This window comes from Streptomyces sp. NPDC048521 (genome assembly GCF_043199855.1).
Taxonomy (GTDB): domain Bacteria; phylum Actinomycetota; class Actinomycetes; order Streptomycetales; family Streptomycetaceae; genus Streptomyces.
Map to the genome: position 1 here is coordinate 164,358 of NZ_JBICWR010000005.1, position 55,988 is coordinate 220,345.

Genomic DNA, 55,988 nt, shown 5'->3' on the forward strand with positions numbered 1-55,988 from the left:
AGGGGCCGACCGCCGCGCCGATCCCGCCGAAGCCGGACCACAGGCCGACGGCCCGGCTCCGGTCGTCGGGATGGAAGGAGGCCTGGATGAGCGCGAGGGAGCCGGGGGTGAGGAGCGCCGCGCCGATGCCCTGCAGAGCGCGGGCGGCGATGAGGATGCCGGGGGTCGGGGCCAGGCCGCACAGCAGCGAGGCGGCCGCGAACCACACCACCCCGAGCGTGAAGATCTTCCGTCGGCCGTAGAGGTCCCCGAGCGAACCGCCCAGCAGGATCAGACCGGCCAGCGTGACCATGTACGCGTTGACCGTCCACTGCAACACGGCGAGGCTCGCGTCCAGGTCGCGGCCGATGCGCGGAAGCGCCACGTTGACGACGGTGGAGTCCACCATGGCCATGCTGGAGCCGAGGACGGTGGTCAGCAGGATCCACTTGCCCTGGGGCGAGGCCAGCCGGACATCGGGCATGCCCTCAGGTATACAGCGGGCCCGGCGCCGTAGACAGCCGCCGGGCCCCCCGAGAGGTACCGCTTACTTGATCTTGTTGCCCGCCGAGCGCAGGTGCCGGGTGGCCTCGACGACGCGGGCGGCCATGCTCGCCTCGGCGAGCTTGCCCCAGGTGCGCGGGTCGTAGGTCTTCTTGTTGCCGACCTCGCCGTCCACCTTCAGGACGCCGTCGTAGTTCTTGAGCATGTGGTCGGCGACCGGACGGGTGAAGGCGTACTGGGTGTCCGTGTCGATGTTCATCTTGACCACGCCGTTCTCCAGCGCGGTCAGGATCTCCTGCTCGCTGGAGCCGGAGCCGCCGTGGAAGACGAAGTCGAACGGCGACTGCTTGCCGAACTTGGCGGCGACGCCCTCGTTCAGCTCCTTCAGCAGCTCGGGGCGGAGCACGACGTTGCCCGGCTTGTACACGCCGTGGACGTTGCCGAAGGAGGCGGCCAGCAGGTAGCGGCCCTTCTCGCCCAGGCCGAGGGCCTCGGCGGTGCGGATCGCGTCCTCGACGGTGGTGTAGAGGGAGTCGTTGATCTCGTGCGAGACGCCGTCCTCCTCACCACCGGTCGGGGTGATCTCGACCTCGAGGATGATGTTGGCGCGGCGGGCCTGCTCCAGCAGTTCCTGGGCGATGGCCAGGTTGTCGGCGAGGGTCTCGGCGGAGCCGTCCCACATGTGCGACTGGAACAGCGGGTTGTTGCCGGCCTTCACGCGCTCCTCGGAGAGCGCGAGCAGCGGACGTACGTACCCGTCGAGCTTGTCCTTCGGGCAGTGGTCGGTGTGCAGCGCGATGTTGACCGGGTACTTCTCGGCGAGGATGTGCGCGAACTCGGCGAGCGCGACGGCGCCGGTCACCATGTCCTTGCTGTACTGGCCGCCGAGGAACTCGGCACCACCGGTCGAGATCTGGACGATGCCGTCGCTCTCCGCCTCCGCGAATCCGCGCAGGGCGGCGTTCAGGGTCTGGCTCGAGGTGACGTTGATGGCCGGGTAGGCGAACTTGCCTGCCTTCGCCCGGTCGAGCATCTCGTTGTAGACCTCGGGGGTTGCGATGGGCATGGTCCGCTCCTTGAGTGTGCGGGTCGGCGTTCTGCGTACTACGGCCCTGACCTAGACCTGGGGTGTGACGTCATCGTCGTCCCCATCTTTCCAGACATGAACCGATGGTCCATGCGCCGGTCAAGTCCAGGTCGATCCGGGTCGTCAGTCCAGACCCAGTTCATCCTTCGAGAAGGCGAACCGGTACGGAACGCCCGCACCGGCCTCGATCTTCTCCGCGGCACCGGTCGCCCGGTCCACGATGGTCGCGACGGCGACGACCTCCGCGCCCGCCTCACGCACGGCCTCCACCGCGGTCAGCGGGGAGCCACCGGTGGTGGAGGTGTCCTCCACGACGAGCACCCGCCGGCCCGCGATCTGTGGCCCCTCCACCCGGCGCTGCAGCCCGTGCGCCTTGGCCGCCTTGCGTACGACGAACGCGTCCAGCTTCTTCCCGCGCGCGGCGGCGGCGTGCAGCATGGCGGCCGCGACCGGGTCGGCGCCCATGGTGAGCCCGCCCACCGCGTCGAACTCCAGGTCGGCGGTGAGGTCCAGGAGCACCTGGCCGACCAGCGGGGCGGCCTCGCCGTCGAGGGTGATGCGGCGCAGGTCGACGTAGTAGTCGGCCTCCAGACCGGAGGAGAGGGTCACCTTGCCGTGCACCACGGCCTTGTCCTTGATCTGCTGCAGCAGCGCGCCGCGTGTGCCCGGCGGCATTGCTTCGTTGACGTCCGTCATGCCGACCAGCTTAGAGCGGCCGCCAGCTCCAGGTGGTCGCCGCCTCCAGCGGCTCCAGCGGGGTGACCAGGCGCGGGAGGGTGTTCAGGCCGTTGGGCGGCCCGGTCTGCGGCTCCACGCAGACGGCCTCGGCCTGCTCGTCGTAGACGACCACCCACTCCTCGCGGCTGGCCACCTTCAGCTGCAGCTGTCCGGGCCAGGTGAGGGTGACGTCGACGCCGCCCGGCATGCCGAAGCAGTCGTCCCAGGGACCGGGCCTCGGGTCGACGCGGTTGCCGGTGGGGAGGTGGTCGGCGCCGCGCTCCTCCTGCCAGGCGGGCTTGAAGTCCAGCTGGACGTCCTCGCCGCCGAGGTTGCGGTGGAACCACGGGTGCCAGCCGATCTGCGCCGGGAAGGAGTCCTCGTACGTCTCCACGGACATCGTCAGGGTCAGGCTGTCCTCGGCGAGCGCGACGATCTGGGTGACGCGGCCGGGGTGCGGCCAGGGGTCGACCAGCTCGTACGTCATCACGGCCTCGTTCTCCGAGAGGCGCGCGGTGTGCCAGCCGCCGTCGCGGGCGGTGCCGTGGATGGCGTGGGGCGGGGAGTTGAGCGGCATCTGACGGACGGTGGCGCCGTCCAGGAAGCGGCCCTCCCGGATCCGGCCGCACCAGGGCACCATCGGGAAGCAACCGAAGCGCTCGCCCTGTCGCAGCAGCTCCACGCCGCCGATCCGCAGCCCACCGATACGGCCGCCGTTGCCCGGCCGCACGCTCACCTCCGCGTCGCCCGCGGTCAGCGTGATGTCGTCGTTGCTCACGCCACGACCCTACTGGGGCGATCAAGACGGCGTTGCCGTACGGCGGCCTGTACGTCCGTGTGGCGGCCGTCGGGGTGCGGCCCGTCCACGGCTGCTCGAACAGGACCTAGCGGCGTCGGCGCAGAGCGCGGCCGACGACGATCGCCGAGGCGAGCGCGAGGGCCGCGGCGGGGGCCGCCCAGCGCAGGGCCTGGTTCGCGCCGAGGGTCTGGGGGGCCGGTACGGGGGCGTAGCGGCCGCGCGGCGGGGCGTGGTCGACCTCCTCGGCGCTGCGGCCGATCATCGTGCGGCGCGCGTGCGCCGCCTCGGCGGGGGGTTCACCGGTGTCGGCGAAGTCCTCGGTGAGACGGTCGGCCGCGTCGCCGCCGTCCTCGGCCTCGTCGATCTCGTCATCGGCCCCGGGGTCCAGGGAGGGCGGGGGCACCTCGGTGTCGAAGACGGAGGCGGGCGGTTCCTGGGCCTCGCCCTCCGCGACCGGCGGCTCCCCCGCTTCCGCCAGGCTCTCCACGAAGCGGTGCAGCAGCCTCGTCGCCGCCGAGGTCACCGCCTCCGCCGGCAGCTCCGTGATCCGCCCGTCCGCGTCCGCCGTGCCCTCGACGGTGACGGTGGAGCCGCCGTCGGTGCCGGCGAGGCGCAGGGTCAGGGCGAGCTTGACCGAGCCGGTGCCGCGGGCCTCGGTGGCGTCGCCCTCGACGGCGTACGTGCCGTCCTCGCGGGCCACCACCCGTACCGCTCCCCGGTAGGTGACGGAGTGTCCGCCGACGCGCAGCTTCAGCCGCCCGGCGACGGGTTCGGCACCGGCGTCCTGCTGCAGGCCGGGCACCGCCCGGGCGACGCGAGCGGGGTCGGCCAGTGCCGCTCTGAGCCGCTCGGCGGGAACCGGGACGAAGACCTGGTGCTCCATGTCCGCTGAGCCTACCCAGTCGCGGCCGGAACTCACCCCGTCCTGCAGGGGCTGGGCCCCCGGACCCCCGTTCGCCTCCCCCCCGCCCCGACGCGGGCGTCCGGGACGTGCATCCGGCAAAGGCTCAGTACCGCGGATGCACCAGCGTCGACGCCGGCAACCCCCCGATCCGCGTCCGCTGCGCCGCCCTGCCGTCCGCCGTCAGTCCGGTCTGCGTCAGGGTGCGCGGGTGGCCCTCCCGATCCAGCCGCAGCGGCGGGGGCGTGCGGCCCGGAGCCGCCAGCAGGAAGCCCCAGTCGTGCGGTGCCCGGGACGGGCCCGTGGAGCGGTCGGGGCCGGCCCCGAAGCCGGAGTCGTGGCCGAGGACCCGGTAGGGGGCGGTGGCGAAGCCGGCCGCGCGGAGGGTCGCGGCGACCGTCCAGAAGATGCGCGGGCGGGCGGTGACGGACCCGGCGTGCACCACCAGACGGCCCCGCGGGGCCAGGACGCGCCGGGCCAGCCCGTAGAACTCCTGGGAGTACAGCTTGGTGCTGGCGGTGATCCCGGGATCGGGCAGGTCGGCGATCACCACGTCGTACGCCGCCGCGGGGGCGCCGCGCAGCCAGCCCAGGGCGTCCGCCGTGGTGACGTGGACGCGGGGGTCGGCATAGGCGTGGCCGTTGGCGGCGGACAGGCCGGGGTCCTGGCGGGCCAGGCGCAACAGGCCGGGGTCGAGTTCGACGACGTCGACGCGGCGCACCCGGCGGTGGCGCAGCGCTTCCCGGGCGGCCAGGCCGTCGCCGCCGCCGAGGATCAGGACGCGCGCGTCGGGGGCGCCGGCGAGGGCCGGGTGGACCAGGGCCTCGTGGTAGCGGCGTTCGTCGCGGCCGCCGACGCGCAGGCGGCCGTCGAGGAAGAGGTCGAGGGGCCTGCCGTCGGTGCCGCCGGTCAGGACGATCTCCTGGACGCCGGTCTGCACGGCCACCCGGACGCCCTGGCCGTACACGGCGTGCCGGGCGGCCCGCTCGAAGTCGTCGGCGAGGGCGGCGGCGCAGGCGAGGACGCCGAGGACGGTGAGACCCACGAGGAGGAGGGCCCAGCGGGCGCGGCGGGTGAGGTCGCGCCGGAAGAGGCCGAGGACGAGGGCGCCGCCCGCGACGACGTTGACCGTGCCGGTGAGCAGGGCGCCCGTCAACTGGCCGAGGAAGGGCAGCAGCAGGAAGGGGAAGGCCAGGCCGCCGACCAGGGCGCCGACGTAGTCCGCCGCGAACAGGTCGGCCACCGCGCCGCCCGCGTCCTGACGGCGGATGCGCTGGATCAGCTCCATCAGCAAGGGGACCTCGGCGCCGATGAGCAGGCCGATGGCGAGGGAGAAGGCGACCAGGAGACAGCGCGGGCCCTCGGCCCACACCCCGCCCCAGCCGCCGGTCCAGGCGAACACGGCGTACAACGCCATCGCGCTGCACCCGCCGACCAGCGCGAGGGCCGACTCGACCGCGCCGAAACCGGCGGCCGCGTGCCAGCGCAGCCGTTTGGCGCCGAGGGAGCCGATACCCATCGCGAACACCATCACGGACAGCACGACGGAGGCCTGGGTGACGGAGTCGCCCATCAAGTACGAGGCGAAGGCGACGAGTTCGAGTTCGTACACCAGTCCACAGGCCGCGCAGACGAAGACGCACGCGAGGACCAGGAACCGCCCGGTGCCGGGCCGGACGGGCAGCCGCGCGGGGCCGGTCCAGGAGGGCGGGGCGCCCGGGGGCGCGGGGGCGTGCTGTTCGATCACTCTGCGACGTTACGTCACACGCTCGGCACGCTTCGTCACCCACACGTGTGGAAGTGGGGGCAGTTGACGCATCCGGGGTTTATGCCGCCCGAACTCGCCCTAGGGCCTGTCTGACAATTCGCGTCGTTGCCCGAAGGGCGGCAGACGGGAATTGTCAGACAGGCCCTAGTCCGCCCGGCCGGCCGGCACCCGCGCCCCGACCCGGGTGCGGGTGGCCACCAACTGCCCGTCCTGCGGGTAGGCGTGCCAGGTGCGCCAGTGCACCTGGCCCTCGTGCCGCTGGGCCAGCATCGCGGTGAAGGCGTGCGGGCTGCCCGGGAAGACGCCGGCGAGGCCGTGCGGATGGTCGGAGACCAGGGCCAGCAACTCCTGGGCGCGGCCGGCGAACGAGCCGGGCGTGAGTACCTCGACGCGGGCGGCGAACTCGTACTCCCAGTTGCCGACCCGCTTGGCGACGCCCAGCGGGAGCGGGGTGCTGGAGCCCGGAATGCAGGCGACCGTCTCCGAACACACGCCGCGCTCCTCCTCGAGGAGCACCTGGTGGGACGCTCCGAGCAGTCGCAACTGCAGTTTGGCGCCCATGAGTTCGAGATCCAGGGTGGCCAGGGCGGGCAGCGGCTCGCGTCCCAGGGCCCAGGCGAGGTCGGCAGCGCGCGTATCGGTGTAGGAGGTGTTCAGGGTCGTGAGCATGGATCGGCTCCGCTAACACGCAATGAGGGGGAGATCGGCCATGTCAGCCCAGCCGGCCCGGCCGGGGAGGGAGTCTGTGGGACGTCCGAGGGGCTGCGTTGGCGATGTAGAGGGAATCATGAACCAAGGCGCCCCCACAGCGTTTTTACCCAACTTCGTGGGGTTTCCATCCCTCAGAGGGCTACACAGCTCAACTGTTCAACTACGGCGTGCGCGGGGCGCGCGGACGTGAGGGGTGGGCGCCCGCCGGAATGCCTTCGTCCGACGGGCACCCGTGTGCGGCCGGATGCGGTTCCCCCTGCTCCCGGAAGCCCGTGCGTCACAGGACCGTTCGCGGGAGGTTCCCGGAAGCTCAGCTGCCCCGTGTCAGCTGCCTCCGCCGCATCCGCCCCCGCCGCCGCACGACGAACCCCCGCCGCAGGAGGAGCCGCCCCCGCACGAGGAACCGCCCCCGCAGGAGTGGTGGCTCCCGCCATGTCCCCCATGGCTCCCCGAGGACGAGCCGGAGTCGGCGCCGCCGCCCCAGGCCCACCAGCTGTTCCCGCTGTCGTACGACGAAGCCGACGACGATGACGAAGACGACGCGCGGTACGACCGGCTGCCGCCGCCCTTGCCGAGCGACACCTTGGCGTGCCGGTTCCGGCGGTTCCGGCCCGTCGCCACCGCGATGACCAGGACCACCACCACCGCCAGGATGATGCCGAAGACCATGGCGTCACCCTCCTTCCGTTCCCCCGAAGCGGCCCCCCGTGGGCGCCTCGCCTGTTGCCGCGTCTGGCGCGGTGACCGGGGGATGCCCGGCCGCGAACGGCCGCAAAGCAGAGTTGAGGAACTTCTGAGGGTCAACGCACGGAAAAGGCCCCTGACCTGCGCAGACGGGGAGGTCAGGGGCCTTCGGCGTCTCACCGGGCCGCCTGTGGGCCGTGATCTTCCGCTCCGGCGCGCTGCAGGGCTGCGAGGTTCACCGACCGTCGCGGGTCTCGATATGGACTCTCGTCAGCGCGAACAGGATCAGGAGGTCGAGTGTCATCACGGGGATGGCCCACAACGGGTAGTACGGAACGAACATGAACTGGGTGATCAGGCTGATCGCTGCCACCGCTACACCGGCCCCGCGACCCCACCTCCGACCTGCCAGGACACCCAGGCCGGCAATGACGAGGGCCACCCCCATCACCAGGTGGATCCAGCCCCAGGACGTGATGTCGAACCGGTAGGCGTACCGGGACGCGGCGAACAGAGTGTCGTGTGCGATTCCGGCTGCGCCCATCAGGATGCTGAGGGGCCCGCTGACCATCATCGTGATCCCGGCAAACCTGGACGCGTCGTCGATCGTCTCGCTGCCGCCGAGCCCCCCAGGGGATTGCCGCAGGTGCCGCGAAGGGCACGCAGCACTCCAGGGGCCGCCTGTGGCTCACTGTGTGGTCTGGGACCCTGCCCTTCCTCGGACTTGCGCCGGAACACGGTGTCGATCGCGCAGCGGGCACGTTCCCTGCTGTCGGGCATCAGATGGGCGTACACCCGCAGCGTCAGCGCCGGATCGGCATGCCCCATGTACGCGCTGACGGCCTGACGTTCTCGCCCGCGCCCAACAACGCGGACGCGTAGAAGTGCCGCAGGGCGTGCATGCCGTGCTCGCGCGCCGTAGACGTACAGCCGCAGGCGCCGGCCGAGTTCCCTCCGGGTCATCGGACTGGACGTCTTGCTGTCCAACCACTTCTCCGCGTACTGCCCCGCACGGACGTGGGATCCGTGTACTGACCGCGCGTCATGTCCGTCTCGATGGCGCTGAGCCACTTCTCAGCGAGACGCTTCTTCCCGTCAGGGAAGCTCTTGGGCTTCTCTGTGCCGTCGGGACCGACGTACCGCGGGCGATGGCGCAGTCCGGTGCCGTAACGGTCGGTCTTGACGCGAACGGTCTTGCCGTCGGCACCCCTCTGAGCCCTGTACGGATTGTGGCGGCCGCCGACGTGCGGCAGGGTGGTTTCGGGACCGGCGTGTCACGGATGCGGCTGTGGCTGATCGTCCGTTCCAGGCAGGCTGCCGGAGGTGTGGTACATGCCAGAGAACAACCCAGCGCACGAAGCCCCTGCCGCGGGGCAGGTCTCGCTGCCGCCCGAGGTCAAGATGCTGCAGGACGTCACCCCGCCCTTCTTCCCCGACGGTGGATCGGCGATGACGATCCTTGTCGAGTGGCCTCCTGGTCATCCCGGGCTCCCTCCGCATCGCCACTCAGGACCGGCGTTCGGCTACGTGATGGAGGGCGCGGTCCGGTTCGAGATCGAGGGTGAGCCGGAGCGTGTGGTCGAGGCCGGTGAGACGTTCTGGGAGCCGGGCGGTGACGTGATCCACTACCAGGACGGCAACGCCCGGTCGGACGCGCCGAACAAGTTCGTCGTGACCATGGTGTGCGCGCCGGGTCAGCCGATGCTCACGCTGGTCGACGAGGAAGAGCTGAAGGAACGGGCGCACCGGCGCGCCCCGCGTCCCTCCGAGGGCTGATGCCGGTGCGCGCTGCCGTGGCAGCGGCGCAGGCGCTCGTCCCCGGACGGCAAGTTGAGGAACCCCGGAGCCCGGGCGCAGGATGGCCGGCATGACCTCCACCGAGCGCCCGTACCTCAACCGCCGTCTCGCCGCGTTCGGGACGACGATCTTCGCCGAGATGTCCGCCCTCGCCGTGGCCACCGGGGCGATCAACCTGGGCCAGGGTTTTCCCGACACCGACGGCCCCGAGGAGGTCCGGGAGGCCGCCGTACGGGCGCTGCGCGACGGACGCGGCAACCAGTACCCGCCGGGCCCCGGCGTTCCCGAGCTGCGCACCGCGATCGCCGAGCACCAGCTGCGCCGCTACGCGCTGTCGTACGACCCCGACACCGAGGTGCTGGTCACGGCGGGCGCGACGGAGGCGATCGCGGCCTCGCTGCTGGCGCTGGTCGAGCCGGGCGACGAGGTCGTGGCGCTGGAGCCGTACTACGACTCCTACGCGGCGAGCATCGCGCTGGCGGGCGGCCGGCGGGTGCCGGTGACCCTCAGGCCGCACGACGGCAGGTTCCGGCTGGACCTGGACGAGCTGCGCGCCGCCGTCACCGACCGCACCCGTCTGCTGCTGATCAACACCCCGCACAACCCGACCGGTACGGTCCTCACGCGCGCCGAGCTGGCCGCGATCGCCGAGCTGGCGGTGGAGCGGGACCTGCTGGTGGTGACGGACGAGGTGTACGAGCACCTGGTCTTCGACGGCGCCGAGCACCTGCCGCTCGCCGCGTTCCCCGGAATGCGCGAGCGCACGGTGAGCATCGGTTCGGCCGGCAAGACCTTCTCCTTCACCGGCTGGAAGGTCGGCTGGGTGACGGCCGCCCCGGAGCTGGTCGGCGCGGTCCGCGCGGTGAAGCAGTTCCTGACGTACGTCTCCTCGGGCCCCTTCCAGTACGCGGTCGCCGAGGCCCTCGCCCTGCCCGACTCCTACTTCGCGGACTTCCGCCGGTCCATGCAGGCCCGCCGGGACATCCTCGCGGAGGGACTGACGGCGGCGGGCTTCGAGGTCTTCGAGCCGGCCGGGACCTACTTCATCACCACCGACATCCGCCCCCTGGGCGAGAAGGACGGCTTCGCCTTCTGCCGCGCCCTGCCGGAGCGCGCGGGCGTGGTCGCCATCCCCAACGCCGTCTTCTACGACGACCGGGAGGCGGGGGCGCCTTTCGTGCGGTTCGCCTTCTGCAAGCGACAGGAGGTGCTGCGGGAGGCGGCACAGCGGTTGCGCGGCATGTGAGCCGACCGCACGGATCGCGCACGGGACCCGTGTGGCGGCGGTCGTGTACGCGGCACAGGTGAACCGGTGACGCACTCGGGCGTCTTCTGCTCGCATCGGCGCCCGGTGCCTTGCAAGGTGCGGTGGTGTGACTCACGCCAGCACCGTCCTCGCCTCACCCGTCGTCACACCGGAGCCGGTGACCGGGGAGCGCACCGGGCCGTCCCTCGGCCGCGCGAGCGCCCTCGCCGTAGGCCTGTTCCTGGGCGCGCGGCTCGCCGGTGCCGCCGTGCTCGCCCTCGTCGCGCAGGCCGCCGGCAAGCACCCCCTCACCCTGCTCGGCCGGTCCTGGGACTCGGTCTGGTACCTGGGGATCGCCGCGCACGGCTACGGCCGCTCCCTGCATCTGCGCTCGACGATCGTCAGCGACCTGGCGTTCTTCCCGCTGTACCCGGCGCTGGTGCGGGCGGTCACCGCGCTCACACCGCTCGGCGGGATCGGCGCCGGGCTGCTGGTGTCGTGGACGGCGGCCGCCGTCGCCGCCGCCGGGATCCACGCGGTCGGCTCCCGGCTGCACGGGCGCTCGGTCGGGCTCGCGCTGGTGCTGCTGTGGGGTCTGCTGCCGCACTCGGTGGTGCTGTCGATGGCGTACACCGAGCCGGTGCTGACCGCGCTCGCGGCCTGGTCGCTGTACGCGGTGCTGGCCGGGCACTGGCTGTGGGCAGGCGTCCTGGCGGCGTGCGGCGGGCTCGCCCGGCCGAACGGGTTCGCGGTCGCCACCGCCGTGCTGGCCGCGGCGGGCGCCGAGCTGTGGAGGCGCCGCGGCCGGGTTTCCCACAGGCTGTGGACGGGCGCGGTGATCGCCCCGCTGGGCTGGACGGCGTACGTGCTGTGGGTCGGCCGCCGTACGGGGGACCCGCTGGGCGGCTATGTCGGCGTGCAGCGGCGCTGGGGGTCGCGGTTCGACTTCGGGCGGGGCGCGCTGGAAGTCGTGCGCCGCACGCTGGTGCACGGAGGCCGGTTCCTGATCCCGATGGCGCTGATCATCGTGGCGGTCGCCGCGCTGCTGTACGCCCTGCTGCTCCTGGATCGCGCCCCGCTGCCGCTGCTCGTGCACAGCGGGGTGCTGCTGCTGATCGCGCTCGGTGGGTCAGGCTTCTTCGAGTCCAAGCCGCGGTTCCTGCTGCCGGCGTTCCCGCTGCTGCTGCCGCTCGCCCGGGCGGTGGTGCGCACGGCGAGAGCCCGGCCCTGGCACGCGACCGTGGTGGTCGCGGCCCTGGCCGGGCTCAGCTATGCCTACGGCGCGTACCTGGTCGTGTTCGGGCGCGCGCCTGTGTGACGGGCGGGGCGGAGAAGCTACTCTCCGTCGTCCTCGGGCTTCTCCGCCTCGTTGACCTCCTGCTCCAGGCCGAGCTGCTCGACGAGCCACTTGTCGAACTCGATCGCGGCCCGCACCCAGCTGACCGTGGAGGAGACGAAGTGGTTGATGTCGACGCCCGTGCCGATCAGCATCTGGGCCTCGCCGATCAGGCGGACGGTGCCGTCGTCGTGGGTGTGGGTGTACACCTTGGGCCACAGGGTGCGGCGGTTCCAGTCGTCGACGGACTCCAGCAGCTGCGGCTTCTCACCGATCTGGTGGGGGCGGTCGTAGAAGGTCCGCACCGAGAAGACCGCCTGTTCGGCCTCCCCTCGGAACATGAAGTAGGTGCGGAACTGCTCCCACGGCGCCGCGAGGTCACCCTCCTCGTCGACGACGTACTTCAGCTCCATCTGGTCGAGGAGCTGCTTCACGAGATCCTGATCCGGGACGACGGGGCCCGCCGGTCCTTGGGGCTGCGGTTCGGGCTGGCCCCCGAAGTTCGGAATCGAGGACGGGTCGATGCTCACCGTGTTTTTCCCTTCATGCGGATTCCGCCATCCTCCCCCATGCGGGGAGGGGGGTGGCAAGCCCCGACGGTGCCTGTCAGCCGTCGGCTGACATGATCCGTCCGGTCGGGGGGAGGGCCGTCGGACGAGGAAGTCGGTGTGGTGGTGCGAGGACGGACCAGGTGGAGGCTGTTCGCGGCGGTCATGGCGGTGCCGGCGCTGCTGCTGGGCTGGGTGATCGTCATCGTGATCAGGTTCATGACGTCGGACTATCCGCTGGGCGGGGCCCCGGAGACGGTCCCGTGCGCCGAGGCGCTGCGGTTCGGCGGGGCGAGGGTGCCCGAGGGGGCGTACGACGAGCGGTGCACGGTGCAGACCTGGCTGGACACCAGCTATCACGCCGCGTTCCGGATGCGGCGTGCTGACGTGGGCACCTGGCTGAAGGACAGCTATCCGGCGGGCCCGGAACCCGGCACCGACCTGTGCGAGAAGGGTGCCGACCTCTGCCTGAACATGGACTCGGCGACCGCTCCGCCCCCGCCGGACGCCGCGGCCGATGCGGTGACGGTGAACGTGACGTACGAGGGCCCGCAGGGGGCCCTCGTACGGTTCTCGGCGTTCACCGTGTGAGCGTCACAGCGTCTTCCCCGTGGCCGGGCCCACCAGCAGGCCCTCGCCGAAGCGGTCCACGCGGACCGTGTCGCCGTCCTTGATCTCGCCGGAGAGGATCTCCTTGGCGAGGCGGTCGCCGATGGCGGTCTGCACGAGGCGGCGCAGCGGGCGGGCGCCGTAGGCCGGGTCCAGGCCCTCCTCCGCGAGCCAGGCAAGCGCCTCCGGGGTGATCTCCAGGGTGAGCCGGCGCTCGGCCAGCCGCTTGGCCAGCCGGTCGATCTGGAGCTGCGCGATCCGCTCCAGCTCGGGCTTGGTCAGCGCCGAGAAGACCACCAGGTCGTCGAGTCGGTTGAGGAACTCCGGCTTGAAGGTGGCGCGGACGACCTCCAGCACCTGCTCCTTCTTCTCCACCTCGCTGCTGAGCGGGTCGACCAGGAACTGGCTGCCCAGGTTGGAGGTCAGCACCAGGATGGTGTTGCGGAAGTCGACCGTACGGCCCTGACCGTCGGTCAGGCGGCCGTCGTCCAGCACCTGGAGCAGGATGTCGAAGACCTCCGGGTGGGCCTTCTCCACCTCGTCCAGCAGGATCACGCTGTACGGGCGGCGGCGGACGGCCTCGGTGAGCTGACCGCCCTCCTCGTAGCCGACGTACCCGGGAGGCGCGCCGACCAGCCGGGCGACGCTGTGCTTCTCGCCGTACTCCGACATGTCGATGCGGACCATGGCCCGCTCGTCGTCGAACAGGAAGTCGGCGAGCGCCTTGGCGAGTTCGGTCTTGCCGACACCCGTCGGACCGAGGAAGAGGAAGGACCCGGTGGGCCGGTCGGGGTCGGCGATCCCGGCCCGTGACCGCCGTACGGCGTCGCTGACCGCCCGCACGGCCTCGGTCTGGCCGATGAGCCGCTTGCCGAGTTCGTCCTCCATCCGCAGCAGCTTCTGCGTCTCGCCCTCCATCAGGCGCCCGGAGGGGATGCCGGTCCAGGCGGCGACGACGTCGGCGATGTCGTCGGCGCCGACCTCCTCCTTGACCATGGTGTCCTTGGCGACCTCCTCCTCGGCGGCGGAGGCGGCCTCCAGCTCCTTCTCCAGCTGCGGGATCTCGCCGTAGAGCAGCTTGGCCGCGGTGTCGAAGTCGCCGTCGCGCTGGGCGCGTTCCGCCTGCCCACGCAGGTCGTCGAGCCGCTCCTTCAGCTCACCGACCCGGTTGAGGGACTGCTTCTCCTTCTCCCAGCGGGCGGTCAGACCGCGCAGCTCCTCCTCCTTGTCGGCGAGATCGCGGCGCAGCTTCTCCAGCCGCTCGCGGGAGGCCGGATCGGTCTCCTTGGCGATCGCCAGCTCCTCCATCTTCAGCCGGTCGACGGCACGCTGGAGTTCGTCGATCTCCACGGGGGAGGAGTCGATCTCCATCCGCAGCCGCGAGGCGGCCTCGTCCACGAGGTCGATGGCCTTGTCCGGCAGGAAGCGGGAGGTGATGTACCGGTCGGACAGGGTGGCGGCGGCCACCAGCGCGCTGTCGGCGATCTGCACCTTGTGGTGGGCCTCGTACCGGCCCTTGAGACCGCGCAGGATCGCGATGGTGTCCTCGACGCTCGGCTCGGCGACCATCACCTGCTGGAAGCGGCGCTCCAGGGCGGGGTCCTTCTCGATCCGCTCCCGGTACTCGTCCAGCGTCGTCGCGCCGACCATGCGCAGCTCGCCACGGGCCAGCATCGGCTTGAGCATGTTGCCCGCGTCCATGGCCGAATCACCACCGGCACCGGCGCCCACGACGGTGTGCAGCTCGTCGATGAAGGTGATGATCTGCCCGTCCGACCCCTTGATCTCGGCGAGCACGGCCTTCAGCCGCTCCTCGAACTCGCCCCGGTACTTGGCGCCGGCCACCATCGCGCCCAGGTCCAGCGCCACCAGCCGCTTGTCCTTCAGCGACTCGGGCACGTCCCCCTTCACGATCCGCTGGGCGAGCCCCTCGACGACGGCGGTCTTGCCGACGCCGGGCTCACCGATGAGCACGGGGTTGTTCTTGGTACGGCGGCTCAGCACCTGCACGACCCGCCGGATCTCCTGGTCCCGTCCGATGACCGGGTCCAGCCGGCCCTCGCGGGCGGCGGCGGTGAAGTCGGTGCCGAACTTCTCCAGGGCCTTGTACTGACCCTCGGGGTCGGCGGTGGTCACGCGGCGTCCTCCCCTGGCCTTCCTGAAGGCCTCCAGCAGCTTCTTGGCGTCGGCACCCTGCCGGGTGAGCACGTCACCGGCGGCACCGCCCTTCGCGGCGATGCCGATCAGCAGATGCTCCGTGGACAGGTACTCGTCACCGAGGTCCTTCGCGCGCTCGCCGGCGTCGGCGATCACGGCCAGCAGCTCACGGTTGGGCTGCGGAGGCGCGACGGTGGACCCGGTCACGCTGGGCAGCGCGGCCAGGATCCGCTCCGTGCCCGAGCGTACGGCGGCCTGGTCGGCGTCGACGGCCGCGAGCAGGTCGGTGATGTTCTCGTTGTCCTGCCCCTGGAGCAGGGCAAGCAGCAGGTGAGCGGGGGTCAGGTCCGGGTGCCCCTCGGTCACGGCCCGGTTGCCTGCCGCGTTGATCGCGTCCCGGCTCCTGTTGGTCAGCTCGGCGTCCACGTCTCGGTTCTCCTCCTCGACCTCTCTCCACTGCTGACTTAACCAGCGTACACAAAGTTGAGTCTATTCCACTCAAGGTCAGACGGCGTAGTTTCCGGCTAGGTTGCGGGCATGGCGACGCACTCCGTAGACCCGGCCGCCCCGGACGAGCACTACCTCGCCTTCTGGCGCGAGCGGCATCTGTGCACACTGACCACGCTCCGGCCCGACGGCAGCCCGCACGTGGTGCCGGTCGGGGTGACGTACGACCCCGGGGCGCGGCTGGCCAGGGTGATCACGAACAGGACGTCCGCGAAGGTCTCCCACGTGCTCTCGGCCGGCCCCGGGGGCGCCCGGGTCGCGGTGTGCCAGGTGGACGGCCGACGCTGGGCCACGCTCGAGGGGCGCGCGCGGGTACGGACGGAACCGGAGCGGGTCGCGGAGGCGGTGCGGCGCTATGCCGAGCGCTACGAGCGGACGCCGGGGCCGAATCCGTCCCGCGTGGTGATCGAGATCGAGGTGGAGCGGGCACTGGGCCACGGCTGACCGGCCCACGACTGCCGAATGGCCGGTTTCGGCCACCATGAAAAGGTGCCCAAAGTGCGAAATGTCCCCGTAAAACTGCAGCGGCGTCACCGTGTTCAGGTCACGGTGACGCCGCTGCGGGGGGGAAGCGCCTGAGCGATCTTTTACGACGGGGGAATCGCGTCAGGCACTGCGGGGGGTGGCCGAGATGGTCCTCAGGTCGGAATCCGCCGGCTCGGTCAGCCGGTGGTCCCGCTGGTCCAGGTTCACAAAGATCATTCCGTACCGGATGGCACACCGGACGGGCTGCGGCGCCCCGCGGGGCTTGCGCAGACACCGGTAGGCCCGTACATCCTCGTCATCGTCCCGGGTGACGACGACCGGCTCACCGAACACGGTCACCATCAACGAGTCACCACTGTGGGGGATGGCGGTGACCAGGTCGATGAAGTGCCAGCCCGAGCGGTAGGCGGTGGCCATCTCGCGACGGAAGGAGCGGTCGTCGGGTGGAGTAGTCATCGTCAGTCCCAGACGCTGTCGTCCGTGCTGACCGGAGTCTCGACGCCGACAGCGACCGTCCCCGTTGTCCGAGCGCCACTCGCCTCGTGACCGTCCCCCTGCACGCCGGAGAGGCCGGCCAACGCTCCGAAGGCCGCAACGGCGGAGAAGGCGGCGACAAGCACCGAGCGAAGCATTCTCTTACGCATAGTCGGCTTCGTCCTCACTTGAAGGTCCCCTCTTCCCCCGTCGTGTAAGACGATGGCTCATTCGGGCACATCATGACCACACGATCGGTGCATCATGTTCCTGCATGTTCAGGACCCTGGGGGGCGGAGATTTGACAACGAATGGGACTAAGGCGACACATCCCCATGCGGTTACCGACTTGTGTGACGAAGGAAACCGCCTCTACGCGACGGCGCTCCGCACCGGCCGCATCGCGCGAGCGGATGCCGAGACCGCCCCCTGTCTGATGGAGTTCGCCCTCCTCCACCCCGATCCGGACGACGCCGGCTGGCTCCGTCCGGTTCCCCCGACACTGGCCCTGGCACAGCGCCTCCATCCCCTGGAACGGGAGATCACCGAGCGACGGCGGCTGTCCGTCGCCCTGGCCGACGTCTTCGAGCCATTCATGGCCCTCAGCACCCAGGAGAGCGCCCCGACCCACTCCATCACGGTTCTGGAGGGGCTGGACCGGATCAACGCGTCACTGGACCTGGCCACGGCCCAGTGCCGGACGGAGATGCTCACGGTGCAGCCCAGTGGCCGGCGCCGTCCCGAGCAACGGCTCCTCGAGGGGCTGGAACGCGACAAGCCGCTGATCGAGCGCGGGGTGCGGATCCGCACGCTGTACCAGCACACGGCCAGATACAGTCCCGACCGGCTCGCCTACGTGGACCACTTCGCCAACGGCAAGGTGGAGTACCGCACCATCGACGAACTGGTGGACCGGCTCATCGTCTGCGACGAGGCCGTGGCGTTCATCCCCATCAGCGACGACCGGCAAATGGCCCTGGAGCTACGCCACCCCGGCCTGGTCCGCTACCTGATCAAGGTGTTCGAGTTCATGTGGGACCGCGCCGTTCCGCTGAGCGCCGGCACCCCGTACGAGACCGCCCCCGACGGCATCACCGAGATCCAGCACTCCATCGCCAAGCTCCTGGTCGAGGGCCACGTCGACGAGGCCATCGCCCGCCGGCTGGGCATGAACGTCCGCACCTGCCGGGCCCACATCGCCAAACTCGCCCAGGCCCTCGGCAGCGGCAGCCGGGCTCAACTCGGTTATCTCATCGCCCAGTCCGGGATCCTGGAGCGGGACAACTGAGGTGACGACCGGGTACGGTCGCCGGGTTCGCCGCCGCTCTCGGCCGTGACAGCCGCGCCCGGCTCGGCCACCTCACAGGCCGGTCGGGGAGCCTTGATCGGGAACCGTGAGCGCACCTGCCGGGCGGGCGGGACGGTGGCCGTCCAGGCCCACCTGGGCGATGCGGACGCCGAGTTGGGTACGGCTGGCCGCGCCCAGCGTCTCCGACAGGCGGGCGATGTGGGCCCGGCAGGTTCGGACGCTGATGCCGAGCCGCTCGGCGATCACCGCGTCCTGGTGGCCCTCGGCGAGCAGCGCGGCGATGGACTGCTCACGGTGCGAGATGCCCTCGATGCCGGTGTCGGGCAGGGGGGCGGTGAGCGGGATCGCCAGCCGCCAGAGGCGTTCGAAGACCGTGACCAGGTATGCGACCAGGGCGGGGTGGCGTAGTTCCAGGGCCATCGTGCGATCGGAGTTGGCGGGGATGAAGGCCACCGTCCGGTCGAAGAGGATCAGCCGGTCGATGACCTCGTCCAGGGTGCGGGCCTCGACCGTGTCACCCATCAGCTCCAGGTAGTTGAGCAGCCCCTGCCCGTGCCGGGCCACATGCGTGTACAGGTCGCGCATGCGCACGCCCCGGCCGCGCAGGGTCAGCGCCCGGTGCAGCCCCTCGGTCAGCTCGGCCTCCCGCCGGATACCGCCCGGCTGCACGGTGAGCACCTCGGTGGTGCACGCCTCGGTCGCCTCGTCCATCGCGGCCTGGATGCGGGAGAGTCCGTCCAGCACCCGGATGGCGCTGCCCTCGGCCGGGGCCGCCAGGGCGTTCAGCTGCCGGCCCAGGCCCGCGTACCACTCGAAGGCGGCCACCGCCGAGCCCATCCGCCGCTGGCTCTCACTGACCTCGTCGTAGACCCCGCGCAGCAGCCTGGTCATGACCTCCTGCGGGGAGGTCGGCACCAGCCAGTCCATGTCGTCGGGGTCCGGGTGCAGCAGGGCGAGTTCCAGCAGGCAGGGCACCGGTTCGGCGTCCGTGCGCGGCACCCGCCCCCGGCGTACGGCACGGGAATAGACACGGTCCCCGACCTCGCACAGCCGGTCGGCACCGTGAGGATGCTCCTCCGCCCCGTGCCCGGCCATCGCCCATTTCACCCCCGGTGTGCTGCCACTTCCGCAGCGCAACTATGCGCGGCGCCGACCGGGTCCGCAACACGGCTCTCCCGACGGGGGCTGCCGTGAACCACTGGTATGCCCGGGTTTCATCCAGGCTCCTCCCCCCGCATTGCCACAAGATGACCGTGGCGGTTCGGACACCACCACGGCATCGTCGTCGCCGCACCGCCCGGGCGCTTGAGGGCGCCCGGGGCGGCCCCGGCCTCCCCCAGGTCCGGCCGGGCCGTCGCGCCGCTCGCACGAGGGGGCGCCCCAGCGGAAGGGCCGCTGGGGCATGTGGGGGCAGGACGCCGGACGGGGCGTGTCCCGGGGCTACTTCTTCAGGCCGATCGCCGCGCAGGCCGCCTTGTACTTGGCCGTGCAGATCTGGCCGATGGTGTAGATGCCGTCCGCGACGACCGTGTCCTTGATGGTGCGCTGGGTCAGCGCGCTCACCTGGACCAGCTTGGACGGGACGTCCTTGGTGGTGGGGCTGTCGACCCTGTCCTGGGTGAGGGCGTCGAACTGGATGTCCTTGCCCTGGAGCTTGGTGACGGCCATCTGTGCGGCGGCCTCGGCCTCGTCCGGGTAGGACTTGTAGACGCTCATGTACTGCTCGCTCGTCACCACCCGCTGCACGGCGTCGAGTTCGGCGTCCTGGCCGGTGATCGGGGGCAGCTGGGTGACGCCGGCCGCCTTGAGGGCCTTGATGACACCGCCCGCCATGCCGTCGTTGGCGGCGTAGACGGCGGCGATGTTGTCCTTGCCGATCTTGGCGATCGCCGCGGCCATGCGCGCCTCGGCGTTCTCCGGCTTCCAGTCCTTGGTGTCGAAGGAGTCCGCGATCGTCACCTTGCCGCTCAGCTCGGACAGCGCGCCCTGCTTGAACTGCTTGGCGTTGGGGTCGGTGGGCGAGCCGTTCACCATGACGATCTTGTCGGAGGTGTCGGCCTTCGGGCCCAGCGCCTCCAGCAGCGTGCGGGCCTGCACCTCGCCGACCAGCTCGTTGTCGAAGGAGATGTAGGCGTCGATCGGGCCCTCGGCGAGGCGGTCGTAGGCGATGACCGGGATGCCGGCGTCCTTGGCCTTCTGCACGCCGGCGGCGACGGCGTGCGAGTCGACCGCGTCCAGCAGGATGACGTCGACCTTGTCGTCGATCATCTGCTGCAGCTGGTCGGCCTGCCGGGTGACGCTCGCGTCGGCGTTGGCGTACTTGACCTTGCCCTGCTTCTGGGTGAGTTCGGCCACCTTGTCCCGAATGATGGGGTAGTCGAACTTGTCGTAGCGGGTGTTGGCCTTCTCCGGGAGCAGCAGGCCCACGGTGATGTCGTTGCCCTTGGTCGGGCTCGCGCTCGCGCCGTCCCCCGCCGCGTTCAGCACGCCACAGCCGGCGAGCGAGAGGGTCATCGTGGACGCGGCCACGGATATGGCGATACGACGCATTCGAGGGCTCACTTCAGGTGCGTTCCGGACGTGGGTGCTGCTATACGACCCAGGTGTCTGAAAAGACAACGCGGCGGCGCCACTCGGCGTCAAGCGGAATCACTTAACGAGTCCGCAACACCACGCTCAGCTGCCCTTGTGAAGGTGGCGCGGAATCACCTCCAAACACTCTTTACGGACCCTCCATTCAAAGGGAGTTCACGGGCAGGCAAAGATCGGCACAACCAACTCCATTCCCGGCACGCCATGATCATCGGGACGCGCCCGCCGCCGCACCCGCTCGACCGGGGAAGCGAACGAACCCGGCCACGGCACCGAGGGCGTCCCGACGGCGGACGACGCCCGCTTCGGCACCGTCACCGTCCGGTTGCCGCCGTCCGGCTCGCTTCCCGGCCGACCCACACGGACGCGGGGGTACGGCGAAGGGCCCGCAGGCACGATGCCTGCGGGCCCCTCGTACGCGTTCCACTCGGCGGAGGGTCAATCCGGCTGCTGCTGCCGCTTGGGCCGCCACACCACCAGCGCGCTGGTCTGCTGCACCTCCTGGTACGGGACCAGGTCGCGGCGGTAGGAGGCGTGGACGGCGGCCTCGCGCTGCTGCATCGCGGCCGCCGCGCCGTCCAGCGCCGCCTGAAGCTCCACGACGCGGGACTGCAGGGCGGCGACCTGGTTCTCCAGTTCGATGATCCGCTTGATGCCGGCCAGGTTGATGCCCTCGTCCTGCGACAACTGCTGCACCTGGCGGAGCAGTTCGATGTCACGGGCCGAGTACCGGCGGCCCCGGCCGGCGGTGCGGTCGGGGGAGACCAGGCCCAGGCGGTCGTACTGGCGCAGCGTCTGCGGGTGGAGTCCGGAGAGCTGGGCCGCCACCGAGATGACGTAGACCGGGGTCTCCTCGGTCAGTTCATACGGGTTACGTCGACGGCCGTCCATCACTCTCAAGCTCCCTTCGCGGCCTCGAACAGCTCCGCCCGCGGGTCCTCGCCCGCGGTCGCCTCGCGATACGCCTCCAGTGCGTCACGAGCCTTCCCCGACAGGTCCTTCGGGACACTCACCTCGACGGTGACCAGCAGATCGCCGCGGGTGCCGTCCTTGCGGACCGCGCCCTTGCCACGGGCGCGCATCGTACGGCCGTTGGGGGTGCCCGGCGGCAGTTTCAGCGTGACGGCCGGACCGCCGAGGGTCGGCACCCGCACCTCGCCGCCGAGGGCCGCCTCGGGATACGTCACCGGCACGGTGACGGTGAGGTTGTCGCCCTTGCGGCCGAACACGGGGTGTTCGCCGACGTGCACGACCACGTACAGGTCGCCCGCCGGGCCGCCCCGCTCACCGGGCGCGCCCTTGCCGCGCAGCCGGATGCGCTGCCCGTCGGTGACGCCCGCCGGGATGCGGACCTGCATCGTGCGGGACGACTTGGCGCGTCCACTGCCCTTGCACTCCAGGCAGGGGTGCTCGGCGATCAGGCCGCGGCCCTTGCAGTCGGGGCAGGGGTCGGTGAGCGAGAAGCCGCCGCCCGAGCCCCGGGCGACCTGCCCGGTGCCGACGCAGGTCGGGCACACGCGCGGTGTGCCGTTCTTGTCGCCGGTGCCGGAGCAGGCCTTGCAGGGCTGCTGGGAGGTCATCCGCAGCGGGACCGTCGCGCCCTCGATCGCCTCGGTGAAGCTGAGGGTGACCTCGGTGTCGATGTCCTGGCCGCGCCGCGGCTGGGTCCGGGTCGTGCCCGTGCCGCCGCGGTTGAACAGGCCCCCGAAGACGTCACCGAGTCCACCGCCGAAGCTTCCGCTCTGGGCACCGCCTCCTCCTCCGAAGAGGTCGCCCAGGTCGAAGTTGAAGGAGCCGCCGGCCGCGCCCGGCCCGGGGCGGAAGCCGCCGTTGCCGAACAGGGTGCGGGCCTCGTCGTACTCCTTGCGCTTCTTGGGGTCGCCGAGCACGTCGTTCGCCTCGGAGATCTCCTTGAAGCGCTCCTCGGCCTTGGCGTTGCCCTTGTTGGCGTCCGGGTGGAACTCGCGGGCGAGCTTCCGGTACGCCTTCTTGATCTCGGCCTCGGTCGCGTCCTTGGGGACGCCGAGGACCTTGTAGTAGTCCTTCTCGATGAAGTCCTTGGTGCTCATCCCCGACGTCCCTCCTCTCCTGCGTCGTCGGTGATTACGTCAGCCCTCCTCCGGGCCACCGTTCTCCTTGTCGTCGCCGCCCGCCGCGGTGTTCTCCTCGGCGCCCTCGGCCTTGACGGTCTGCGCGCCGGGCTGCGGCTCGGCGACGGCCACCCGCGCGGGGCGGATGGTGCGCTCACCGATGCGGTACCCGGGCTGCAGGATCGCCACGCAGGTCGTCTCGGTGACGTCCGGCGCGTAGGAGTGCATCAGGGCCTCGTGGATCGTCGGGTCGAAGGGCTCGCCCTCCTTGCCGAACTGCTGCAGGCCCATCTTGGCCGCGACGGTCTCCAGCGACTCGGCGACGGACTTGAAGCCGCCGACCAGTTCGCCGTGTTCCCGCGCGCGGCCGATGTCGTCGAGCACGGGCAGGAGCTCGGTCAGGAGGTTCGCGATGGCGATCTCCTTGACCGCGATCCGGTCACGCTCGACGCGGCGGCGGTAGTTCTGGTACTCGGCCTGGAGGCGCTGGAGATCCGCCGTGCGCTCGCCGAGCGCCGTGCGCACCTGGTCCAGCTGGGCCACCAGGCCCGCGTCTGCACTTACGTCCCCGGCCGGGGCCGCCCCCTCCTCGGGAGCGGCCTTCGACTCGGCGTCTTCGGGGGCCGCGCCGGAGGGGACGTCGGGCTTCTCCTCGAAGCCCGGGGTCTCCTCCGTCACGCGGCACCGTCCTTGCGCTCGTCGTCCACGATCTCGGCGTCGACGACGTCGTCGTCAGCGGGCTTGGCACCACCCGCGGTGGCACCCTCGGGGCCGCCGGCCTGCGCGGCCTGGGCGTCGGCGTACATGGCCTGGCCCAGCTTCTGCGAGACGGCCGCGACCTTCTCGGTGGCGGTGCGGATCTCCGCGGTGTCCTCGCCCTTGAGGGCATCCTTCAGCTCGCCGACCGCGGCCTCGACCTCGGTCTTGACCTCGCCGGGGACCTTGTCCTCGTTGTCCTTGAGGAACTTCTCGGTCTGGTAGACCAGCTGCTCGCCCTGGTTGCGGGTCTCGGCGGCCTCGCGGCGCTTGTGGTCCTCCTCCGCGTAGCGCTCGGCCTCCTCGCGCATGCGGTCGACCTCGTCCTTCGGCAGCGAGGAGCCGCCGGTGACGGTCATCTTCTGCTCCTTGCCGGTGCCGAGGTCCTTCGCCGTGACGTGCATGATGCCGTTGGCGTCGATGTCGAAGGAGACCTCGATCTGCGGGACGCCACGCGGCGCCGGCGGCAGACCGGTCAGCTCGAACATGCCGAGCTTCTTGTTGTACGCCGCGATCTCGCGCTCGCCCTGGTAGACCTGGATCTGCACGGACGGCTGGTTGTCCTCGGCCGTCGTGAAGATCTCCGAACGCTTGGTCGGGATCGTGGTGTTGCGCTCGATCAGCTTGGTCATGATGCCGCCCTTGGTCTCGATACCGAGGGACAGCGGGGTGACGTCGAGGAGCAGGACGTCCTTGACCTCGCCCTTGAGGACACCGGCCTGGAGCGAGGCGCCGATGGCGACGACCTCGTCCGGGTTCACACCCTTGTTGGCCTCCTTGCCGCCGGTCAGCTCCTTGACCAGCTCGGCGACCGCGGGCATACGGGTGGAGCCACCGACGAGGACGACGTGGTCGATCTCGTTGATGGAGATGCCGGCGTCCTTGATGACGTTGTGGAACGGCGTCTTGCAGCGCTCCAGCAGGTCGGCCGTCAGCTGCTGGAACTGGGCTCGGGTGAGCTTCTCGTCCAGGTGCAGCGGGCCCTCGGCGGACGCGGTGATGTACGGCAGGTTGATCGAGGTCTCGGTGGAGGAGGACAGCTCGATCTTGGCCTTCTCGGCGGCCTCGCGGAGGCGCTGCAGGGCCATCTTGTCCTTGGACAGGTCCACGCCGTGGCCGGACTGGAACTGCTTGACCAGGTAGTCGACGACGCGCTGGTCCCAGTCGTCACCACCGAGGTGGTTGTCGCCGTTGGTGGCCTTCACCTCGACGACGCCGTCGCCGATCTCCAGGAGGGACACGTCGAAGGTGCCGCCACCGAGGTCGAAGACGAGGATCGTCTGGTCGTCCTTGTCGAGGCCGTAGGCCAGGGCGGCCGCGGTCGGCTCGTTGACGATGCGCAGGACGTTCAGACCGGCGATCTCACCGGCCTCCTTGGTCGCCTGACGCTCGGAGTCGTTGAAGTAGGCGGGGACGGTGATGACCGCGTCGGTCACCTTCTCGCCCAGGTAGGCCTCGGCGTCCCGCTTCAGCTTCTGCAGGATGAACGCGGAGATCTGCTGCGGGTTGAAGTCCTTCCCGTCCAGCTGGATCTTCCAGTCGGTGCCCATGTGACGCTTCACCGAGCGGATGGTCCGGTCCACGTTCGTGACCGCCTGGCGCTTGGCGACCTCGCCGACGAGCACCTCACCGTTCTTGGCGAAGGCGACGACGGACGGCGTGGTCCGGGCACCCTCGGCGTTGGTGATGACGGTGGGCTCGCCGCCCTCCAGAACGCTGACGACGGAGTTAGTCGTGCCCAGGTCGATGCCGACCGCACGTGCCATGGTTGATTCCTCCAGCTGACTTGAGTGGAACAGGCTCAAGTGTGCCTGAGGAGATGCCGCGGGTCAACAGACCTGAGCCAACTGGACTCAACTCTTATCCGTTCCTTACACGCAAGTGCCCGCTGACCTGCGTCGATACGGTGCGTCGGGGCGGCTGGACAGGGATACGAAGGAGTACGAGGACGGCCAGCAGGGCCGCTCCCGCCACCCACAGCGCGGCCCCGTCCCCGGTCCACCCGGTGTGCACGAGCACCCCCACGAGCACCGAGGAGAAGGAGCCGGCGCCCAGCAGCACGACGGACCCCTGCGGGGTGAGCCCGAGCCGCCGCAGCCGGTGCGCGAGATGGTCCGGCCGCCTCCTGAGCAGCGGGCGCCGGGCCACCAGCCGGGCGAGGACCACGAGGACGGCGTCGGCGACGGCGACGGCGCCGAGGCAGAACACCACCGCCGCGCTCGGCCCGATCGCGTACCCCGCGCGCGTGAAGACGACGGACGACGACAGCAGGAACCCGGTGAACAGCGACCCGCACGCCCCCATGCCGACCCGCGCCGGATGCCAGTTGTGCATCAGGAAGCCGGTGAGGGCGGCGGCGAACACGCTCAGCAGCACGGCGAGACCGTCCATCACCTCGGCGGCGGCGCAGGCCCCCGCACCGAACGCGGTGACCACCCCGACCGTCCCGGCCAGCCCGTCGGCGTGATCGAGCGCCTTGAAGGCGAGGGAGGCGAGCACGATCCACCCCACGGCCAGCACCCCACCCGGCACCCCCGTCTCGTCGTACGGCACCACGCAGACCGCCGCCACGGCCGTACCCGCGACGAGCACACGCGCGCGTAGCCGCCACACGTCGGCGACCAGGCCCAGCGCGGCGACCGCGGCCGCGGCGATCAGCAGCTTCCCCACCCCGTCCCCGAGCGGGGCGACCCGGGTCCATTCCCCCATCCAGGCGACCAGGCAGGTGACGGTCACGACGGCGAGCCCGCCGAGCACCGGAAGGGGCCGCTGACGGCGCGGGTCGAGGATGCCGAGCCGCAGCGCGGGCACCCTGAGCAGCGCCGCGCAGACGGCGGCGAGGAGGAGGGCGGCGGTTGCGGCGGCGATCCCGTAGAGCACGGCTCTAAGGTAGGGGCGAATGTAGCAATTCGGGATGAATAACACGATCGGATTGCCTGCCGGATGCGCCGTACGCACCCCTGGACCGGCCAGGAAGGCGGCCCTCAGCGACCCAGATCACCCCGCGCTCTGCTGCATCCCGAAGGAAGATGGGGGTAGTCTCAGACGGACTGCATAAGTTACCGCTTAGTAATGTCGCTCGGTTAATTCGAGGCCGCCTCAGGAGCCCCAATGCAACTCGCCGCGATCATCGTGTCGCTGGTCCTGATCGTGGTCGGCGTGGCACTGTTCGGCCGCGCCCTCCTGCAGATCTACAACTTCATGCGGATGGGCCAGCCGGTGCCGGCCGGTACGCGGACCAACGATCCCACACAGCGCACCATCACCGTGGCCAGGGAGTTCCTCGGCCACACCCGGATGAACCGCTGGGGCGTCGTCGGCGTGGCGCACTGGTTCGTGGCGGTGGGCTTCTTCACCCTGCTGCTGACGATCGTCAACGCGATCGGGCAGCTGTTCCAGGCGGACTGGATCCTGCCGATCCTCGGTGACTGGGCTCCTTACAACGTCTTCGTCGAGTTCATCGGCACGATGACGGTGGTCGGCATCCTGACCCTGATCGCCATCCGCCAGCTGAGCCACCCGCGCAAGCCGGGCCGCAAGTCCCGCTTCGCCGGCTCCAACTTCGGCCAGGCGTACTTCGTCGAGGCCGTCATCCTCATCGTCGGCGTCTGCATCTTCATGCTGCACGCCCTCGAAGGCGCCCAGCACCACGTGGACGGCTACGAGTCCTCGTTCTTCATCTCGTACCCGGTCGTCTCCTGGCTCGAGGGCATGGACGTCTCCACGCTCCAGAACCTCACCTACTTCTTCGCCGGCCTGAAGATCGCGACCTCCTTCATCTGGATGATCACGGTCGCCCTGAAGACCGACATGGGTGTGGCCTGGCACCGCTTCCTCGCCTTCCCGAACATCTGGTTCAAGCGCAACGCCGACGGTGAGACCTCCCTCGGCGCCCTGCTCCCGATGACCTCCGGCGGCAAGCCGATCAACTTCGAGGACCCGGGCGAGGACGACGTCTTCGGCGTCTCCCAGGTCGAGCAGTTCTCCTGGAAGGGCCTGCTGGACTTCTCCACCTGCACCGAGTGCGGCCGCTGCCAGTCGCAGTGCCCCGCCTGGAACACCGGCAAGCCGCTGTCCCCCAAGCTGCTGATCATGTCCCTGCGGGACCACGCGCACGCCAAGGCGCCGTACCTGCTGGCCGGCGGCGGCAAGACCATGGAGGGCGCGGAGAAGGCGTCCGAGGAGCAGCTCAAGGACGTGCCCGCCGCGGCTCTCGCCGAGGCCGAGCGCCCACTGATCGGCACCGCCGAGGAGAACGGCGTCATCGACCCGGACGTCCTGTGGTCCTGCACCACCTGCGGCGCCTGCGTCGAGCAGTGCCCGGTGGACATCGAGCACGTCGACCACATCGTCGACATGCGCCGCTACCAGGTCATGATCGAAAGTGCCTTCCCCTCCGAGGCGGGCACGATGCTCAAGAACCTGGAGAAGAAGGGCAACCCCTGGGGCCTGGCCAAGAAGCAGCGCCTGGAGTGGACCAAGGAGGTCGACTTCGAGGTCCCGGTCGTCGGCAAGGACATCGAGGACCTCACCGAGGTCGAGTACCTGTACTGGGTCGGCTGCGCCGGCGCCCTCGAGGACCGCGCCAAGAAGACCACCAAGGCCTTCGCCGAGCTGCTCCACATCGCGGGCGTCAAGTTCGCGATCATGGGCGGCGACGAGAAGTGCACCGGCGACTCCGCCCGCCGCCTCGGCAACGAGCCCCTGTTCCAGGAACTCGGCATGGAGAACGTCGCCGCGCTGAACATGGCCTTCGGTGAGGACGACGAGGACGAGTCGACGAAGAAGCCGAAGTCGGCGAAGAAGATCGTCGCCACCTGCCCGCACTGCCTCAACACGATCGGCAACGAGTACCCGCAGCTCGGCGGCGACTACGAGGTCATCCACCACACCCAGCTGCTCCAGCACCTGGTGGACGAGGGCAAGCTGGTCCCGGTCACCCCCGTCGAGGGCATCATCACCTACCACGACCCGTGCTACCTGGGCCGCCACAACAAGATCTACACGCCCCCGCGCGAGATCATCGGCAAGGTCCCGGGCTTGCGCAACGAGGAGATGCACCGCCACAAGGAGCGCGGCTTCTGCTGCGGCGCCGGCGGCGCCCGGATGTGGATGGAGGAGCGGATCGGCAAGCGCATCAACAACGAGCGCGTCGACGAGGCCCTCTCCCTCAACCCGGACATCGTCTCCACCGCCTGCCCGTTCTGCCTCGTCATGCTCACGGACTCCGTGAACGGCAAGAAGAACGACGGCAAGGCCAAGGAGTCCATCCAGGTCGTGGACGTCGCCCAGCTGCTGCTGGACTCCGTCAAGACCCCGGTCCCGGACGACGAGCCCCCGGCGGGCACGGCCCCGTCGGAGACCGAGCCGGAGCCCGAGCCGGTGAAGTAACGGCCCCCGAAACCCGACAGCGCCCCCTGACCCGCACAGGCAGGGGGCGTCGTCGTACCCGGGGGCCCGGATGTCACAGGCGAGGGCCGCTGTCTCGTCCACGGGACGGACAACCCCTCGACCGAGGAGCGGATCATGAATCTCGCGCTGTGGATCGTTGCCGGACTGCTGGCCGTGGTGGCCCTGACCGGCGGCATCGGCAAGACGTTCGTGCCCAGGGAGAAACTGGCCGCGGTGCAGGGCGGGGGATGGACCGCGGACACCGGCGCCCCCTTCGTCAAGAGCCTCGGCGTCCTCGAACTCCTGGCCGCCGCGGGCCTGATCCTGCCCGGCGCGCTCGGCATCGCACCGGTTCTGGTGCCGGTGACCGCCGTCTGCTGGACCCTGCTGATGATCGGCGCGATGATCACCCACGGCCGCCGCGACGAACACCGGTTCGTGCTGCTGAACCTGATCTACCTCGCGCTCGCCGTACTCCTCGCGTGGGGTCGCTTCGGCCCCGAGTCCTTCACCGGCTGACCGGCGAGTCGATGGCCGATCACCAGGACGTCAAGGAGGAGCAGGCATGAACAGGACCGAGGAGTTCCAGGAGCTGCGGCCGCTGCTGTTCTCGATCGCCTACCGGATACTGGGCGGCGTCAGCGAGGCCGAGGACGCGGTCCAGGAGACCTGGCTGCGCTTCGAGGCCTCCCCGACCGAGCCCAGATCGGTCAAGGCCTTCCTCTCGGCCACGGTCACCCGGCTCTCGATCGACGTGCTGCGCTCGGCCCGCGTCCGGCGGGAGCAGTACGTCGGGCCGTGGTTCCCCGAGCCGCTGCTCGCCGACCCCTACGAGGATCCGGCGCGGTCGGCGGAGCTGGCCGACTCGGTGTCGATGGCGGCCCTGTTGCTGCTCGAGCGGCTCAGTCCGCTCGAACGGGCGGTCTTCGTCCTGCGGGAGGTGTTCGACTTCGGCTTCCCCGAGGTCGCGTCGGCGGTGGGACGCTCGGAGGCGGCGTGCCGCCAGCTGGCGGTGCGGGCCCGGCGCCACATGGCCGCGGGCCGGCCCCGCTTCGAAGCGGACCGCAAGGAGCGGGAGGAACTGGCGTCGCGCTTCTTCGACGCCCTCCGCGAAGGCGACGTCGCCGGCCTGCGGGACCTGCTCGCCGCCGACGTGACGATGGTCGGCGACGGCGGCGGCAAGGCCCCGCAGCTGGCCAGGACCGTCATCGGCGCGGAGAACGTGGCCCGGCTGCTCGCCCTCGCCTTCCCCCGGATGGCCCGGATCGGCGTGACATGCGAGCCGCACGAGGTCAACGGCCAGCCGGGCGCGATCGTCCGCGACCAGGACGGCAAGGTGCTCAACACCCTGACGCTCGACGTACTGGACGGACAGATCCAGGCAGTCCGCTTCGTGATCAACCCCGACAAGCTGGGGCACCTGGGCCCGGTGGCGGACGCCTGGGCGATCGACCGCGCGGTAAGACCAGCACGCCGCCCCAGGCCATGACCGCTCCGGCATCGAGCAACGCCACACCCCGAAAGGCAGCTCCGTTCCACCCCGGCAAGCCCATGCACGCGCCTGTCTCGCCCTTCGCAAGAGCCCCCACGAAAACTTTCGACACCCCTTGGAACAAAACCGCCCATCACTAACCAGCCGACCCGCCCCGGTCCCTCAGACGGTGATCGGCGGATTCGGGCCGGGGGACAACGCAAAGGAGCAGGTCAGCGAGTGGTTGGGACAGCCTGCAAGTGGCCCAAATCCGCCAATCGCCCTCCCAAGCGACCCACCGCCCGCAAGACGCTCAGCCGACCCGGCGTCCATGCGAGACGCGGACGCGCCCCACCCACCAGCCGCTCACCGCCAAACCCACCCGGCGCCCATGCGAGACGCAGACGCGCCCCCACCGCCGACGGCGCGAACGCAGCGCAGCGCAGCCAAGGGACCGGTACCGGTAAGGCGCCCACTTTCCCCGGGCTGCCCGCTCGCTTCTCCCCCGTGCTGGAGCGAGGCGTGTCAAGGGTGGCCCGGAGGGCCATCGCCGAAGGCGACGCGCAGCGCCCTTGACTCGCCTCGCGGAAGCACGACACTGGCCGAGAAGCGGGCGGCCCCACGGCCACCGAACAGCTCGGCACAGTTCACAAGCCTCCGTTCCCTCCGCTCAGTTCAGCTGCTCCAGCCTCCGCCCCCGGCTCTCCGCGATACGGAGGGCGTCATCGAGAGCCTGGGTCAAGCACTCGGCCAGGAAACGGAGTTCACCTGGTGCGGTGTCCGGCAGGATCTGCCGGACATGAGCGAGCAGTTGTCCGCCCATGCCGAGCTGAACGGACTCCGTGGCGTCGGCCAGTCGAGAGAGCGGCCCGTCGCGGTCGTCGGTGATGAGGTAACAGGGCTTGCCCTCGGTACCGGTCCAGGGCAGCAGCCGCGGCGCCTGCCTCACGCGACCTCCAGCCCGTGGATCAGGTACGGCCCGGTCACGTACGGCCGTACAGCCCGGACACTGGTGGCGTCGAGGGGCGCGTCGAGGCCGTACGGGCTGCGGTGGCGGGGGAGGGACAGAGGCTGGGCCGGCCAGGGGTCGGCGTCGGCGTACGGCAGGCGTTCCCTCCCGGGCGGGAAGAGCAGCACGCTCACCCAGGTGACGAGGCGGCGGATAAGGTCGGTCACGTCATCAGCTCCGTTGTCTTCAGCTGGTGGCCACGCCCCCGGACGGCTCCACCCGTCGCGGGGGTCCTTCGCTGGCTCACTGTAGCGGTAGTGCTGCATGGTGTACTAGGGCCTATCACGGATCGCACTGGTGTACTCCGGACGGGCATGGTGGTGTGGTGATGCAGTTCGCACCAGACATTCCACGCTGGCGACAGGTCGCCGAGGTCATCCGCGGGCGGATCGAGGACGGGACCTACCCGCCCCGCACTCGGGTGCCGTCCGTCATGCAGATCATCGCGGAGTTCGGAATCGCAACAGCGACGGCCCAAAAGGTCCTTCAGAACCTGCGCAGGGAGGGCCTCATTTACACCGAACCCGGCCTCGGCTCCTTCGTGGCCAAGCGCCCCGCCGAAGACCCCGAGCAGCCCGCGTAGGACTACTCGGCGACGGGGCGCCACACGCGCGTCTCTCCCGAGTCTCCCCCGCGGCTCCGCCTAGGCCCCCTTGGGCCCGGCCTGCTGCACCACCTCGAAGGACCACAGGGTGGACCCGGAGGCAGCCGGCCGGGGCCGCTCGCCTCCCTCGCCGCCACCCTGGTGCGCGGCCTTCATCGGACCCTCCATCCACGCCTGGAACGACTCCTCGTCACGCCAGCGCGTGTACACGAGGTACGTGTCGGTGCCCTCGACGGGCCGCAGCAGCTCGAACCACTCGAAGCCGTCGGAGTTCTCCACGGCGTGGGCCCGCGAAGCGAACCGCTTCTCCAGTACCTCCCGCTGCTCGGCGGGAACGGTCAGCACGTTGATCTTCACTACGCTCATGGCACCATCCTCGCCCACAACACGGCCGGGGCAGGGGTGTCGCCGCCACTCGAACACGTGCATCATTGCCGGGGTTGCCAACGGGGCCGGCGAGGTGAACGGTGCGGATGCGAAGCGGCAGGACGTGTACGGCAGCGGTGGCCGTGGGCTGTGCTCTCCTGCTCGGCGCCTGCGGCCCGGCCGACGGCACCGGGGCCGGACAGCCCGAGCCGACCGGGATCGCGGACGGCCCCGCCGAACTGCCCGTGCCCCGCGGCAAGGGCAGCAAGGTCCCGGACGACTTCAACGGCGACGGCCACCGCGACCTCGTCCTCGACGACCTGGTCAAGGCGCAGAGCCACGCCGACGACGCGGGCATCGGGATCGTGTACGGCAGCGCGCACGGACTCCGGCCGGGGGCCCGGCAGTTGCTCAGTCCCACGAAGCAGGCGGTTCCCACCGGGGGCCGGCTGCCGGCCGTCTTCGACGCCGAGGAGAGCTGTGACCTCGACGCAGACGGCTTCACCGATCTGGTCGTGTCGACCGATCCGCCGTACGACGGCCAGGGCCGGCCACCGGTGCCGCTGCAGATCCTCTTCGGCTCCCCGGCCGGACTCACCGGCCGGGGGGTGAAGCTCGCCGTCCCGGCCCGCGCCCGCTACGGCAACGACTGGCCGGACCAGCCGGTGTGCGGCGACTTCGACGGTGACGGCACAGCCGACCTGGTGGTGCACGCTTCCGGCGGGAAACTGTCGTATCTGCGCGGCCCGTTCAGCCGTCGGGGCGTCCCGCGCGCGGCCGGTGCGCCCCTGCCCTCCCCCGGTGAGGTGCCCGTCGGTCCCGCCACCGACGTCGACGGGGACGGGGACGACGACCTGGTGGTCCGTGCCGCGGAGGGCACCGGCCCGGCCGCGGTCGTCCTCGGCGGCCCCACCGGTCCGGCCCGCACCGGCGCCCTCCTGCCCGCAGGCGTCGACGTGGCCCTCGGCCGCTTCGGGCAGGGCAGGGCACTGGACGCGGCCGTGGGCGGCATGGGGGAGACGCTGCTGCGCTACGACCTCCCGGCCCCGGCCGTCCGGGCCGCCCTCGCCGCCCCCGGCTCGATGCTCGACGCCGCCGACTTCGACGGGGACGGCCGCGACGAACTCCTCTCCAGCGGCTCCCGGTTGCGTGTGTTCCACGCGGGTGCGGCCGGTCTGTCGACGCGCGGCGCGGTCACCGTCGTACCCCGGGCGTCCGGCACGACCCGGGTGCTGGCCGCCGCCGACTTCGACGGGGACGGGCGCGCCGACCTGGCCGTACGGACGTACCGGGGCGAGACGCGGGACACGGTCGCCGTGTACGCGGGCACGGCGAAGGGGCTGGTCGGGGCCGGGCCGGCGGTGGCCTTCTCCACGTCGGTGTTCCTGGAGCCATAGCCCGCCCACCCGCTGTCGCAGCAGCCTCGGAAAATTACCGAACTCACGTACAACCTTTACGCCCCGACACAGGTCTCCTTGATCGCCGACCACCTGTGAACCGCGGGACAACTCGCGTCGAACACGGGGAGTCCGCACCCCATCGACTGTGGATGCCCGCCAGGCATCCCCCGCATGCCGCAGGAGAAACCGCATGCACAAACACCGCCGACTCGCCCTCGCGACGGCCACCGCGGCCGCGCTGACGGGCGGTCTGCTCACCTTCGCCGCCTCGCCCGCGACCGCCGCCGACTCCGTCAAGGTCGCGAAGGCCGACTTCAACGGCGACGGCATCGGCGACGTCGCCACCTCGGCGGCCGGCGCCTACGTCAGCGGCCGGAAGGCCGCCGGCCAGGTCGTCGTGCTGTACGGCACGGCCACCGGCGTCTCGTCCGCCAAGCGCACCGTCATCAGCCAGAACACCACCGGCGTCGCCGGCACCGCCGAGGCCGGCGACGGCTTCGGCCAGGACACGGCCTACGGCGACTTCAACGCCGACGGCTACGACGACCTCGCCGTCGGCTCCCCCTACGAGAAGGTCGGCACCGACACCAACGGCGGCGACCTCGTCATCCTGTGGGGCTCCAAGACCGGCCTGACCGGTAAGTCCGCCCACCTGGTCGACCCGGCCGTCTCCTCCCACGACTACTGGGGCAAGGACCTCGCCGCCGGCGACTTCGACGGCGACGGCAAGACGGACCTGGTCGTCGGCAGCTCCTCCGCCACCCTCTACCTCTACAAGGGCGGCATCAGCGGCTCCGGCACCGCGGGCAGCGTCACCACCGTCAAGCCGCCCATCCTGTCCGGCAGCAACGACTACCCGTTCGGCCCGATGAGCCTGACCGCCGGTGACGTCAACGGCGACGGCCGCACCGACCTCGTGGTCGACGGCTACGAGACCTCCACGCAGTACGGCTGGAACACCAACTACTGGCTGCCCGGCACTGCGAGCGGTCTGAGCGGCTCCACCGCCAAGGCCCTCAAGCCCGGCATCATCACCGCCATCGGCGACATCAACGGCGACGGCTTCGGCGACATCGTCAGCGGCGCCGGCTGGGACGCCACCACCGAGGACGGCACCCCCGTCCCGGACGCCTCCAACGGCGGCCGGGTGAATATCACCTACGGGTCCGCCTCCGGTCCGGCCGGCACCACCGGCATCAACCAGAACACCGGCAGCGTCCCCGGCACCTCGGAGAAGGGCGACTCCTTCGGCTGGGACCTCGACCTCGGTGACATCAACGGCGACGGCTACCAGGACCTCGTGGTCAGCGCCCCGATGGAGGACATCGAGGGCGTCGCCGACACCGGCGCGGTCACCGTCCTGTACGGCTCGGCGTCCGGCGTGAACACCGCCTCCGGCACCCAGTCCTTCAACCAGAACACCACCGGGGTCCCCGGCGGCAACGAGAAGAACGACCTGTTCGGCATGGACGTCAAGCTCGACGACGTCACCGGCGACGGCAAGGCCGACCTGGTGATCGGCGCGAACGAGGACAGCGGCGACGGCGCCCTGACCTACCTGCCGTCCAGCGGCACGAAGATCACCACCTCCGGCAGCCGCTTCATCGGCGCCGGCACCGTCGGCGTCTCCACCTCGGGCACCCCGCAGTTCGGCGCTCTCTTCGCCGACTGACCAGCCCTCGTCCCTCCCACCCGTGGCCGGGCCCGCAGCCGTGCGGGCCCGGCCTCCTCCCCACCCGGAGCCCCGCCTTGCGCAAGCGCGTCCTCCTGCTGGCCGCCACCCTGACCACCGGCCTGCTCACCGCCCTTCCCGTCACCCCGGCCACCGCCGCGCCCTCCCGGCTCAGCGGCGACTTCAACGGTGACGGCTACCTGGACATCGCCCTGAGCGCCGCCAGCCACCAGGTCGGCAAGGCGCAGCAGGCCGGTGCGGTCGTCGTGCTCTACGGCTCGTCCTCGGGCGTCTCGGCCGCCCGGCGCACCCTGATCACGCAGAACTCCACCGGCGTCCCGGGCACCGCCGAGGCGGGCGACCTCTTCGGCGAGAGCCTGGCCGCCGGCGACCTCGACGGCGACGGCTACTCCGACCTCGTCGTGGGCGCCCCGAACGAGACCATCGGCGACCGGGACGCCGTGGGCAGCGCCACCATCCTGTGGGGCGGCCCGTCCGGCCTGTCCGGCGGTGCCCTGGTGCCCCAGCCGTCCACCCTCTCCGAGTGGGGCAACTTCGCCATCGGCATCGCGATCGCCGACTTCGACGGGGACGGAAAGAACGACGTCACCCTGACCGGGCGGACCCAGACCCGCATCTACAAGGGCCCCTTCACCCGCACGGGCACCCCGGTGAGCAACCTCCGTGTCGGCGAGCTGGGCACCACGTCCAACGTGTTCGCGGGCGACCTGAACGGCGACCGCGCCGCCGAGCGCGTCTACCCGTTCACCGTCGACGGCGACGAGGGCGGCGAGATCGACTACTTCACCTGGACCGGCTCCCAGCACGTCATGAAGGAGCTGCCCAACGCCGACGGCCTGCCCGGCTCGATCGGTGACATCAACGGCGACGGCTACGGCGACGTGGTCCTCGGCGACCCCACGGACCCCGGCACGTCCAAGAAGTCCGGCCACAGGGGCGGCCAGATCTCCGTCTGGTACGGCGGCCCGAACGGCCCCGCCCCCACCCAGACCCCGACCGTGATCCACCAGGACACCACGGGCGTACCCGGCGCAGGCGAGACGGACGACCTGTTCGGCTCCTCGGTCGGCACCGGTGACATCAACGGCGACGGCTACGCCGACGTCGCGGTCGGCGCGCCCGGCGAGGACCTGGGCAAGGCCGGCGAGGCGGGCGCGGTGACCATCCTGTTCGGTTCCGCCTCCGGCCTGACCACCAAGGGCTCGAAGATCTGGACGCAGGACACGGAGGGCGTGCCCGGCGGCTCCGAGGCCTGGGACCGGTTCGGCCAGTCGGTCCGGCTGATCGACATCAACAAGAACGGCAAGGCCGACCTCGTCACGGGCGCGGGCGGCGAGAACGGCTACGGCGCCGTCACCGTCCTGCGCGGCACCGCCTCCGGTCTGACGACCGATTACGCCAAGTTCATCAGCGCCCGTGACGTCTCCGTGCAGGGCATCGGGGACTTCGCCTGGGCCATCGCTCAGTGACGTATCCCCGGCTCCGGCCCTCCCGAGGGAACTCCCTGCGTGCACGCGTCCTCGCCGTCGCCCTCGCCGGCGCGCTGGCCCCGCTCGCCCTGGCCGTGCCCGCCGCTCAGGCGGCCACGGCCGCCGCCCCGTACGACTTCGACGGCGACGGCCGCGCCGACCTCGCGATCGGCGCCCCCGACGCGACCGTCGGCGGCCAGTCCAAGGCGGGCGCCGTCTCGGTCGTCTACGGCGGCTCCGCCGGGCTGAAGACGGCCACGCGCACCCTGATCACCCAGAACACCTCCGGCGTCCCCGGCACCGCCGAGGCGGGCGACGCGTTCGGCAGCGCCGTCGCCTCGGCCGACCTGAACAAGGACGGCTACGCCGACCTCCTGATCGGCGCGCCCGGTGAGGACGTCGACGGCGACACCAACGGCGGCACGGTGGTCGTCGTCTGGGGCGCCAAGTCCGGTCTGTCCGGGTCCCGTACGCTCGTCGACTACTGGACGGAAGAGACGGACCGGTACGGGCAGGCGCTGGCCGTGGGCGACCTCGACGGCGACGGTGACCTGGATGCCGTGATCGGTTCCACCGGCTCGAGCGCCCTGAACTTCGTCAACGGCCCGATCACCAGGTCCGGATCCTTCCAGGGCGGTTCGGGCGCCGGGTTCCCCGCCCCCTACTCGCCCTCGTACGGCGTCACCTCCGTGTCCGCCGGGCGGGTCTCCCCCGCCTGGTCCGCCAGCCTGGTGGTGCACGGCCGGCGGCCCGGCACCGGCGCCGCCGTCACCCACCTGGTCACCGACCCGTCCATCGGCAACTACACCGACTGGTGGCAGCAGCTGCCCGCCGGCACGGTCTCGGCGATCGGCGACATCGACAAGGACGGGTACGCCGACATCGCGGTCGGCAACCCGGCCGAGCCCTCCGCCGACCCGGCCGGGGCCAAGGGCGGCAGGGTCACCGTGGTCTACGGCGGACCGGGCGGCAAGGACACCTCCCGCGCCCCGCTGGTCCTCGGCCAGGACACGCCGGGCGTGCCGGGCGCGGCCGAGACCGGCGACGGGTTCGGCGGCAGCGTCTTCCTGGGCGACGTCGACGGAGACGGGTTCAAGGACCTGGCGGTCGGTGCTTCCGGCGAGGACTCCGGCACCGGATCGGTCACCGTCCTCCACGGCACCGCCTCCGGGCTGACCACCAAGGGTGCGGTGTCGTACACCCAGAACACCGCGGGCGTGCCCGGCACCGCCGAGAAGGGCGACCGCTTCGGCGCACGGGTCCTGCTCGCCGACCACTCCGGCGACCACCGCGCCGAGCTGACCGTGGCGGGCCCGGGCGAGAACGCGGGCGACGGCGCGGTGTGGTCACTGCGCGGCGCGGCCGGCGGACCCACCACGGCCGGCGCGCTCTCCTTCGGCCCGTCGACCACGGGGGTCTCCACCGCGGGCGCCCCGCGGTACGGCGCGGTCCTGAACAACTGACGCCTCGCGAGAGGGGAAGCCGGGGCCAAACCCCGGCCGGACCCTGAATCGGCGCCCCTGCGCTCCCTTAGGGGATGTCACAGGTCGGCCGCAAAGCCGGGCCCGGACGCCCGGGTCCGGCACGTAGCTCTTCTGGACCAGGTACGTTCGATGACGTGGCTGGATTCAGGATCGGACGCGGGGGCCGGGACAACCGCACCCCCCAAGGACAGCAGGCGCCGCGGCAACCGTCGTACGGGCAAGGGCGGCCCGGGGGGCCGTCGTACGGACAGCAGGGACCGTCGTACGGGCCGCCCTCCGGACCCTCCTACGGCTACCCGGCGGCGCCGCAGCCGCCGTACGCGCAGGCGGGGCAGCCCTACGGGTACCAGGGACCGGCCGACGACGGACCGGAGTACTTCGGTGACGGTCACCCGGGCGCGGGGCACGGCGCACCGGACCCCTACGCGGCGAACAACCCGGGCCACACCCAGGCGTTCTCGATCGACGAGGCCGCCGGCTACACCCAGGGCGCGACCTACCAGGCCGGCTCGGCGGCCGCGCCCGCGGCCCCGGTGGGCCCGCCGCTGCACTGGAAGGAACTGCTGAAGGGGATCGTGCTGTCCCCGAACGACACCTTCCTGCGCATGCGGGACTACACGATGTGGGGCCCCGCCCTCATCGTCACCTTCCTCTACGGCCTGCTCGCCGTCTTCGGCTTCGACGGCGCCCGTGCGGACGCGATCAGCGCCACACTCTCCAACGCGGTCCCGATCGTGCTGGTGACTGCGGTCGTCATGGTGCTGGGCCTGTTCGTGCTGGGCGTGGTCACCCACACCCTGGCCCGCCAGCTCGGCGGTGACGGCGCCTGGCAGCCCACCGTGGGCCTGTCCATGCTGATCACGGCGCTCACGGACGCGCCCCGCCTGATCGTCGCCATGTTCTTCGGCGGCGACGCCGGCTTCGTCCAGCTGCTCGGCTGGGCCACCTGGATCGGCGCGGGCGTCCTGCTGACCCTGATGGTCTCCCGCTCCCACGACCTGCCCTGGCCGAAGGCGCTGGGCGCGTCGGCACTCCAGCTGATCGCGCTGCTGTCGATCGTGAAACTGGGCACGTTCTAGCCCTCCGGGCACGTCCGCGTACGCAAAGGGGCCCCCGGCACAGCCGGGGGCCCTTTCGTACGTGCGGATCCGGTGCCCGGGACTAGGCGTCGAGAACCTGTCCCGCCCGCTTCACCACGGGAGGCTCGACACTCCACGGGAAGTTGATCCAGTCGTCCGTCCGCTTCCAGACGTACTCGCACTGCACGAGGGAGTGGGACTTCTCGTAGATCACCGCGGAGCGCACCTCGGCGACGGTGTCGAGGCAGAAGTCCCGCACGAGCTTGAGGGTCTTGCCGGTGTCCGCGACGTCGTCGGTGATGAGCACCTTCTTGTCCGAGAAGTCGATCACGTTGGGGACGGGCGCCAGCATGACGGGCATCTCCAGGGTCGTCCCCACACCGGTGTAGAACTCCACGTTGATCAGATGGATGTTCTTGCAGTCCAGGGCGTAGGCGAGGCCGCCCGCGACGAACACCCCGCCCCGGGCGATGCTGAGCACGATGTCCGGCTCGTACCCGTCGTCGGCGATGGTCTGCGCCAGCTCGCGCACGGCGGTCCCGAACCCCTCGTAGGTCAGGTTCTCCCGTACGTCTGCGTTGCTCATGCCGTGGCCGCCCTCACACCTGGGTCCGATGGAAATTGACGTAGGACCGCGAAGCGGTCGGCCCGCGCTGCCCCTGGTACCGGGAGCCGTAGCGCTCGCTGCCGTAGGGGAACTCGGTGGGCGAGGTCAGCCGGAACATGCACAGCTGCCCGATCTTCATCCCCGGCCACAGTTTGATGGGGAGCGTGGCGAGGTTGGACAGCTCCAGGGTCACGTGCCCGCTGAAGCCCGGGTCGATGAACCCGGCGGTGGAGTGCGTGACGAGCCCCAGCCGCCCGAGCGAACTCTTGCCCTCGAGCCGCGAGGCGAGATCATCGGGCAGCGTGATGACCTCGTACGTCGAGGCGAGCACGAACTCCCCGGGATGCAGGATGAAGGGCTCGTCGCCCTCGGGCTCCACCAGCCGCGTCAGGTCGGCCTGCTCGATCGAGGGGTCGATGTGCGGGTACCGGTGGTTCTCGAACACCCGGAAATACCGGTCCAGCCGTACGTCGATGCTCGACGGCTGCACCATGGATTCGTCGTAGGGATCGATCCGTACCCGGCCGGCGTCGATCTCGGCCCGGATGTCCTTGTCTGAGAGAAGCACGTAGCGAGGATACGCAAGGCGCGCGGAGCCGTGACAATCGTGACGACTCCGCGCGCCCGGTGTTACTGCGGGGTGTCACCACCCGGCTACCGTGTGTCCCTCCACTACCGCTTCTGCAGGGCGACCGGCACGACGCTGCGGAGCCGGGCACACCGTGGACACCTCACGAGCCGGCCGGGGCCGAGCCGCTCGGCCTGCTGCATCGGGAACGAAGCGGTGCTGAAGACGTGCCCGTCCGCACAGCGGACGACGGTGCGTTCCATCAAGTCCCTTATGTCCCTTCCCCAAGAGCCTCGTCGGGCTTACTGGCCTGACGACAAAAGCCACATTACGGGATCAAAGAGACGACTCTCCAGGCGGCACTCCGGCCCGCCCGGACCCTCCCCGACCCCTCCACCGTACGCCCCAACTCCGGCCGCCCGCAGCCGGATCCCTCCCCTGGAACAGACGCGGACCCCCGGGTCGAAGCACCGGGGGTCCGCAATGATGTACAGTGAGCGAGCGTCGGGACATCGACCCCACGGGGTCACCGATCCGACTTACGCGGGTGTAGTTTAATGGTAGAACATCAGCTTCCCAAGCTGAGAGCGCGAGTTCGATTCTCGTCACCCGCTCCATGAAGAAGGCCCAGGTCAGCGACCTGGGCCGTTTTGCTGTGCGCTCCGCACGTGCCTGCCATGCATGCGGAGTGACCGTTACGTTCCTGTTCGGCCTTCTTGTCATGTACGGAGTTGTCTCAACTTCGCACTGAGACCCCTGCCCATGTTGGCGACGGGTGCATACGAAGTGTTTAGCTGATCTTCGCTGTTGATCGATGGAGCGCCGAAGACCACGGGGGGTCGCGGAACATGGGCATCGTGCTGCCGGACATCGTCGACCGGGCACTCGATCTTGCGGGGATCGACTGGCCGAACGTGGACGAGGACGACTACACGGAGATGGCCGACTCGCTCCGTGAGTTCGCGGAGAAGTTCGAGGGCCACGGCGGCGACGCGCACAAGGCGATCACGAGGATCCTCAGCTCCTCGGAGGGCTGGGCGGTCGACTCCATGGAGAAGCACTGGTCGTACGTGAAGACCAGTCACCTGGAGAAGATCCCGGACGTGGCGCGGACGTTCGCGTTCGTGTGCGACCGGATCGCCGAGATCATCATCGCGATGAAGACGAAGGCGGCGGTCGAGCTGAGCGTGCTCGCCGGGACGGTCGTCGCCGAACTCGCCGCTTCCGGGGTCACGTTGGGCATTTCGGCCGCCGCTGCCGCCGGCGAGATCATCCTGATGCGGCAGATTGTGAAGCGGCTGGTGAAGGAGGCGATCGAGGAGATCCTCGCGGAGATCGCCGCCAAGCTGGCGGAGCCGGTCACGGCGAAGTTGGAAGAGCTCGCCATCGATGCGGCGCTCGATCTGGCCGAGGGTGCGTTCCACCCCGACGGCAATGGCCACGGTGCTCCGGGTGGCATGACCCTTGCTTCCGCGGGCGGTGGAGGTGGTGGCGGCGGTGGTGCGGGCAAGCGGATCCGTATCGACCACGCCGAGTTCGAGGACGGCGCCGGCAAGCTCTCCCTCCACGGCGGGGACCTCGGCAGCAATGCCCACATCCACCTGGGCAAGGCGAAGCACGCGTTCGGCCGGACGAAGGGCCGGGACGGGTTCACGAAGGACTTCGACCACGCCCTGGAGAAGGCGCTCGCAGCTGCCACCAAGTCGGTCACCCGTGCCGCCAAGCACGTCAGCGACGAGATCCCGCACCGCGTGAAGGCCGCCTCCCGGGTCCATAAGGAGAACGACCACAAGGTCGGCGAACAGGCCGACGGCGTCGACGTGACCAAGGTCGATCCGCGCGGTGCAGCGGGCGGCGGCGGTGGCGGAGGCGGAGGCGGTGGCAACGGCGGGGACGGTGGACGCGGCGCTGGGGACGGTCCTCGGCGAATGGACCCGCAGCCCGGCTGGCACGGCAGAAGCGCCGGTCAGATGCGACACTACCGTCGTGACGCGATGCAGGTGGATCATCTCAGCCCGGAAGATCAGCGCCGAGCGCTGATCCAGGAGGCGAGGGATTTGGCGGACGAAGCACAGAAAGCCGCCAATGGGCCCGACGGGCAGCCTGTATTGGGCAAGGGCAGGATCAAGCAGGGGTGTTCTGGAGCCTTGTTGCACGAAGGGGTTCTGACGGGGCACTCCAGCGTGTCGAAGCTGAAGGCGAATCCGCAGAACCCGGATCCACAACGGCAACTGGACGTGCATCCCGCTCTGCGGTCCGTCCTGGACGACGTGGAGCGACAGGCGGCGGCCGAGGGTGAGCTGGTGGGGACCGGGCACGGGCAGTGCGCCGAAGTAGCGCTGATCTCCGACCGGTTGCACGCCATATCCGAGCGTGATGGTGTCGACATACGGAGCGCCGAGGACATCAGGAGAGTGATGGACGGGGCGCAGGTGCATACGCGGCAGATCGGCGACATGAATCCGAACAGGCCCGGATACCTGAGCCACGGGGAATACAAGAAGCCCTGCCCGTCCTGTGAGCGCATGCTGCCGCTCGTCGGCGTCACGGCCGTTTGACCGAAAGAGGATGAGAACCGTGCCCGTATTGAAGTCGCCCGAGGCGGTGGATGCCTGGCTGTCGAATGCCGGGTGGTATCCAGGGCGCCGGTGTGACGACCTCGCCGCTGCCGAGGCGGCGAGTGTTCTGAAGGATTTCCGTGACGACGGTGGAAATCTTGATGTCATCGCGCCCGCTCTCGAATTCCTGCGCGAGCACGTCGGTCTTGTGGCGCCCCGGCACGCTTCCACGGAAGACAGGGTGGAGTTCTATCCGCGCCTCATGTACCGAGGCGCAGCAGAAGATGTTCAAGAGCTCGCCGACGGCCTGGGGAAGAAGGTCTTCCCCGTAGCGCACGACACATACGACGGTGGAACGGTCCTCATGGACGAAGCGGGGCGGTTCTTCTATCTGCATCACAGCGGTGAGTATTTCCTCGGCAATGACAAGTACTCGGCATTGATGAGTTATTCGCGGGGGTATCCGCTCGAACACGCGGAGGACTACTATGCCTGAGCATGTTCCGGTGACCGCAGCATCCTTGCTGGTGAACGGGAAAATCTTCAGCCAGACCGACCTCGATGCGGATGCGGAGCCGGATCTACATCCTGCGGTTGCCGAGTTTTTTCAGCAGCTTCCCGCCGCGCAGCGGGAACCGTTCATGGGTTATTGCGCGGAGTCCGCGCTGATCTCCGACCAGCTGTGGGGCTTGGACGAGCAGCGCGCGAACGGGGGGACAACGACCCTCGACGATGCGACGGGGCATTTCTCGGGGTCGGCCATGGTGTCGAGAAAGATTCGCCCCGAAGGGGATCCTGAGCACGGACGTCCTGCGAAACCTTGCCGCTCTTGCGCAGCCCTGCTGGAGCGTCTCGGCATCGAAGTGGTGGACGGGTGACTCAGCACCACCGGGTCGCGGAGAGGATCGGTTGGACCGCAGGCAGGAACGTCGAGCAAGATGCAGTGCGGGCGGCGCTGCGCATTGCCGCGATTGCCGGGAGTTACGGAATATCTCTCTCGTTCTTCCCTGCCGCGAGATCCTTTCTGAGTGAGTTCTACGGCCTCGATCACCAGCCGATGGAACCGGGCCGGGAAGTGGCGTCCATCGGGTTTACCATCGATCCGGAGAAGGCCAGGTTCCAGCTCGTCCGGTTGAACCGCCTGTCTGCCGGGCTCCGCATCGCTTTGTTCCCGGTCGGTGTCACCGAGAACGACTCCGTACTGGCTGTGGGTGAAGAGGGGCAGCTTCTCTCTTTCGGTCTCGGTGGCTCCTGGCATGTGGGGGACAGTGCGCTCGAAGGCATCGAGAACCTGATCTGCGGGCTGGCTCCGCGCAGGCTTCGCGAAAGCGAGCACGCCTGGCACCTGAAGTCGACGGCGGCCGGCAGTCCTGTTGTCGGAGCGGTGCAGGCAGCGCTGACAGCCGTGTACGTGTTGCATCATCACGGTGTTTACAGCGCCAGGAGTGTCTGCCTGACGGTGACCAGTCTGCGCGGCATCGGAGCCGTGATCGCTCAGCGGTCGATCGGCATACCGCATGGTCCCCTGGGTGAGGCGCTGTCGCCGATTGTCCGTGACGTGGAAGAGGTCCTTGCGGCCAACGCGGACGGCGCGGGCTGTGAGGTGAAGCTGGCTGTGGAGGTGCCTGGCGTGCACGCGGAAACCGCGGCCGGTCTGGTCGGCTTCTCGGCCCGGTTCGGACATGTGGCCATGCAGGCCGACGATCTCGAGGTCAGCCTCCGCGTCGGAGCGGGTGCGCAGACCGGCGGCATCCACGTACGAGTCGTCGACGCGCTGCGCGGTCTGCAGCAGATGTCATGAGAGGCGGGGCTCTGCTGAGGTGCTCGACGGAGGACACGCGGTGTCGCAGTCGGGAGTGACCGTCGGCCTCTGACGAGGGGCGCCGGTCGGGACAGCGGGGATTGCAGCCGAGTACCCGAGGTCGAAGGTGGCCGAGCCCGCTTCCCTCAGCCGGGCGGTGGCGGCGGTGATGTCCTCGCCGGACAAGACCCCGCCGCCGGGCGCGTCGGTGCACAGCGTGGACGCAGCCCTGAGTACGGCTTGCGTGAGCCCGACCCCCCCTTTTTTTCCAGCGCGGGGCCGCGACCTGTCACACGTTTCCTCTTCCCCGAACGGGCCCTCGAGCCGGTCCGCGGGCTGCCGCGGGACCCCTCGCCCGGCAGCTGGGCGTGGGCACCGAGGCGGACGAGGGTGTGACGCACGAGGCTTCCCGAACGCTGGGGGAGTCGACGTGGACGACGACGGTGGCAGTGGCAGACGGACACGCACCGGACCCGGTACGGCGAACGCATCGAACCGGTTGAAGAAGAACGGAAGCGGACATGGGTGAACGGCTGAGCGGCGGCGGAGGCCCGGGCCGTCCACCTGTGCACCCCGGCGGCGCCGTGTCCGACCCGGAGGACGTCCATGACACCGCCACGCTGGAAACGGTGCTGGCCGCCGCCCTCCGCGGACACGACCTCGACCCCGAGGCCGAGCAGCGGGCCCTGGCCGCCTTCCGGACCGCCCGGGGCACGGGCGCGCACCGGGCGCGCACCCGGCGCCGCGACGACTGGCGGCCACCCGCGGAGCGGCGTGCACGGCGCCCGGCGCGGCTGACGTTCGGCGTGGTGCTCGCCGGCCTCACCCTGGGTGGCGTCGCGGTCGCAGCGATCGGTTCCACCGGCTCGTCCACGGACGGTGCCGGTGCAGGTACCGGCCGGGTCAGCGCGCGTCCGTCGGTGGCCGCCACGCACCAGGCGTCCTCCGGCGGGCCCGGAGCCACGGGCGGCCCCTCCCCCGCGCGGGACACCGAAGCCCACTGCCGCGCCTACCGGCAGGCCGAGGACCGCGGCAAGGCGCTCGACTCGAGGACCGTGCAGCAACTCGTCGTGGCCGCCCACGGCAGGGACAGGGTCGGCGCGTACTGCTCCGAGCAGCTCGCGAGGGCGACAGCCACCCCGGGCAGGCCGACCGGCAGGGCAAACCCCGACGAGGGTTCCGCAGCCACCGGCACCGGCAACGGCACGGCGGGAGACCCCGGATCGTCCGGCGCCCACACATCGAGTGCCGGTACGACCGGCAGCGGAGCGTCCGGTGCCGACGCCGGCGGCGCGGACAACGCTGCCGGGAACGGCGAGGCGAGGGGCGACAAGGACGGCGGGAAGCGCAGGTGACCCCAGCGTCCGATCAGCACGCGGGTTGATGGAGCGAGCTGCTTTGTTGGCGCCGGAGGTGACATCGTCGACGTCGTCGGCGAAGGCCCTCCACGCCTTCGCGGCGTCCCGCAACCCGTCTTCATCGGCGTCCGGCCACCACATGCCCGTCAGGTCCTGGACAACCTTGCGGGCCTTATCCGCGACACTCACTTGCCATCGCCCTCGGTGTCGTGATCAACGTGGATCCGGCTGGACATGCCTCGGATCAGCTCTTCGTTGTCGATGTGACCGTCGGCCATGTCGACCATGGCTTCGCGAATGCTGGCCAGGCCGTCAGCCAGAATCTGGGTCGACTGCTCGATCTGCTTGACGTGCGGGCCATACGCCTTATGGAACTTCTCGCCCTGCTCGTCGTCGCCCCATGGAGAGCCGGCTGCAGCCAGCCCGCGCTTCAGCTTCGTCAGGGCGTGTGCAAGGACAACGCTCTGATGGTGGAACTGTGGTGCTGTCGCCTTGAGGTCGGCGATCTTGATTTCGAGTATCTCCCCCTCGTCACCCATGACTTGGCGTCTCACCTCCGTCGACTCCCGGGAGTCCGACCCTAGTTACCCGTCGGCACTTCGCGGGGATGTGAGCTACACAAAGGCCGGGTAGAGGTGTGTCGGGTAGCCGTGAGCCAGATCACTGACCAGCGAGGTGAGAGGTGTCAGCACGCTCGCCGGTGACGGCGCTGTGTTCTTCTCGCCGCATGCGCAAAGAACCGCTCGAGCCGGTCCGGGCGGCGACGGGGTACCGAGGCCGGTGGGGCGGGAGGGCGCGAGTTCGGTTCTCTGCGCCCGGTTCCTGAGCAAGGCCCAGGTGCGGGGACCTGGGCCTTGTCGTGGGCCGAGTCGGTTGCTCTGTGCCGCCGTTGCCCGAGCGCCCGTCAGGTGGACGGGTTGACGACCACCTTGGCCGAGTTGTTCTTGCTCCTGGGGTCGAAGGCGAAGGACGTGCCGTAGTCGGGCCGGGCGACGACGCGGCCCGTCGCGTCGGGGACCACCCGGTCGATGCGGAGCTGGAACGGGAAGCTGACCTTCAGGTCCGGCTTGGTCCACATCGGCAGGGTGCAGGCGTAGTGGCCGGTGGCCGGGTCGTCGCCGGACGTCCAGGCGTTGCGGCACGTGTCGGGCACGGACGTGGCGGTGGTGCCCTCCGGCAGATAGAAGTCGATCACGGCGACCGGGTCGCCGGAGCTGACGTTGCCGACCCAGGCCGGGCCGCGGTTGACGAAGCGGAAGGCGGCGGTGACGGTGTCGCCGGCCGCGCCGCTCACCTCGGTGCCGCGCACCGCGAAGTCGGCGGTGTTGTCGGCGTCGATGTGCCAGGCGCGGCCGTTGTCCGAGCCGTTGAGGTCGGTGGCGTCACCGCCGGGCTGGACCTCGTAGTCGAACCGCTCGTACAGCGCGTGGTCGGTGACGGCGAGCCGCAGTGGCTCCGGCAGCTCCACGGTGGCGCCGGGCGCGACGTCGGCGTCGAAGGAGCACGTCACGTACGTCATGGGCGTGTACTCGCCCCCGTCTTCCGGCCCGGTGTAGGTGCACTGCGGGTAGCGGGTGACGACGTCGAGGCCGTACGTCGCCCACATCTTCACGCTGAAGCCGTGGGCGGTCTCGTTGCCGGTGTTGGTGACGGAGAACGGCACGGTGAGGGTGGTGCCGGGCGCGACGTCGGTGACGTCGTGCGGGGCGCTGACCCCGAGGTCCGGGCCGGAGCCGACGGTGACGAAGGTCTCCGCGGAGCCCTCCGGGGCGACGAGCGTGCCGTCGGGTCCGCCGGTGGCCTCGGCGGAGTACTCGATCGCACCCTGCGCCCCCGCGGCGGCACCGGCGGCGGCCCGCACCTTCAGCTGCACCTGCGCGCTGGAGCGGGTCGGCACGTCCCCGGTGTCGCACACGGCGACGGTGCCGGCGTCGTCCGGCGTGCAGTTGTCGGGCCAGGCCACCTCGGCGACCCCGGTGAGCCCGGAGACGTCGACGGTCAGCCGCCCGTCGGTCACGGTGAAGTTGTCGTTGTCGTGGTACAGGCCGAGCGCCAGCGACCGGTACTGCGCCGCACCGCCGTCCGGAGCGACGGTGACCGCCTGCTCGTAGGGCGCCTGTATCCACAGCTGATCGCTCTGCGGCTCGTCGTCGGCGGACGCGACCCCGCTCCCGAGACCGGCGACGACCAGCGCCCCCACGGCTCCGGCACATGCCCCGCGGCGCAGCACACGCCCGACGGAGACAGGACTCATGACATCCCCCCAGTTGGGATAGGTGAGATCCCGGTGCGGTGACCGGCACCGGGCCCGAGTTGGACGACCTGCCCGGACGGAAGGTTGTAGGTGAGGGCGCATGGCGCGTGGCTCTTACCGTCCTCTTGACGGCGCCCCGTCCCCTTGATGGCGGCAGGCCGCAGCCCTGGCCGAGAGCACGTAGCGCGCCAGGGGGGGCCGACAGGGTGACGCGGTGGAGCGGCCGTTCCGCCCCGCCCGCCGATGTGGGGTTCATCTCGGCGCCGGGTCGTCGACGCGTTCGTCGGCGGCCGTGCACGGGCGGCCACGTCTGTCTTTTCGGGCCCGTCGGGGCAGGTCATGGCGGTGCGGCGGGAAACGCCGGACAGCAAGACTGTGTCGCGGGCGGAGCCATATCTGTGGTGCCGAAGAGAGAAATCAGCAGGGGATGCGATGACTATTCCCGCGCGGACAGGTGGATCGGAAATTATGTGCCGCACCTGGCGGAGCGCACCGTGCTACTGTCGAAGCAGGTTGCAGTTGTGGTTGCCAAAAGGTTCATTTTCCGACGGCTGATCATTACGGCGACAGGGGCCCGCACAGGGCGGACTCCGAGCACCGTTTCCGAAGGAGAAATGACATGGCTACCGGTACTGTGAAGTGGTTCAACGCCGAAAAGGGCTTCGGCTTCATCGCGCAGGACGGCGGCGGCGCCGACGTCTTCGCCCACTACTCGAACATCGCCACCCAGGGCTTCCGTGAGCTGCTGGAGGGCCAGAAGGTGTCGTTCGACATCGCGCAGGGCCAGAAGGGCCCGACGGCCGAGAACATCGTTCCCGCCTGACACCGGCGACACTTTGCAGCTGGGGCCCGCACCTTGGGGTGCGGGCCCCGGCTCGCTTCATTTTCAGGGCGAATCCACCCTGTCATTTCCGGCCCGTTCTCGCGATTCTCTGCGCCGTTCAATTTGCTGCGGAAATTCCTTGATACGCGCCCGCATCGAGGAAGGTTCCGCATGAACCGCGCACGCACCGCACGCACCACACGAACGACCCGCACGTACGACCGTTTCGGCGGCTCTGGCGCCATCCGCTCCGGCGCCCCGCGCCGCTCCGAGGGCGGTGGACGCCGGCAGAGCATGCCCCAGGGCGAGTTCGCGCTGCCGAAGACGGTCACGCCCGCGTTGCCCGCCGTCGAGTCGTTCGCCGATCTCGCCATGCCGGCGCCGTTGCTGGCCGCGCTCGGCCACGAGGGCGTGACCGTACCGTTCCCCATCCAGGCGGCGACCCTGCCGAACTCCCTGGCCGGCCGTGACGTCCTCGGTCGGGGCCGTACCGGGTCGGGCAAGACGCTCGCCTTCGGCCTCGCGGTGCTGGCCCGCACGGCGGGTCGGCGGGCCGAGCCACGACAGCCGCTGGCGCTAGTCCTGGTCCCCACCCGGGAACTCGCCCAGCAGGTCACCGACGCACTCACCCCGTACGCCCGCGCCGTACGGCTGCGCCTGGCCACCGTGGTCGGCGGAATGTCGATCGGCAGGCAGGCGAATGCGCTGCGGGCCGGGGCGGAGGTCGTCGTCGCGACACCGGGGCGGCTCAAGGACCTCATCGTCCGGGGCGACTGCCGGCTGGACGACGTCGCCGTCACCGTCCTGGACGAGGCCGACCAGATGACCGACATGGGCTTCATGCCCCAGGTCACCGCCCTGCTCGACCAGGTGCGGCCGGAGGGCCAGCGGATGCTCTTCTCGGCCACCCTGGACCGTAACGTCGACCTGCTGGTCCGCCGCTACCTGACCGACCCGGTGGTCCACTCCGTCGACCCGTCGGCCGGTGCCGTCACCACGATGGAGCACCACGTGCTGCACGTGCACGACGCGGACAAGCACCGGACGACCACCGAGATCGCGGCCCGGGACGGCCGGGTCATCATGTTCCTGGACACCAAGCACGCCGTGGACCGGCTGACCAAGCACCTCCTCAGCAGCGGCGTCCGCGCGGCCGCCCTGCACGGTGGCAGGTCGCAGCCGCAGCGCACCCGGACACTGGCGCAGTTCAAGGACGGTCACGTCACGGTCCTGGTCGCCACCAACGTGGCGGCCCGCGGCATCCACGTCGACAACCTCGACCTGGTCGTCAACGTGGATCCGCCCAGCGACCACAAGGACTACCTGCACCGTGGCGGTCGTACGGCCCGCGCCGGGGAGTCCGGCAGCGTCGTCACCCTGGTGACGCCCGACCAGCGCCGTGGCATGAACCGGCTGATGGCTTCGGCCGGCATCACCCCGCGGATCACCCCGGTGCGCTCGGGTGAGGCGGAGCTGAGCCGCATCACCGGCGCCCAGGCGCCGTCCGGTGTCCCGGTCGTCATCACCGCTCCGGCCGTGGAACGTCCCCGCCGTGCCGCGTCCGACGCGTCGGCCTCGGCACCTTCGTCCCGCAGCCGCCGCGGTCGCACGGCCCAGCGCCGGTCCCCTGCGAGGCGCCGCGCCGCATGACGCACCGGCGGTCCGACCGGAGCCCACGCACCCATCCCCAGGAGGCAGCTTTGACACCGGTTCAGACGCAACGACACCCGGCGGCTCCCGGCTCCGCGACCGTGGCCGGCCGCCTGGACGGGACCGGTCCGCGGGTCCCCGACGACATGACCATCGAGGTGGCCCTGTCCGTCATGGCCGGTGCCCGTGTGGAGTACCTGCTCCTGTGCGACGGGGACGACGCGTGCACGGGCTCGGTCACCCGGGCCGAGCTCACCGTCCACCGCGACAGCTCCACCTATACGGACCGCATCCGCTTGCGGGACGTCCTCGGCACCCCGCTCCGACTCGTCCCCGTCGCCGGCTGATCGCTTCGCCGGCCGAGAGCGGGAGTTCGGCTCCCGTCATCCGCTCCACAACGAACCCCAGGTCGTCGACCTGGGGTTCGTTGTGTCCGGGGCCGTGACGGCACCATCCGACGCCCGGTCAGGACGCAAGCGGCCAGGGACGGTTGCGTCCACGCGATGGCTCTTTCGACCCTTGCGGTCTGCGGTGAGAGTGGTCCCTGCCACAGGGCGCCACACCCGCGACGGCCTTCACAGCTGCACCTGCAGGGCAGCTGTCCGGGCCGGGGATGTGGCAGCGCCCGCTCGCCTTCCACGCCGCAGGAGATGACCATGAAGCTGGGCAACGCCGTCCGCCGTACCGCCGCCGCCCTCGCCGTCGGCGCGATGTCCCTCGGGCTGATCACGGTCACCGGCGGGGCCGCGCAGGCCGCCGCCTCGTGCACCGGTGACGTGTCGATCTACGGCACGCTGTCGGACGGCCGGCTCACGTACACCCAGATCGAGCCGAACACCGGGGACCGCGTCAAGACCCTCATCGGCCCGAACCTCGGCTTCACGCCGAAGGCGATGGCCACCCTCAACTTCAACACGATCCTCGTCACGTCGACCGCCGGCGACCTCTACCGCGTCGACGTCCAGACGAACAACACCTCGCTGTCCCTCGCGGGGGTCGTGAAGATCTGGGACGGCGGCTGGACCTTCGACAAGATGGTCTACGACGGTGCCGGGCACCTCTACGGCACGGTCGAGGGTCAGCTCCACCAGTACGTGGTCTCCCAGGACAAGCCCTCCGGCGCCGCGCACATAGGCCAGCACGTCGTGATCGACACCGGCTTCGTCCTGAAGACGCTCGCCGCCGCCGGTGACGACCGCATCATCGCCTCGACCTCGGGCGGTCAGCTGTACAGCTACAAGATCGACGGGGTGGGTGACTGGACGCGCGCCACGCTCAAGAGCGACGGCTGGTCCGCCGTCGACTCCCTCTCCTCCCCCGGCGGCGGCCTCTACTACGGCCGGACCAACGGTGGCATGTACTGGTACCACGACGTCGATCCGACCGACGGTGACGGCTCGGACATCGCGTACCACCCCAGCGACCCGGTGGACGCCTCCGGCTGGACCCAGAGCCTGCTGTCGGCCTACGCGAACAACTGCGCCTACGTGCCCCCGGCGCCCACCGCCACCACCGGCGAGAAGATCGCAAAGGTCGCCAACGCCCAGGTCGGCAAGGACTTCTACGACTTCGACTTCCACTACAACAACGCCTGGTGCGCCGAGTTCGTCCGCTACGTGTGGGCCAACGTGGGCGGCATCAAGATCACCGGCATCACGGCCGAGTCGGGGAGCCTCTACACGTACGGCCAGAACAACGGCACCCTCCACAGCACCCCGAGAGTCGGCGACGCCGTGGTCTACGGCTACAGCGGCGGCGGCAACGCCAACCACGTCAACCTGGTCGTCGCGGTCGACGGCGACTACGTCACCACGGTCGGCGGCAACGAGAGCGACATGGTGAAGAGGACCACCTACAACTGGAAGACCAACAACAACCCGCTGAACGCGGGCGACATCGCCGGCTTCGTCTCCCCCGTCGACTGACCCCCACCCGCACGGGAAAAGGGTGGCGCCCCCTGATCGAGGGGGCGCCACCCTTTCGCGGTGTCCTAGTACCAGTTGTTGGCCTGCCAGAAGCTCCACGCGTTGCACGGCGAGCCGTAGCGGCCGTCGATGTAGCTCAGACCCCACTTGATCTGGGTGAGGGGGTTCTCCTTCCAGTCGTCGCCCGCGACGTCCATCTTGGTCGCGGGCAGCGCCTGCGGGATGCCGTACGCACCGGATGACGGGTTCGTCGCGTTCCAGCGCCAGCCGCTCTCGTGGTCCCAGAGCGTCTCCAGGCAGGCCCACTGCGTGGAGTTGGCCCAGGCGCCGTCCTTGTCGTTCATCAGCTGCCGGCCGGCGGCCTTCACCTCGGTGATGTCGTCGCGGTCGACGGTGTCCGCGGTGGTGGTGCAGGTGTAGGTGGCCGGCTGGGCGGAGAGCAGCTTCTGCGTCCAGCCCCTGGTGTTGACCGGGTCGTCGAGGTGGTACGAGATGTCGGCGCCGGAGCCGTCGGTCGGGTCGGCGTCCTTGTACCAGTACATGGCACCGGTGCCGAGGCGGCCGTAGTAGAGGCCGCCTCCGGGCGAGACGAGCTGGTTGAACCCGGACCAGCCGGAGCTCTTGAGGGTGTTGCTCCTCCAGGAGTTCGCGCCGGAGATCGTGTAGTCGAGCAGCCGCCCGTCCTCGGTCGTGGCACCGAGCCGGTCGTCGCCGGTGGCGGTGAGGGTCTTCAGGACGAAACCGGTGTCGATCTCGGTGCGCATGCCGATGTGCTGCGAGCCGGCGGGCTTGTCCTCGGTCACCGTGTAGCGCAGCAGCAGGCCGGCGGACGTGGTGCCGTAGAGGTGGCCGTGACCGTCGTAGGTGAGCTTGTCGTGGGTCCAGCCGCTGTCGGCGATCTTCACCGGCGCGGTCATGAGGGCCAGGCTGGTGTTGTTGGTCTTGACGTCGACGCGGTACAGGGCACCGGAGGTCGACGTCACCAGCACCGTGTTGAAGTTGAGGGTCGCCATCGCTTTCGGCTCGAACCCGAGGTCGGGTCCGACGAGCACTTTGGCGAGGTCTCCGGTGGCCGGGTTGATGGAGCTGAACGTCAGTCTGCCGTCGTCGAGGACGCCGTAGATGTCGACGACGCCCGAGCAGGTGGTGGCGGCCTCGGCGTTGCCGGCGGTCGCCGTGAGCAGTCCGGCGCTCAGCGCTCCGGTGGCCAGCAGGCCCGCGAGTCTGTGGCCGGCCGTGCGGATGTTCTTCACTTGTGGGTCCCCCCGGGACGGTTGCGGTGAGTCGTGCGGGCATCGAACGGTGGGTCGGCGGCGCGACCGGAACGGTGCGCAGGGCACGGCAGCAGGCGGCCTACTGCCGGTCGGCGTCGGCCGGGGTGACCTGCCGGCCGGCGTCGGCCGGGGTGACCTGCCAGCCGGCGTCGGCGAGTACGGAGGAGGACGGAGCCGCGTCTGCCTCGGACCGGAACGCGACGGCCGGAGCGGCGAGCGAGGCCACGATGACGAGGGAGGCGACCGCGGCGGCCTCGGCGATGCGCGTGCGAAGCATGGCTGTGACGTTCCTTCCGGGACGAGGTACGGGGACTCCCGGTCGGTCGTCGCGTCCCGCGGTGACGCTCGTTCCGGCCGGTGCTCCCCAGACTCGTCGCGGCGCAGGCCCGCGAGAAGGATTTCCGGGTGGACGGAAAGGGCCTTGGACGGATGCGTCCAGGCCGGCCGCCTCAGTCCACCGGCTGCGGCACGAAGGCCAGCGGCACCAGCGGTACTTCGGCGCCGGTCAGCCGCGCCCGCCCCAGCTGCGGCACCTCGCGCAGCAACCGGTGGCAGACCCGCGCGGCCCGCTCCTCCGCCTCCTCGAGCGCGCCGGCCAGCAGGTAGAAGCCGAGCGTGAGCCGGGACGAGGAGCGGGGGTGCACGGAGACGTGCTCGACGCGGTCGTCGGGGGTGATGGCCGAGCGCACCAACGCCCTGACGGACTGCGGCAGTTCTTCGCCGGGCGGTAGTTCGAGATGCGCGTGGACGAGGTACATGCACTCCAGAGTCGCAACGCGAACCGGCAGCAGGATGGTTTCCGCACTGGACGGTTGCGGCCTCGGCCTGTTCCGTCCTTCGCGGTGACCATCCATCACCGTTCTGCGAAGATCGGCGCCGACTGGTGGATGTTCCGTGCGGGAGAACTGGGGGGTTCACATGCTGAGCGCACTTGGGCTCGATTCCGTCGCCGAGACCGTGTACCGCGCCATGCTGAGACACCCGGCGGCCGGGGTGGCGGACCTTGCCGGCGCCGTGGGGATGGCCGAGAGCGCGGTGCGCGACGCCCTGGACACACTGAGCGAGCTGGCCTTGGTGCGCCCCGCCGCCGGGAACTCGGGCCGGCTCCGCGCGGTCTCCCCCGACATCGGCATGGAGATCCTGATGGCCCGGCAGCAGGCCCAGCTGGCGGCCCAGCAGCAGCGTCTGGAGTCCTCCAGGGCCGCCGCGGCCCAGCTCATCTCCGAGTACGCCGAACTGCGGCCGGCCACCAGCCATCCCGGGGTGGAACAGCTCGTCGGCCTCGACCAGATACGCGACCGGCTGGCCGTCCTCACCCGTGAGGTGACGGAGGAGTTCCTGGCCTTCGCCCCGGGCGGACCGCAGACCGCGGAGAACATGGCCGCGTCACGTCCGCTCAACCAGGACCTGCTGGGCCGCGGGGTGCGGATGCGCACGGTCTATCTCGACAGCGTGCGCACGAACCGGCCCACCGTCGAGCACGCCGACTGGCTGGCCCGCCTGGGCGGCCAGGTCCGCACGGTACCGGCACTGCCGACCCGGATGATCCTCATGGACCGGCGGATGGCCATGATCTCGGTCAGCAGTGACGACACCGCCGCGGGCGCGGTCCTCCTGACCGGACAGGGCACGCTCACCGCGCTGTGCGCGCTGTTCGAGACCACCTGGGAGACCGCCCGGCCCCTCGGCGAGGTCGTACCGCTCGATACGAACGGGCTCACCGGCCAGCAGGCGACCGCGCTCCGCCTGCTCGCCGAGGGGCACACCGACGAGGCGATCGCCAAGCGGCTCGGGGTCTCACCGCGCACGGCCCGGCGGATCGCCTCCGAACTGATGGACCGTCTCGGCGCACGCAGCCGCTTCGAGGCCGGCGCCCGCGCCGTTCAGCAGGGCTGGCTCCCCACCCGCCGCTGACCGCCTCCGCGCTGCCGGTGGTGTGTCGTGCGCCGACGGTCATCGGCGTCGTGGATCGTCAACCGCCGCAGGCGGAGCGGATCCGGTAGAAGGCACTCAGGTACTTCGCGTGGTAGGAGGCGCTGGTGATCCTCACGATCGCCTCGTCGGACGACCGCAGCGACGACCCGGTCAGATTGGCGCTGCCGGTGTAGACACGCGGTGTGGTGTCGCCGTTGTAGTCGCCGTCGATC

Annotated in this window: 55 protein-coding genes and 1 tRNA gene (2 of these 56 cut by a window edge); 26 read left to right on the top strand and 30 right to left on the bottom strand. The window is 70.4% G+C overall.

Annotation, left to right across the window (positions count from 1 at the left end; translation table 11 throughout):
- The 9 genes from ACGFRF_RS14375 to ACGFRF_RS14415 all read right to left on the bottom strand — a co-directional run.
- Positions 1–463: the start of an MFS transporter gene (locus tag ACGFRF_RS14375; protein WP_393739634.1), read on the bottom strand. Its footprint begins 1,031 nt before the window's first position; only the first 463 of its 1,494 coding nucleotides appear in the window; the start codon lies at positions 461–463; its stop codon lies off the left edge, out of view.
- A gap of 63 nt (positions 464–526) precedes the next feature.
- Positions 527–1,549: a class II fructose-bisphosphate aldolase gene (gene fbaA, locus ACGFRF_RS14380; RefSeq protein ID WP_393739635.1), complete on the bottom strand. Its 1,023-nt coding sequence runs from the start codon at positions 1,547–1,549 to the stop codon at positions 527–529.
- Between the two features lie 144 nt (positions 1,550–1,693).
- A complete protein-coding gene (gene pyrE / locus ACGFRF_RS14385) occupies positions 1,694–2,266 on the bottom strand; it encodes an orotate phosphoribosyltransferase (protein ID WP_393739637.1) in 573 nt (190 codons plus the stop codon).
- Between the two features lie 10 nt (positions 2,267–2,276).
- Positions 2,277–3,065 carry an aldose 1-epimerase gene (locus tag ACGFRF_RS14390; protein WP_393739639.1) on the bottom strand — a complete coding sequence of 263 codons (789 nt, stop codon included), beginning with the start codon at positions 3,063–3,065 and terminating at the stop codon, positions 2,277–2,279.
- A gap of 106 nt (positions 3,066–3,171) precedes the next feature.
- Positions 3,172–3,969: an SRPBCC family protein gene (locus ACGFRF_RS14395; protein WP_393739641.1), complete on the bottom strand. Its 798-nt coding sequence runs from the start codon at positions 3,967–3,969 to the stop codon at positions 3,172–3,174.
- A gap of 124 nt (positions 3,970–4,093) precedes the next feature.
- Positions 4,094–5,734: a polyamine aminopropyltransferase gene (locus ACGFRF_RS14400; RefSeq protein WP_393739643.1), complete on the bottom strand. Its 1,641-nt coding sequence runs from the start codon at positions 5,732–5,734 to the stop codon at positions 4,094–4,096.
- Between the two features lie 165 nt (positions 5,735–5,899).
- Complete coding sequence (locus ACGFRF_RS14405; RefSeq protein ID WP_393739645.1) at positions 5,900–6,424, bottom strand: DUF2617 family protein; 525 nt, start codon at positions 6,422–6,424, stop codon at positions 5,900–5,902.
- A 366-nt stretch (positions 6,425–6,790) separates the two neighbouring features.
- Positions 6,791–7,135 carry a hypothetical protein gene (locus ACGFRF_RS14410; protein WP_393739647.1) on the bottom strand — a complete coding sequence of 115 codons (345 nt, stop codon included), beginning with the start codon at positions 7,133–7,135 and terminating at the stop codon, positions 6,791–6,793.
- Between the two features lie 250 nt (positions 7,136–7,385).
- A complete protein-coding gene (locus ACGFRF_RS14415; RefSeq protein ID WP_393739649.1) occupies positions 7,386–7,694 on the bottom strand; it encodes a hypothetical protein in 309 nt (102 codons plus the stop codon).
- Between the two features lie 857 nt (positions 7,695–8,551).
- Here ACGFRF_RS14415 and ACGFRF_RS14420 point away from each other — a divergent pair.
- The 3 genes from ACGFRF_RS14420 to ACGFRF_RS14430 all read left to right on the top strand — a co-directional run bounded on the left by ACGFRF_RS14420 (position 8,552) and on the right by ACGFRF_RS14430 (position 11,511).
- Positions 8,552–8,926, top strand: coding sequence for a cupin domain-containing protein (locus ACGFRF_RS14420; protein ID WP_393740140.1), 375 nt, complete (start codon positions 8,552–8,554; stop codon positions 8,924–8,926).
- An 82-nt stretch (positions 8,927–9,008) separates the two neighbouring features.
- On the top strand, positions 9,009–10,193 hold the full coding sequence (locus ACGFRF_RS14425) for a pyridoxal phosphate-dependent aminotransferase (protein ID WP_393739651.1): 1,185 nt from the start codon (positions 9,009–9,011) through the stop codon (positions 10,191–10,193).
- Between the two features lie 127 nt (positions 10,194–10,320).
- Complete coding sequence (locus tag ACGFRF_RS14430; protein ID WP_393739653.1) at positions 10,321–11,511, top strand: hypothetical protein; 1,191 nt, start codon at positions 10,321–10,323, stop codon at positions 11,509–11,511.
- A gap of 17 nt (positions 11,512–11,528) precedes the next feature.
- Here the strand turns inward: ACGFRF_RS14430 and ACGFRF_RS14435 are convergent, their stop codons facing one another.
- Entirely contained in the window at positions 11,529–12,059 is a 531-nt protein-coding gene (locus ACGFRF_RS14435) for a YbjN domain-containing protein (RefSeq protein WP_393739655.1), read from the bottom strand.
- A 138-nt stretch (positions 12,060–12,197) separates the two neighbouring features.
- Here ACGFRF_RS14435 and ACGFRF_RS14440 point away from each other — a divergent pair, with 138 nt between their 5' ends.
- Positions 12,198–12,668: a hypothetical protein gene (locus tag ACGFRF_RS14440; protein ID WP_393739657.1), complete on the top strand. Its 471-nt coding sequence runs from the start codon at positions 12,198–12,200 to the stop codon at positions 12,666–12,668.
- 3 nt (positions 12,669–12,671) lie between these two features.
- Here ACGFRF_RS14440 and clpB read toward each other — a convergent pair whose 3' ends face one another.
- Positions 12,672–15,269 (bottom strand): ATP-dependent chaperone ClpB, encoded by a 2,598-nt coding sequence (gene clpB, locus ACGFRF_RS14445; RefSeq protein WP_393739659.1) that lies wholly within the window; start codon positions 15,267–15,269, stop codon positions 12,672–12,674.
- Positions 15,270–15,380: 111 nt separating this feature from the next.
- Between clpB and ACGFRF_RS14450 the strand changes: the two genes are divergently transcribed.
- The gene (locus ACGFRF_RS14450) at positions 15,381–15,794 is read left to right on the top strand and encodes a pyridoxamine 5'-phosphate oxidase family protein (protein ID WP_393739661.1); all 414 of its coding nucleotides are present in this window, start codon (positions 15,381–15,383) and stop codon (positions 15,792–15,794) included.
- 162 nt (positions 15,795–15,956) lie between these two features.
- On the opposite strand, the gene ACGFRF_RS14455 is transcribed toward ACGFRF_RS14450, so the two are convergent.
- Positions 15,957–16,292, bottom strand: a complete 336-nt coding sequence (locus ACGFRF_RS14455) for a hypothetical protein (RefSeq protein WP_393739663.1) — start codon at positions 16,290–16,292, stop codon at positions 15,957–15,959.
- A 292-nt stretch (positions 16,293–16,584) separates the two neighbouring features.
- Here ACGFRF_RS14455 and ACGFRF_RS14460 point away from each other — a divergent pair, with 292 nt between their 5' ends.
- Complete coding sequence (locus ACGFRF_RS14460; protein ID WP_393739665.1) at positions 16,585–17,598, top strand: helix-turn-helix transcriptional regulator; 1,014 nt, start codon at positions 16,585–16,587, stop codon at positions 17,596–17,598.
- 72 nt (positions 17,599–17,670) lie between these two features.
- Here ACGFRF_RS14460 and ACGFRF_RS14465 read toward each other — a convergent pair whose 3' ends face one another.
- The 7 genes from ACGFRF_RS14465 to ACGFRF_RS14495 form a co-directional block, all read right to left on the bottom strand.
- Complete coding sequence (locus tag ACGFRF_RS14465; protein WP_393739667.1) at positions 17,671–18,714, bottom strand: LuxR C-terminal-related transcriptional regulator; 1,044 nt, start codon at positions 18,712–18,714, stop codon at positions 17,671–17,673.
- A gap of 345 nt (positions 18,715–19,059) precedes the next feature.
- Positions 19,060–20,169: a sugar ABC transporter substrate-binding protein gene (locus tag ACGFRF_RS14470; RefSeq protein ID WP_393739669.1), complete on the bottom strand. Its 1,110-nt coding sequence runs from the start codon at positions 20,167–20,169 to the stop codon at positions 19,060–19,062.
- Between the two features lie 480 nt (positions 20,170–20,649).
- Complete coding sequence (locus ACGFRF_RS14475; RefSeq protein ID WP_393739671.1) at positions 20,650–21,102, bottom strand: heat shock protein transcriptional repressor HspR; 453 nt, start codon at positions 21,100–21,102, stop codon at positions 20,650–20,652.
- 5 nt (positions 21,103–21,107) lie between these two features.
- A complete protein-coding gene (gene dnaJ, locus ACGFRF_RS14480; protein ID WP_393739673.1) occupies positions 21,108–22,280 on the bottom strand; it encodes a molecular chaperone DnaJ in 1,173 nt (390 codons plus the stop codon).
- 39 nt (positions 22,281–22,319) lie between these two features.
- Positions 22,320–22,979 (bottom strand): nucleotide exchange factor GrpE, encoded by a 660-nt coding sequence (grpE, locus tag ACGFRF_RS14485; protein WP_393739675.1) that lies wholly within the window; start codon positions 22,977–22,979, stop codon positions 22,320–22,322.
- On the bottom strand, positions 22,976–24,823 hold the full coding sequence (gene dnaK, locus ACGFRF_RS14490) for a molecular chaperone DnaK (RefSeq protein WP_393739677.1): 1,848 nt from the start codon (positions 24,821–24,823) through the stop codon (positions 22,976–22,978). Before dnaK ends, grpE begins: the two co-directional genes overlap by 4 nt.
- Positions 24,824–24,917: 94 nt before the next feature.
- Positions 24,918–25,937 carry an MraY family glycosyltransferase gene (locus tag ACGFRF_RS14495; protein WP_393739679.1) on the bottom strand — a complete coding sequence of 340 codons (1,020 nt, stop codon included), beginning with the start codon at positions 25,935–25,937 and terminating at the stop codon, positions 24,918–24,920.
- Positions 25,938–26,168: 231 nt separating this feature from the next.
- Between ACGFRF_RS14495 and ACGFRF_RS14500 the strand changes: the two genes are divergently transcribed.
- The 3 genes from ACGFRF_RS14500 to ACGFRF_RS14510 all read left to right on the top strand — a co-directional run bounded on the left by ACGFRF_RS14500 (position 26,169) and on the right by ACGFRF_RS14510 (position 29,937).
- Complete coding sequence (locus ACGFRF_RS14500) at positions 26,169–28,448, top strand: (Fe-S)-binding protein (protein ID WP_393739681.1); 2,280 nt, start codon at positions 26,169–26,171, stop codon at positions 28,446–28,448.
- A gap of 135 nt (positions 28,449–28,583) precedes the next feature.
- Entirely contained in the window at positions 28,584–28,967 is a 384-nt protein-coding gene (locus ACGFRF_RS14505; RefSeq protein ID WP_393739683.1) for a DoxX family protein, read from the top strand.
- Between the two features lie 46 nt (positions 28,968–29,013).
- Entirely contained in the window at positions 29,014–29,937 is a 924-nt protein-coding gene (locus tag ACGFRF_RS14510) for an RNA polymerase sigma-70 factor (RefSeq protein ID WP_393739685.1), read from the top strand.
- Positions 29,938–30,589: 652 nt separating this feature from the next.
- Here ACGFRF_RS14510 and ACGFRF_RS14515 read toward each other — a convergent pair.
- Together ACGFRF_RS14515 and ACGFRF_RS14520 are read right to left on the bottom strand one after the other, a co-directional pair.
- Positions 30,590–30,868, bottom strand: coding sequence for a hypothetical protein (locus ACGFRF_RS14515; RefSeq protein WP_393739687.1), 279 nt, complete (start codon positions 30,866–30,868; stop codon positions 30,590–30,592).
- On the bottom strand, positions 30,865–31,095 hold the full coding sequence (locus tag ACGFRF_RS14520) for a hypothetical protein (protein WP_393739689.1): 231 nt from the start codon (positions 31,093–31,095) through the stop codon (positions 30,865–30,867). Before ACGFRF_RS14520 ends, ACGFRF_RS14515 begins: the two co-directional genes overlap by 4 nt.
- Before the next feature lie 161 nt (positions 31,096–31,256).
- On the opposite strand from ACGFRF_RS14520, the gene ACGFRF_RS14525 reads away from it, so the two are divergent.
- Positions 31,257–31,511: a GntR family transcriptional regulator gene (locus ACGFRF_RS14525; protein ID WP_393739691.1), complete on the top strand. Its 255-nt coding sequence runs from the start codon at positions 31,257–31,259 to the stop codon at positions 31,509–31,511.
- A gap of 60 nt (positions 31,512–31,571) precedes the next feature.
- Here ACGFRF_RS14525 and ACGFRF_RS14530 read toward each other — a convergent pair whose 3' ends face one another.
- Complete coding sequence (locus tag ACGFRF_RS14530) at positions 31,572–31,898, bottom strand: antibiotic biosynthesis monooxygenase family protein (protein WP_393739693.1); 327 nt, start codon at positions 31,896–31,898, stop codon at positions 31,572–31,574.
- A gap of 107 nt (positions 31,899–32,005) precedes the next feature.
- Between ACGFRF_RS14530 and ACGFRF_RS14535 the strand changes: the two genes are divergently transcribed.
- The 5 genes from ACGFRF_RS14535 to ACGFRF_RS14555 all read left to right on the top strand — a co-directional run bounded on the left by ACGFRF_RS14535 (position 32,006) and on the right by ACGFRF_RS14555 (position 39,023).
- Positions 32,006–33,295 (top strand): FG-GAP repeat domain-containing protein, encoded by a 1,290-nt coding sequence (locus tag ACGFRF_RS14535; RefSeq protein ID WP_393739695.1) that lies wholly within the window; start codon positions 32,006–32,008, stop codon positions 33,293–33,295.
- Positions 33,296–33,488: 193 nt separating this feature from the next.
- Entirely contained in the window at positions 33,489–34,970 is a 1,482-nt protein-coding gene (locus ACGFRF_RS14540) for an FG-GAP and VCBS repeat-containing protein (RefSeq protein ID WP_393739696.1), read from the top strand.
- 77 nt (positions 34,971–35,047) lie between these two features.
- Positions 35,048–36,460, top strand: coding sequence for an FG-GAP-like repeat-containing protein (locus tag ACGFRF_RS14545; RefSeq protein ID WP_393739698.1), 1,413 nt, complete (start codon positions 35,048–35,050; stop codon positions 36,458–36,460).
- Positions 36,457–37,923, top strand: a complete 1,467-nt coding sequence (locus ACGFRF_RS14550; protein ID WP_393739700.1) for an FG-GAP repeat protein — start codon at positions 36,457–36,459, stop codon at positions 37,921–37,923. Before ACGFRF_RS14545 ends, ACGFRF_RS14550 begins: the two co-directional genes overlap by 4 nt.
- Positions 37,924–37,997: 74 nt before the next feature.
- Positions 37,998–39,023: a YIP1 family protein gene (locus ACGFRF_RS14555; protein ID WP_393739702.1), complete on the top strand. Its 1,026-nt coding sequence runs from the start codon at positions 37,998–38,000 to the stop codon at positions 39,021–39,023.
- Positions 39,024–39,105: 82 nt separating this feature from the next.
- On the opposite strand, the gene ACGFRF_RS14560 is transcribed toward ACGFRF_RS14555, so the two are convergent.
- Together ACGFRF_RS14560 and dcd are read right to left on the bottom strand one after the other, a co-directional pair.
- Complete coding sequence (locus ACGFRF_RS14560) at positions 39,106–39,609, bottom strand: phosphoribosyltransferase (RefSeq protein WP_393739704.1); 504 nt, start codon at positions 39,607–39,609, stop codon at positions 39,106–39,108.
- Between the two features lie 13 nt (positions 39,610–39,622).
- Positions 39,623–40,198: a dCTP deaminase gene (gene dcd / locus ACGFRF_RS14565; RefSeq protein WP_393739706.1), complete on the bottom strand. Its 576-nt coding sequence runs from the start codon at positions 40,196–40,198 to the stop codon at positions 39,623–39,625.
- A 543-nt stretch (positions 40,199–40,741) separates the two neighbouring features.
- Between dcd and ACGFRF_RS14570 the strand changes: the two genes are divergently transcribed.
- The 6 genes from ACGFRF_RS14570 to ACGFRF_RS14595 all read left to right on the top strand — a co-directional run bounded on the left by ACGFRF_RS14570 (position 40,742) and on the right by ACGFRF_RS14595 (position 45,912).
- Positions 40,742–40,815, top strand: a tRNA-Gly gene (locus tag ACGFRF_RS14570).
- Positions 40,816–41,046: 231 nt separating this feature from the next.
- On the top strand, positions 41,047–42,756 hold the full coding sequence (locus ACGFRF_RS14575) for a YwqJ-related putative deaminase (protein WP_393739708.1): 1,710 nt from the start codon (positions 41,047–41,049) through the stop codon (positions 42,754–42,756).
- Positions 42,757–42,766: 10 nt separating this feature from the next.
- Positions 42,767–43,252 carry an SUKH-3 domain-containing protein gene (locus ACGFRF_RS14580; protein WP_393739710.1) on the top strand — a complete coding sequence of 162 codons (486 nt, stop codon included), beginning with the start codon at positions 42,767–42,769 and terminating at the stop codon, positions 43,250–43,252.
- 10 nt (positions 43,253–43,262) lie between these two features.
- Entirely contained in the window at positions 43,263–43,634 is a 372-nt protein-coding gene (locus ACGFRF_RS14585; protein ID WP_393739712.1) for a YwqJ-related putative deaminase, read from the top strand.
- Complete coding sequence (locus ACGFRF_RS14590) at positions 43,631–44,557, top strand: SUKH-3 domain-containing protein (RefSeq protein WP_393739714.1); 927 nt, start codon at positions 43,631–43,633, stop codon at positions 44,555–44,557. The genes ACGFRF_RS14585 and ACGFRF_RS14590 overlap by 4 nt, the downstream gene beginning before the upstream one ends.
- A 521-nt stretch (positions 44,558–45,078) precedes the next feature.
- Entirely contained in the window at positions 45,079–45,912 is an 834-nt protein-coding gene (locus ACGFRF_RS14595) for a hypothetical protein (protein ID WP_393739716.1), read from the top strand.
- A 188-nt stretch (positions 45,913–46,100) separates the two neighbouring features.
- Here the strand turns inward: ACGFRF_RS14595 and ACGFRF_RS14600 are convergent, their stop codons facing one another.
- Positions 46,101–46,454, bottom strand: a complete 354-nt coding sequence (locus ACGFRF_RS14600; protein WP_393739718.1) for a hypothetical protein — start codon at positions 46,452–46,454, stop codon at positions 46,101–46,103.
- Between the two features lie 365 nt (positions 46,455–46,819).
- Positions 46,820–48,169, bottom strand: coding sequence for a hypothetical protein (locus ACGFRF_RS14605; RefSeq protein ID WP_393739720.1), 1,350 nt, complete (start codon positions 48,167–48,169; stop codon positions 46,820–46,822).
- Positions 48,170–48,788: 619 nt separating this feature from the next.
- Between ACGFRF_RS14605 and ACGFRF_RS14610 the strand changes: the two genes are divergently transcribed.
- The 4 genes from ACGFRF_RS14610 to ACGFRF_RS14625 all read left to right on the top strand — a co-directional run bounded on the left by ACGFRF_RS14610 (position 48,789) and on the right by ACGFRF_RS14625 (position 52,567).
- The gene (locus ACGFRF_RS14610) at positions 48,789–48,992 is read left to right on the top strand and encodes a cold-shock protein (protein ID WP_199585095.1); all 204 of its coding nucleotides are present in this window, start codon (positions 48,789–48,791) and stop codon (positions 48,990–48,992) included.
- Between the two features lie 171 nt (positions 48,993–49,163).
- Positions 49,164–50,642 carry a DEAD/DEAH box helicase gene (locus ACGFRF_RS14615; protein ID WP_393739722.1) on the top strand — a complete coding sequence of 493 codons (1,479 nt, stop codon included), beginning with the start codon at positions 49,164–49,166 and terminating at the stop codon, positions 50,640–50,642.
- A gap of 50 nt (positions 50,643–50,692) precedes the next feature.
- Entirely contained in the window at positions 50,693–50,989 is a 297-nt protein-coding gene (locus ACGFRF_RS14620; protein ID WP_393739724.1) for a CBS domain-containing protein, read from the top strand.
- A 309-nt stretch (positions 50,990–51,298) separates the two neighbouring features.
- The gene (locus ACGFRF_RS14625) at positions 51,299–52,567 is read left to right on the top strand and encodes a CHAP domain-containing protein (protein WP_393739726.1); all 1,269 of its coding nucleotides are present in this window, start codon (positions 51,299–51,301) and stop codon (positions 52,565–52,567) included.
- A 65-nt stretch (positions 52,568–52,632) separates the two neighbouring features.
- Here ACGFRF_RS14625 and ACGFRF_RS14630 read toward each other — a convergent pair whose 3' ends face one another.
- From ACGFRF_RS14630 to ACGFRF_RS14640, 3 genes are all read right to left on the bottom strand, one after another.
- Positions 52,633–53,820, bottom strand: a complete 1,188-nt coding sequence (locus ACGFRF_RS14630; RefSeq protein WP_393739728.1) for a tachylectin-related carbohydrate-binding protein — start codon at positions 53,818–53,820, stop codon at positions 52,633–52,635.
- A gap of 100 nt (positions 53,821–53,920) precedes the next feature.
- Positions 53,921–54,118, bottom strand: a complete 198-nt coding sequence (locus ACGFRF_RS14635) for a hypothetical protein (RefSeq protein ID WP_393739730.1) — start codon at positions 54,116–54,118, stop codon at positions 53,921–53,923.
- A 172-nt stretch (positions 54,119–54,290) separates the two neighbouring features.
- Positions 54,291–54,599, bottom strand: coding sequence for a hypothetical protein (locus tag ACGFRF_RS14640; protein ID WP_393739732.1), 309 nt, complete (start codon positions 54,597–54,599; stop codon positions 54,291–54,293).
- 160 nt (positions 54,600–54,759) lie between these two features.
- Between ACGFRF_RS14640 and ACGFRF_RS14645 the strand changes: the two genes are divergently transcribed.
- A complete protein-coding gene (locus tag ACGFRF_RS14645) occupies positions 54,760–55,755 on the top strand; it encodes a helix-turn-helix domain-containing protein (RefSeq protein WP_393739733.1) in 996 nt (331 codons plus the stop codon).
- 58 nt (positions 55,756–55,813) lie between these two features.
- On the opposite strand, the gene ACGFRF_RS14650 is transcribed toward ACGFRF_RS14645, so the two are convergent.
- On the bottom strand, positions 55,814–55,988 hold the 3' portion of the coding sequence (locus tag ACGFRF_RS14650; protein ID WP_393739735.1) for a phosphatidylserine/phosphatidylglycerophosphate/cardiolipin synthase family protein. The gene runs 1,079 nt beyond the window's last position; 175 of the gene's 1,254 nt are visible here — the last part of the coding sequence; its start codon lies beyond the right edge, outside the window; it ends in the stop codon at positions 55,814–55,816.

What these genes read in the sequence shown, in the direction of transcription:
- fbaA (WP_393739635.1), bottom strand. Translation starts at nt 1,549, where the DNA reads ATGCCCATCGCAACCCCCGAGGTCTACAACGAGATGCTCGACCGGGCG.
- pyrE (WP_393739637.1), bottom strand. Translation starts at nt 2,266, where the DNA reads ATGACGGACGTCAACGAAGCAATGCCGCCGGGCACACGCGGCGCGCTG.
- ACGFRF_RS14395 (WP_393739641.1), bottom strand. Translation starts at nt 3,969, where the DNA reads ATGGAGCACCAGGTCTTCGTCCCGGTTCCCGCCGAGCGGCTCAGAGCG.
- ACGFRF_RS14405 (WP_393739645.1), bottom strand. Translation starts at nt 6,424, where the DNA reads ATGCTCACGACCCTGAACACCTCCTACACCGATACGCGCGCTGCCGAC.
- ACGFRF_RS14410 (WP_393739647.1), bottom strand. Translation starts at nt 7,135, where the DNA reads ATGGTCTTCGGCATCATCCTGGCGGTGGTGGTGGTCCTGGTCATCGCG.
- ACGFRF_RS14415 (WP_393739649.1), bottom strand. Translation starts at nt 7,694, where the DNA reads ATGGGCGCAGCCGGAATCGCACACGACACTCTGTTCGCCGCGTCCCGG.
- ACGFRF_RS14420 (WP_393740140.1), top strand. Translation starts at nt 8,552, where the DNA reads ATGCTGCAGGACGTCACCCCGCCCTTCTTCCCCGACGGTGGATCGGCG.
- ACGFRF_RS14425 (WP_393739651.1), top strand. Translation starts at nt 9,009, where the DNA reads ATGGCCGGCATGACCTCCACCGAGCGCCCGTACCTCAACCGCCGTCTC.
- ACGFRF_RS14450 (WP_393739661.1), top strand. Translation starts at nt 15,381, where the DNA reads ATGGCGACGCACTCCGTAGACCCGGCCGCCCCGGACGAGCACTACCTC.
- ACGFRF_RS14455 (WP_393739663.1), bottom strand. Translation starts at nt 16,292, where the DNA reads ATGACTACTCCACCCGACGACCGCTCCTTCCGTCGCGAGATGGCCACC.
- ACGFRF_RS14460 (WP_393739665.1), top strand. Translation starts at nt 16,585, where the DNA reads ATGTTCAGGACCCTGGGGGGCGGAGATTTGACAACGAATGGGACTAAG.
- ACGFRF_RS14465 (WP_393739667.1), bottom strand. Translation starts at nt 18,714, where the DNA reads ATGGCCGGGCACGGGGCGGAGGAGCATCCTCACGGTGCCGACCGGCTG.
- ACGFRF_RS14470 (WP_393739669.1), bottom strand. Translation starts at nt 20,169, where the DNA reads ATGCGTCGTATCGCCATATCCGTGGCCGCGTCCACGATGACCCTCTCG.
- ACGFRF_RS14475 (WP_393739671.1), bottom strand. Translation starts at nt 21,102, where the DNA reads ATGGACGGCCGTCGACGTAACCCGTATGAACTGACCGAGGAGACCCCG.
- dnaJ (WP_393739673.1), bottom strand. Translation starts at nt 22,280, where the DNA reads ATGAGCACCAAGGACTTCATCGAGAAGGACTACTACAAGGTCCTCGGC.
- dnaK (WP_393739677.1), bottom strand. Translation starts at nt 24,823, where the DNA reads ATGGCACGTGCGGTCGGCATCGACCTGGGCACGACTAACTCCGTCGTC.
- ACGFRF_RS14500 (WP_393739681.1), top strand. Translation starts at nt 26,169, where the DNA reads ATGCAACTCGCCGCGATCATCGTGTCGCTGGTCCTGATCGTGGTCGGC.
- ACGFRF_RS14505 (WP_393739683.1), top strand. Translation starts at nt 28,584, where the DNA reads ATGAATCTCGCGCTGTGGATCGTTGCCGGACTGCTGGCCGTGGTGGCC.
- ACGFRF_RS14510 (WP_393739685.1), top strand. Translation starts at nt 29,014, where the DNA reads ATGAACAGGACCGAGGAGTTCCAGGAGCTGCGGCCGCTGCTGTTCTCG.
- ACGFRF_RS14525 (WP_393739691.1), top strand. Translation starts at nt 31,257, where the DNA reads ATGCAGTTCGCACCAGACATTCCACGCTGGCGACAGGTCGCCGAGGTC.
- ACGFRF_RS14530 (WP_393739693.1), bottom strand. Translation starts at nt 31,898, where the DNA reads ATGAGCGTAGTGAAGATCAACGTGCTGACCGTTCCCGCCGAGCAGCGG.
- ACGFRF_RS14535 (WP_393739695.1), top strand. Translation starts at nt 32,006, where the DNA reads ATGCGAAGCGGCAGGACGTGTACGGCAGCGGTGGCCGTGGGCTGTGCT.
- ACGFRF_RS14540 (WP_393739696.1), top strand. Translation starts at nt 33,489, where the DNA reads ATGCACAAACACCGCCGACTCGCCCTCGCGACGGCCACCGCGGCCGCG.
- ACGFRF_RS14555 (WP_393739702.1), top strand. Translation starts at nt 37,998, where the DNA reads ATGTCACAGGTCGGCCGCAAAGCCGGGCCCGGACGCCCGGGTCCGGCA.
- ACGFRF_RS14560 (WP_393739704.1), bottom strand. Translation starts at nt 39,609, where the DNA reads ATGAGCAACGCAGACGTACGGGAGAACCTGACCTACGAGGGGTTCGGG.
- ACGFRF_RS14575 (WP_393739708.1), top strand. Translation starts at nt 41,047, where the DNA reads ATGGGCATCGTGCTGCCGGACATCGTCGACCGGGCACTCGATCTTGCG.
- ACGFRF_RS14580 (WP_393739710.1), top strand. Translation starts at nt 42,767, where the DNA reads ATGAGAACCGTGCCCGTATTGAAGTCGCCCGAGGCGGTGGATGCCTGG.
- ACGFRF_RS14595 (WP_393739716.1), top strand. Translation starts at nt 45,079, where the DNA reads ATGGGTGAACGGCTGAGCGGCGGCGGAGGCCCGGGCCGTCCACCTGTG.
- ACGFRF_RS14600 (WP_393739718.1), bottom strand. Translation starts at nt 46,454, where the DNA reads ATGGGTGACGAGGGGGAGATACTCGAAATCAAGATCGCCGACCTCAAG.
- ACGFRF_RS14605 (WP_393739720.1), bottom strand. Translation starts at nt 48,169, where the DNA reads ATGAGTCCTGTCTCCGTCGGGCGTGTGCTGCGCCGCGGGGCATGTGCC.
- ACGFRF_RS14610 (WP_199585095.1), top strand. Translation starts at nt 48,789, where the DNA reads ATGGCTACCGGTACTGTGAAGTGGTTCAACGCCGAAAAGGGCTTCGGC.
- ACGFRF_RS14615 (WP_393739722.1), top strand. Translation starts at nt 49,164, where the DNA reads ATGAACCGCGCACGCACCGCACGCACCACACGAACGACCCGCACGTAC.
- ACGFRF_RS14625 (WP_393739726.1), top strand. Translation starts at nt 51,299, where the DNA reads ATGAAGCTGGGCAACGCCGTCCGCCGTACCGCCGCCGCCCTCGCCGTC.
- ACGFRF_RS14635 (WP_393739730.1), bottom strand. Translation starts at nt 54,118, where the DNA reads ATGCTTCGCACGCGCATCGCCGAGGCCGCCGCGGTCGCCTCCCTCGTC.
- ACGFRF_RS14640 (WP_393739732.1), bottom strand. Translation starts at nt 54,599, where the DNA reads ATGTACCTCGTCCACGCGCATCTCGAACTACCGCCCGGCGAAGAACTG.
- ACGFRF_RS14645 (WP_393739733.1), top strand. Translation starts at nt 54,760, where the DNA reads ATGCTGAGCGCACTTGGGCTCGATTCCGTCGCCGAGACCGTGTACCGC.